We start from the raw sequence: 57,671 nt of genomic DNA, 5'->3' as shown, positions 1-57,671 counted from the left end.
ACCAAGTTTGCGCTGTTTAACTTGGCGGTAGCCGAAGCCCTAAGTCAGGATTTTTATACCGACAAGCCGCGACAGGTTTTTAATGAGCTTCCCAGCCATATTCATCTACACGATTGGCATACCGGCATGTTTGCAGCTCTGCGCGCTTTTGATCGCCGCTACCGCTTCTTACAAGACTTACCTTGCGTATTTAGCATTCATAATTTGGCATTGCAGGGCATTAGGCCGCTAAATGGCGATTCATCGTCACTTGCAGCTTGGTATCCAAGGTTAACTGCTGAGCTCAGCCCAGAGCAGCTTTGTCTGTTACAAGATCCGCGTTATTACAACTGTGTAAACCCTATGCGGGCAGGGATAGTGCTTAGCGATAAAGTACATTTAGTGTCACCGAGTTATGCCCATGAAGTACTTAGGCCATCGGCGCCAGAGCAAGGCTTTTTTGGTGGTGAGGGACTAGAGCATGACTTACAAGCAAAGTTAGATAAGCAGGCATTAGTGGGGATTTTAAATGGCTGTATGTATCCTGATAAAACACAAGTAACTGACTCGTTAGCTGATAGCGATGATTCAAAGCTAGATTTCGTTAAAGCGGCTTTAGATAAGCTTATTAATTGGCAAGTGGGGAAATTACAGGTAAGAACTCAGGACTTTATTGCTCAGGCTCGATTGCAGCAGTGGCAATCTGACAGCCTAAGTAGCGTTAATAAAGCCAAAGATGTTAAAGGCTCAAAAGCGCAGCATGCATTTTTGCTGACCTCCGTGGGTCGCTTAACCGACCAAAAGGTCATGATATTACGTCATCGCTTTTCTTTAGAAGTGAGTGACAACAACTTACGTGGCAAAACCGTGTTAGAAGTGTTGCTGGCTAAGCTGGCTGAACATGATAGCCACGCACGCTTTGTGATGCTTGGTAGCGGTGATAATGCCATTGCCCGTGAGTTTGCTGATATCGCCGCCAGACATAAACAGTTTATTTTTATGGATGGTTACGATGAGCAGTTATCAGAACAGTTATATGAATTAGGCTCACTGTTTTTGATGCCGAGTTCATTTGAGCCTTGTGGGATCAGTCAGATGTTAGCAATGCGAGCAGGGCAGTTGTGCTTAGTTAATCATATCGGCGGCCTTAAAGACACGGTACATCATTTAGAGACCGGATTTGTATTTGAGGGCGAAGATATACAGCAGCAAGGTTTATCATTGTTAGCGACCTTTGATAAGGCGTTATCTATGTCTGGCAGCGCTACATGGCAGCAAATGCAGCAATGCGCTAAGTCAGTTCGCTTTGACTGGTTAAGCCAAGCAAAACGCTATAAAAGCGCGCTTTATGATTTAGCTTAGCTATTTATATTATACCAATCAGTATAAACATTTAGTCACTCAGCGAGAGTTTAGCGGTTTTGAGGCAAGGCAACGAGTAAAGGGCATAGTTGAACTAGGTTCAAGCTCGTTAACACAGCATCAGAATCGCTAAAACTCGCCATTCTGGAGCGTTTTTGGCTGCCTACTTCTGCGTTGATTAGCTTTATAAGGGAACAACCATTATTGCAGCTATTCGCCTTGAATTAGTTTGCCAAAAATCGCTCTGAGTAGATCAAATTCTTATACTGATTGGTATTAGCTATTTATATTAGCTATTTATATTAGCCAGTTGTACTCACCATTGATTGCAGGTGGCTTGCATTAAAATAGTAAAAGGCTCAGCCAATTAGTGGTTGAGCCTTTTTAATTTAAGCTTTTATGGTTAACTGCGAGGTTAAAGTAACAAAGCTAAAGTCATGCTCTTAAAGCAACAAGGCTAAAGTAAAGAACCTAAAGCAACAAGCTACTGTCGATTTCATGGAACTGGTTAACAGAGTCAATCAGCGATTTTGCAGTTAAACTTGGCACGCCATAAACCTGAGTTTCGATGGCGTATTTTTGCTGGATTTTTTGCATCAGCAAGTCAAAATCTCCGTCACCTGATAGCAAAATGACACTGTCTACTTCGCTTGCCGCCTCCATAATATCTATGGTTATGCCCACATCCCAGTCACCTTTGGCTGAGCCATCACTGCGCTGGATAAAAGGTTTTAGTTTTACCTCAAAGCCAATGTGTTTTAATGCGTCTTGAAATTTGAGCTGGCCATCATCACCGCGATGAATTGCATAAGCAGTCGCTTGTACTATGTCGCCCTCATAGCCTAAGTGTTGCCAAAGCTTTCGATAATTAAACTGTTGGCCATAGGCTTGGCGGCAGGTGTAATAGATGTTCTGAACATCAACAAACAGGGCTATTTTTTTCAAAGTCAGCTCATTAGGTCTGGTTAGGTAAGATGAAACCAATTTTGATTATACAGATTGGTATAATAAGCAGATTATCACATCATTATTGTACTGGGCAGCAATAAACAATAACGAAGATAAATCATTACAGTGCTCTAGTTTGAGCGAGACTTGCAGATAATCTGGCAAGTTCAATCAGTGTAACTTGGCCAGACTTATCGCTGTAATTAGATATAGATATCAATATCCGGTAGGTAGTTCTGAACTGATTGGCGTCTATCGTACGCTTTTAGCTTTGGGTTGCTGCGATTATCGCGGCCACTGCGTCTTTCTACGATAAATTGGCCGTCAATATGCACAGTGTCGAAGATATTGTCGTTATCATCCGTTGAGCTACGACTATAGCCATTGTGGTTATTACGGGTAAAGTCAGTTTCATCCATAAGCGTGACCTCCTTGTGCGAATAAAGCGTTTGCTAGGTTGCAGTAAATCCTCCTGCCGTACTTTGAGTATAGAATCAATATTAAGCTTCGCTGTGTATTTTTAATCGTTATGGTCTGTTAAGGATAAACAAAAAGGAGCTCATATAATGAATATGAGCTCCTTTTAGTAAGTAGGATAATTGCTAGTTAGCTTTTACTCTCCAGCAGTGACTAATCATCAAGTCTAAATATTATGATGATTGTGAAGTTAGCTGCTTGTGTTCTTCAATGGCTTTATCAAGCTGTGACTCAACAAAACCCGGTGATTTGGTTGCTACTGAGATCAAGCGGTACATAGCTGGGATAACAAGTAGGGTTACAAAGGTGGCAAAAGCCATACCAAAGAACACCACTGTACCAACAGATATACGACTTTCGGAGCCCGCGCCAGTTGACAAAATTAGCGGAATTGCACCAATCAACGTGGTAAATGCCGTCATCAAAATTGGGCGTAAGCGACGAGTCGACGCATCAATAATCGCTTGCTCAATTTCAAGACCTTTATCCCGCAGTTGGTTAGCAAACTCAACGATAAGAATACCGTTCTTGGTTACCATACCAATAAGCATGATCATGCCGATCTGGCTGTAAATATTCAGACCTTGGCCGGTTAGATATAAACCTAAGAAGCCACCAAATACACCCATAGGAACAGTAAACATCACCACTAACGGGTTAATAAAGCTTTCAAACTGCGCCGCTAATACTAAGTATGCAACGAGCAAGGCTAAACCAAACACGATAAAGATGCTGCTTTGGTTTTCTTTAAAGTCTTTTGACTCACCTGTGTAAGCAACAGTGATGTCGCTTGGCAGCATCTCAATCGCTTTTTGATCTAAGAAGTCCAACGCTTCACCTAGGGTGTAACCTTCGCCTAAGTTGGCTTTTAGGGTGATCGACTTTTGCTTGTTGTTGTGGCTAAGTTTAAGTGCCGATGCCACCTCTTCAATATGAGTAATGGTATCTAAGGTGATGAGCTCGCCTTTGTTTGAACGCATATAAATCTGGCTGAGATCGGCAACGTTATTAAAGCTGTCTTCATCGCCGCGCAGATAAACATCATATTCTTCACCACGCTCAACAAAGGTGGTTTCGCTGCGACCACCAAGCATGATCTCTAAGGTTTCAGATACCTCAGCAACACTAATACCAAGTTGGGCTGCACGCTCTTTATCAACGGTAACCACAAGCTCTGGTGAAGTCTCTTTATAGTCTATTTCTGGGCTATCAAATATCGGGCTATATAGTGCTTCTTCTTCAAGCATTGTGGCCCACTTAAATAGCTCTTGATAGTCAGAGCCGCCCAGTACAAATTGCACAGGCTCGCTTGAACCACCTCTGAAACCGGGTAGTAAAGGACGTACCATTACATCTGGAATGCCTTTTAACGCGTTGGAGATTACCCCTAATGCTTGTTGAGCATTAACAGTTCTGTCGTTCCAATCTTCTAGCTGAATGATCACAAAGCCAGTTTGGTCACCCGCGCGGCCACCAAACGCTGGCGCTTGAATGCTAAATGATTTAACTACGCCTTGGCCTAGCAGTGGCATTAGCTTGTCTTCTGCGATCTCCATGTTCGCGGCCATACGGTTGTAGCTGGTGCCTTCAGCGCCTTTGATAAAGGCGAAAATCACTCCGCGGTCTTCAGTTGGTGCAAGTTGAGCCGGAACCTGTTGCATTAACCAGCCACTACCAAGCACACAGGCAATAATCACCAGTGGCGCAGCTAGACGTAAATTCACGGCTTTAGTGACCATTTTACGGTAGCCATTTTCGAGGCGGTTAAAGGCGCAATCGACCATAAGGTTAAAGCGGTTTGGCTTAACATTGGCCTTGAGGATTTTACTGCCAAGTACCGGAGTTAACGTCAGTGCGATTAATGATGAGAACAGCACTGAAACGGCAAGCATGACCGAGAACTCGGTAAAGAGCAGACCAACCATACCTTCCATAAACGAGATTGGTAGGAACACCATTACCAGTACCGCAGTGGTTGCCATTACCGCAAAGCCAACTTCTCGGGTACCATTATATGCCGCTAGTAACGGTGGCTCGCCTTTTTCAATATGGTGGAAAATATTTTCTACGACAACGATGGCATCATCTACTACCAGACCGATAGATAAAATCAGTGCCATAAGCGTAAGTAGGTTAATTGAATAACCAAATACGTTGGCAGCAATAAATGCTGAAATAAGCGATACTGGTACCGTAACAGCCGGGATCAAGGTAGCTCTAGCTTGACCAATAAAGATGTATAACACCAAAATGACCAGCAATGCGGTTACCGCTAAAGTGCTAAATACTTCATCAATAGAGCGGTCGATAAATACCGTTGAGTCGTAATCGACAATCAATTTGGTACCGTCAGGTAAAAAGTCTTGGATTAGATCAACTTCTTTGTGTACGTCTTGCGCCACTTCTAGCGGATTGGCATCTGATTGCGCAACAATGCCAAGGCTGATGTTAACAACGCCATCGCTTTTAAAGGTGGAGTTCTCGTTTTCAGCGCCAATAAATACGCTAGCAACATCCTTTAAATAAACTTGAGAGCCATCGCTTTCAGTGCGTAGAACTAAGTAATTAAAGTCTTCAGGGCTCTGATAAAGGCGCGCTGTACGCACAGCCATCACTGTTGTGTCGTTACGGACTTGACCGCCGGGAGTTTCAACGTTTTCTTTGTTTAGTACATTAACAATATCTGAGGTGGTTACATTGCGGCCTGCCATAAGTTCAGGCTTAAGCTGCACATACATCACCTTGTATAGGCCACCAGAAATATCAACGCTGCTGACGCCTGAGATCAGGCTGAATCTGTCTTCTAGTACGCGCTCGGCATAATCTGTCAGCTGAGTTCTATCCATGATAGATGAACTTAAATTGACATAAACTGAAGGCTCACCAGTACCGTTGTCTTTAGATACCACAGGATCGTCAGCTTCATCTGGAAGACGGCGCTGAGCTCGAGCTACTGCATCGCGAACGTCACTGACGCCCTCTGTAAGATCCCAACCGATGAGGAAGGTCACGGTAATACGCGACATACCATTGCGGGTAACGGATTCGATTTGGTCGACACCACTAATACCGGTTAATTCAGACTCCAGTGCAGTGGTGATCTGGCTTTCCATAATGGTGGCAGACGCACCTGAATAGGTGGTCATTACCGTGACGACAGGGCTTTCTACATCTGGCATTTCGCGTACTGCGAGCTTGCTAAATGACACCATACCAAATACGCATAGCAGTAAGCTTAATACAATGGCGACAACCGGGCGTTTCACTGAAACATCAGACAACCACATTTAGATGCTTCCTCTTGCTTGTTGCTCTTCTTGCGCTGCTTTGGCTTGTTTGTTAGCAAGAGCCGACTCGGCTAAATCATCGACACGTAAACCATCGCGCATATTCACAAGGCCTTGTACTACTACCTTGTCGCCAATTTTTATGCCGTCAGTGATTAACACTTCATCATTGATACGTGCACCTAGCGTCACTTTTGTGCGCTTAGCAATGTTGTCTTCGCCGATAACATATACAAAACGGTTAGTCCCTGAATACTCTAGTGCTTGTACTGGAATAACAGGCTCAGACACACTTGGGAATAGCATAGTCGCAGACATCAACATGCCTGGTTTTAGCTGGTGCTTTGGATTACTAAACTGGACGCGTACGCGCAGGTTTAAGGTGTCTTGGTTAACGCGTGAATCAATAGCGATAACTTTGCCGACAAACTCTTGCTTAGGCCAAGCGCGGCTCTTTGCTACCACTGACATACCAATACTTAGCTGTGATAAGTAGTTTTCAGGTACTTGAAGGTCAAGGCGCATGCTAGATAAGTCATCTAATGAAAGAAGTTCGCTGCCAGCGGTAACCATCTTACCTTGGCTAAAGTCGATAAGGCCTGCAGTGCCTGCAAAAGGTGCACTTAAATAATGATAATCAAGATCGGCCTGCGCGGCGGCTAGGCGCGCTGCTGCCATATCAACACTGGCTTTTTGAGCATCAATTTCAGTCTTAGTAATTGCGTTTTGGTCAATCAGCTTTTGGAACTCTTTGAGCTTTCTTTTTTCATCTGCAAGGTAGGCTGCAGCTTCAGCAAGTGATGCTTGTGCTTTGGCATCGTCAAGTTGCACTAAAATCTGGCCTTGGGTGATCTCTTGATCTGTGTTGACTTGCACAGACTTAATTTTGCCGGCGATTTGCGGCGCGATGAAAACCGATTGCTCGGCATCTAGCTTACCAATAAGTGAAAGTGCCTGAGAGAGTTCGTGTTGTTCAACAAGGCCGGTAACGACAGGAACAGTACGAACAGCACGTTCTTTTTTATCAGAGCGCTTTGCTTCAGAGTAACTGCTATAGGATACCGCACCTACAACAACCAGTATTAAAGGGACAAGATAATATGATGGTTTCATGAATGATTACTTAACACAGCCAAAGTTGGGATTATTGTAGATAAAAATCCAGCTTTGTACGGTAAAGCAATGTAAAGTAAAGAAAATTAGAAGTTAACGTTTTACATTTCTCGATCTTAAATTTTGCATATTTAACCAATATGTATCTTTGTTTTCATTATTTGATCAAGTGAGCTTTCATTGCCCAGAGTTCAAGTCTTACGTGACTGTATAGAAAGTGTTAGGCAGAGGAAAGCTTGTGATATTTTGCGCTAGCTATATATTTGTTGAGCTGCAAATAAATGCTGTTAAGTTTGTAATGCCAATTAACAAAAGTGTTAATTGGCATTTGTTATAAGCAGCTAATTTACTTGATTTCGTCACTGTGTCGGACTGAGAGTAAATGACTAAGCCAAATTATAACGGCTGACGGGCACCATTATATAAACCACGAATAAGTTCACCATTTTCAATCAATAGTAGCTCACCCTGTTCGCCGCGTTTGATACTGCTATCAACGGCGATAAGCTTATTATTAAATAGGCCCAACACTTGCGTTTGCGATGTATGGCCGACGGTAATATGGCTAACGTTGAAATAGGCTAAGATCTTATCAAGCTCAGCTTCGGTGAAGCTATCTTTAAAGTAACCACGGTACCAAGTTGGTCCATTGCCGTAAAACAGGAAATTGAGTAGCTCATCTTGTTTAAGCTCTTTTTTGGGGCGACCAATGTTATCGCGAAATATCTGATTGGCTTGGCTAATTGTCAACTTACGTGTAAGCCATTCGCTGCTAATGCCACCATGCATATACAGTACATCGTTAATTTTGACTAAAGTATGTTTACTGCGAAGCCATTGGCCGAGCTCAGTATCTTCTCCATAAAGGGCATCATTGCTTTTATTTAGCAACTTACTGGCTAAATCATAGCGCTGGTGGACGTAACGTAAGTCTCCCCCAAGTACCATTTGCTCATGGTTACCCATTAATAGATGCAACATGCCGCCAGCGGCTTTTGCTTGTATATCTAACTGATACACAAACCAAAGCACTTCATTGATTTTATCGCCGCGGTCAAACATATCGCCGGTGATCACCATATGACCATCGCCAAACGCCCAGTTATTATCGTCATCAATAATGTTTTGATTCTTCAGGAGGGTGATAAGCACATCGTATTGGCCATGCACATCACTTAGGGCGACAACCTTTTTAATGCCATCATAGCTGTCAGGCATGATCTGCTTTATGGCATCGCTAAGTAGCGGTTGTGGCAACTGACCACAGTTTTCTGGTCGAGTGAGCTGCTTATTGCTGGCATAGTTGTGTTTAAGCTCTGCATTGCACACCCAATAAGCGCTATGTGTGCTCGCCTTTTCAGCGCTTGACTCATTAAAAACATACGGCCCATCAAATTGATACTCAAGCGGCTCTGATGCCTGTAATTGCCATGTGCTAGCCAGTAATGTCGCTGCTAGTAAAAGAGATTTAGTCATTGTTGTCATTCTTATTTTATTTTTAAAATCAAAATTATACTAAGTGATATATACCTGTTAAGTTACCAGCCAATAAGGTAGCGGCTGCGTTTGCTGAGCAGTTTTTTAATCATGATGGCAATCAGATAAGAAATTGCTACAACTACTAACGTGACCAGTAGTGTGGTAAAAATATTGCCATTATTCGCGAGTCCAAATAAGTCAGGACTGTCGTATATCATCCACCAAGGTGTGGTGATCCACGGGTGAATAAAGTAGATAGCAAAACTCACCTCTGCCAGCTTTTGCAGCGGTGCAATCGAGATATGTTCGAACTTATTCAAAATGGCCAAAATAACTAAGGTTAACAGTATTTTTTGCGGCAACATTAAATCAGGTACTGTCATTTCAAAAGGCGCTTTATTGAGTGTGCCTGCGCCAAAGAATTGCGCCTGAATAAGCGCAAGTGCAATTCCTGTCAGCAACATAGCTAGCCAGTATTTATCAATAAAAGGAAACAGCTTATCGCGATGAGCTGAGCCCCAAACCCCCAGCAAATAAACAGGTAAGAAATACACTAGCGATTGAATTGCATTTAAATTTGAAATGGGCCTGTGCACCATAATCGCGATTAAGAGTAAAGGTATGGCGTAATACAGTACCTGTTGTTTTTTGATTAGGTGCATGACCCAAGGTGATAGGGCAAACAGCATCATCCCCATAGGAATGTACCAATATGCGGTAAGTGTGCGACCAGTAATTACATACCAACTTGCGGCTGCAGCAGGACCAGAAATATCAGCCATCTCTTTATGCATCATAGGATCGGTGCCAACGGTTAAGTGCCAAACAATCCAAGGTAATGACAGCAGCAGGTAGGGAAGAAAAACAAACTTAGTTTTGTTTTTCATGTATTTCTTGTAATCCCAACGGTGATAGAAAACGTGGTGGAATAAAAAACCAGAGATAAACACAAAAAATACCGTGCCATTCATCATTAAGTTAAACCAGGCTTTGTCGGCAAAGGTTTCAATCTCCCAGCCTGCGGGACGGTAGCAATGCGCCATAACAATAAAAATAATGGCGATGCCACGAAAGTGGTTGATGCTATTCAAAAATGCTTTAGCTGGTGGTTTTGGAGTTTGAGTTGGAGCTAAGGTTGGTGTTGTGTTGTTCTGGGGGAGCTTATCATCCATGTGAGCAGCGCTTATTGTTGTTATTTTATTCGGTTAGCATACATATAGAAGGACAGCAGAGTCCAATTTAATCGCGGGCAGTTTAGATCAATAATATTGGATTATTGATAAAACCGATTGCTGAGCCATCCTGTTGCTCAGCAATCGTTAACCTTGTGACTAACGTAAGCGTTCGTTGCTAAAGTCAGTATTTTGTTGCTTGGTTGCAGCAGGTACGCCCATGAAGTATTCGTAATCTTGCTGTTTCTCTGTTGTTTGTTTTTTCTCGCTAGGTGTAGGGATAGTTGTGCTGTCGGCTAGCAGGGTAAACTTAGCTTTAGTTTTGCTGTTGTTCGTGCCAGTTTGCGGAGCGACCGGTGACAGACGCTCAACACTATTACTAACTTTGTTGCTAGCAACTGCTGAGGTTTGGTGATTGAAGTTATAGCTAAATACACCATTGCCCTCAATTTTCTCTATGCTTGATTTATCGCTATTTTTATAAGAGGCAAGAATACCGTGTTTGCCTAAAGGCACTTCATGGAATAGTTTAGTCCCAGTACCAACTTTAATACCATTAATGTACCAGTCCGCTTCAACATTACTCACTAGGGTTATCATTGCTGAGCGCAACCCTAGCTTTTCATTGAGTACAGTATCGATTTTGCTGTTATAAGAAGGTTTGAAGCTCATTGCGACTTTATAGTTTAACTTGCCCTGCATGTTCATGCTGGCATCAGTCACGTCATAAGATAGCAATACACTTTTATCATTTAAGAAAGGCGAATCATTGCGAGTGTTCGATAAAATCTCTGACTTGGACTTTTTCAAACAGTCAGTGATTGATTGGTACTTTGAGCACTGAGTTGTGCCATCAAGGTTAACTTTGAAGTTGCTTGATGACTTTGATAGATCTGCGAGCAGACGGTTGATGATGTCTGTTTTTAATTTAAATAACTGTTGGCTTTTATCTAAGCGCTGCTTTTCAACAATTTCATATTCTTGCTGCACAACCACTCGTTGGCGCTCAATGGCTGCCGCATCAATTTTTGATTTTTGGGTTAAGTTTGCGCTGGAATTAACGTTAGTTTCTATTTGGCTATAAAATTGTGCCATATTGGCTTTAGCTAGAATTTTATTAGGTAGCTGTGCGATTAACTCATTATAAGCCACTTCGTTCGCGGCAATGCTATCTTTTAGCTCTTGCAAGTCATAGTAGCGTTTATTGAGCTGAGAGAACTTGTCGTTCACTTTTATTAGCTCAGCGTCAATACTATATTGCTGTTCGATTTTATTTAAACTGGCTTGCTCTGGAGGAGTGATTACCTTGAGGTTTGCAAATGAATTAGCTGAGAATAAGCATAAAAGCGTTAAGGCTAAAGAACCGTATTTCACTGATAACTCCGTTTAAATTAATCAAAACTACTAACAATCTGTCCATGTGGATTGTGATTTCAGGGTTGTTAAGTTGTTGCGAATTATTGACTTGCAGGCATGTTACTCAACTTAATTCGGCTTTACAATTAGATTATGTCGATATGTGACGAAACTTTGACACTGGCTTAGTAAGTTATGTAACACAGTTAAAAACAAAAAGGCCTAGAACAGTATTGTTCTAGGCCTTTTTAATGGTCAGCGGGGTTAATAGCTTGCTTTATTTAACCATGCGCTTGTATTTTAAACGGTGTGGTTCGACAACATCGGTACCCATAGTTTCTTTCAACCATGTTGAGTACTCAGTGTAGTTACCTTCATAGAAGTTAACTTTACCTTCGTCACGGTAATCTAGGATATGAGTTGCGATTCTATCTAGGAACCAACGGTCGTGAGAAATAACCATGGCGCAACCTGGGAACTCAAGTAAAGCTTCCTCAAGTGCACGTAATGTTTCAACGTCCAAATCGTTGGTTGGTTCATCGAGTAACAGCACGTTACCGCCAGCTTGCAGTAGCTTAGCTAAATGTACACGGTTACGCTCACCACCTGATAATGTGCCGATGATCTTTTGCTGATCGCCACCACGGAAGTTAAAGCGGCCAACATATGCGCGGCTTGGAATTTCAGTGTTGTTGATGCGCATAATGTCTTGGCCGTCAGAGATCTCTTGCCAAACCGTGTTCTTATCGTTCATAGAATCACGGAACTGCTCAACCGATGCGATTTGAACTGATTCACCCAGCTCAACAGTACCGCTATCTGGCTGCTCTGCGCCTGAAATCATCTTAAACAGGGTTGATTTACCCGCACCGTTCGCACCGATAATACCGACGATAGCGCCTTTTGGTACTGAGAAACTTAAGTTATCAATCAGTACGCGGTCACCGTAAGATTTAGTTAGGTTATTGATCTCGATAACTTTGTCACCTAGACGTGGTCCAGGCGGAATAAATAGTTCGTTGGTTTCGTTACGCTTTTGGTAGTCGTTAGTATTAAGCTCTTCGAAGCGAGCCATACGCGCCTTACCTTTAGATTGACGGCCTTTAGCACCTTGACGAACCCACTCAAGCTCTTTAGCAATTGTCTTTTGACGTGCACTTTCAGTCGCAGATTCTTGCTGTAGACGAGCATCTTTTTGCTCAAGCCAAGAAGAGTAGTTACCTTCCCATGGAATACCTTCACCACGGTCAAGTTCTAAAATCCAACCTGCAGCATTATCAAGGAAGTATCTATCGTGGGTAATTGCCACAACAGTACCTGTGTACTCTTGTAAAAAGCGCTCTAACCATGCAACTGATTCAGCATCCAAGTGGTTGGTTGGTTCATCAAGTAATAGCATGTCTGGCTTTTCAAGTAGCAGACGACAGATTGCGACACGGCGACGCTCACCACCTGATAGCACTTCGATTTTCTCATCCCAATCAGGAAGGCGTAGCGCGTTAGCCGCGCGATCTAGCACTACATCTAGATTGTGTGCATCTTGTGATTGAATAATCGCTTCAAGTTCACCTTGCTCTTTAGCAAGTGCATCAAAGTCTGCGTCTGGCTCTGCATAAAGGGCATAAACCTCATCTAGACGCACAAGTGCATTTTTGGCATCAGCAACGGCTTCTTCAACAGCTTCACGCACAGTTTGGTTTGGATCGAGTTTTGGTTCCTGCGGTAGGTAACCAATTTTCAGATCTTGCATTGGGCGAGCTTCACCCTCAATCTCAGTATCTAGACCAGCCATAATACGCAGAAGGGTAGACTTACCTGAACCGTTTAGGCCCAAAACACCGATTTTTGCGCCTGGGAAAAAGCTTAATGAGATATCTTTTAGAATTTGTTTCTTAGGCGGGACAATTTTACCCACTCTAAGCATGCTATATACAAATTGAGCCATGTTAGTTCTCTTTAATGGTATTTGTTCTTTGTTGAATGGCGCTAATTCTACTTGGTTCATTGCAGAATTTAAATCTCAATTAGCCGGGTTATAACCATAGTTGATTGTTTGCAGATACCGATCGATTTTGGACGATTGACACTTTTTACAAAACTCACTCATCTAGAATTGCAAGTAATTTCATGATGCAAATGCTGGGATTGTGATCGAATGCGCTGTAGAATATGCGCAACCCTACTAGAAGAATTTTACAGCTGGAGTGAGTAATGCTGAAAAAAGATATGAATATCGCGGATTACGATCCACAACTATTTGCAGCAATCGAAGATGAAACCCGTCGCCAAGAAGAGCACATCGAACTCATTGCTTCAGAAAACTACACTAGTCCTCGTGTTATCGAAGCCCAAGGTACTCAGCTTACTAACAAGTATGCAGAAGGTTACCCTGGTAAGCGTTACTACGGCGGTTGTGAGCATGTTGATATCGTTGAAGAACTCGCGATTTCTCGTGCAAAAGAATTATTTGGTGCGACTTACGCTAACGTACAACCACACTCTGGTTCACAGGCAAATGCTGCAGTATTTATGGCATTGCTACAAGGCGGCGACACAGTCCTAGGTATGAGCCTAGCACATGGTGGTCACCTAACTCACGGTTCACACGTAAGCTTCTCTGGTAAGCTGTACAATTCTGTTCAGTACGGTATTGATGAAACTACAGGTAAGATTGATTACGCTGAAGTTGAGCGTTTAGCTGTAGAACATAAGCCTAAAATGATCATTGCTGGTTTCAGCGCTTACTCAGGCATTATTGACTGGGGCAAGTTCCGCGAAATCGCTGACAAAGTAGGTGCTTACCTATTTGTTGATATGGCGCACGTAGCGGGTCTTGTTGCTGCTGGTATTTACCCAACTCCAATGCCACACGCTCACGTTGTTACAACGACAACTCATAAAACGCTTGCTGGCCCTCGTGGTGGTTTGATTTTATCTGCTTGTAATGATGAAGATATCTACAAGAAGCTAAACTCTGCAGTCTTCCCTGGTGGTCAAGGTGGTCCTTTAATGCACGTTATTGCTGCTAAAGCGGTAGCCTTTAAAGAAGCATTAGACCCAGAGTTTACAACTTACCAAGAGCAGGTCGTGGTTAACGCTAAAGCTATGGCACGTACTTTCATCGAGCGTGGCTATGATGTTGTTTCTGGCGGTACAGACAATCATCTATTCTTGCTTGATCTAATCAGCAAAGATATCACAGGTAAAGATGCTGACGCTGCTCTAGGTAACGCTAACATCACAGTTAACAAAAACTCAGTACCAAACGACCCACGTTCTCCATTTGTGACCTCAGGTTTACGTATTGGTTCTCCAGCAATTACCCGTCGTGGTTTTGGTGAACAAGAGTCTGTATTACTGACTAACTGGATGTGTGACATCCTAGATGATATTTCAGATCTAGCCGTTAGCGAACGCGTTAAGGGCCAGGTTCTGGAATTGTGCGCTAAGTTCCCTGTTTACGGTTAACCTTAAGCGTTAAATCAGTTAGACTCCTATGGCCGCATTTATGCGGCCATTTTTGTTTATTCGAACATACTTTTTATCCGGGTTTACTTGCTAAGGTTAATTCTTACCTAGTGAGCGCAATCCATTAACTGCTAAGCGGAGGCTAAATGCATTGTCCATTTTGCAGCGCAACTGACACAAAAGTGATTGATTCGCGCTTAGTCGCAGACGGCCATCAGGTGCGTCGACGTAGAGAGTGTGTTCAATGTCATGAACGTTTTACTACTTTTGAAGGCGCTGAACTCGTTATGCCTCGAGTGGTAAAACAAGACGGTAGTCGCCAGCCATTCGATGAAGAAAAGCTGCGTGGCGGTATGTTAAGAGCCGTTGAAAAAAGACCTGTATCTATGGATCAAATAGAGCAGGCATTAACTAAGATTAAGTCGACTTTGCGTGCTACGGGCGAACGTGAAGTAAAATCTGAAATGATAGGTAACTTGATGATGGAACAGTTGGTTAACTTAGATAAAGTTGCCTACATACGTTTTGCATCAGTTTACCGCGCCTTTGAGGACGTTTCAGAGTTTGGTGAAGCCATCGCTAAACTGCAAAAGTAAACTATCTGACAGGGGCTAAGTTATCTACTTAGCCCTTTATCAATCGAACAACCGGAATTGCCGCCATTATGTGGTCTATTGAAGACAGTCAAATGATGAGCCTTGCCATTGAATTGGCGCAAAAAGGCATGTACACCACACGTCCAAATCCAAGTGTTGGTAGCGTTATCGTTAAAGACGGTGAAATTGTGGGTGAAGGTTACCATATTCGCGCCGGCGGCCCTCACGCTGAAGTTTATGCGCTGAATATGGCGGGCATTGATGCTAAAGGTGCTACAGCTTATGTAACGCTTGAACCATGTAGCCATTACGGCCGCACACCTCCTTGTGCTAAAGCCCTTATCGAACATGGTGTTAGCCGTGTGGTTATTGCGGTAACGGACCCTAATCCTGAAGTCTCTGGCCGTGGCATTGCAATGCTACGTGATGCTGGCATTGAAGTGGATGTCGGCTTGATGACCACTGAAGCGATGCAGGTTAATTTAGGCTTTTTAAAGCGTATGGAGAAAGGCCTGCCTTGGGTAACGGTCAAACTTGCTGCCAGTCTTGACGGCAAAACCGCGTTATCAAATGGTGTATCTAAGTGGATCACCGGGCCCGAAGCACGCAGTGATGTTCAGCGTCTGCGAGCGCGCCACTGTGCATTAGTTACTGGCGTTGAAACCATTATTGCGGATAACCCCAGTTTAAATGTACGTCATAGTGAGTTAGGCTCTCTGGCAAATCAATTAGCACCGGCAGAAATCCACCAACCACTGCGTGTGGTTGTTGATACTCATGCGCGTCTTGGCACTGGTCTAAACTTATTTAACCAAGCAACACCTGTGCTATTGGTAAGTGCTAAACCGTACCCTGAAGAGGTGCAAGCAGCGTGGCCAGAACATGTATCACAGCAGATTATGCCAACGGTTAATGGCCGTATAGATTTAACCGCCTTACTTAGTTTGCTGGGTAAAACCTGTAACTCTGTACTGATTGAAGCGGGTGCAACGTTAGCCGGTGCGGTTGTTAATCAAGGTTTAGCTGACGAAATAGTGTTGTATCAAGCGATGAAAATCCTCGGTGGGCAAGGGCGAAACTTATTGGCATTAGATGACTTTCAAGCCATGTCTGACATTCCGCGTATCAACCTAATCGATGAGCGCAAAGTGGGTAAAGATACCCGCTTAACGTTAAGAGTGAGTAAGTAGTTTATGTTTACTGGAATTATTGAGTCTGTTGGCCACTTGAGAAAAGTGGAGCGTCGCGGTGATGATATTCGTTTAACAGTAGCCAGCGGCAAATTAGACTTATCAGATGTAAAGTTAGGCGACAGTATTGCAACCAATGGTGTGTGTTTAACCGTTGTAGAGTTAATGAGTGATGGATATGTGGCAGACATTTCTGCAGAAACTGTAAGTTTGACGGGTTTCTCTCATTATCAAGTAGGCAAAGCCGTTAACCTTGAGAAAGCGGTGACACCAACCACTCGTTTGGGTGGACATATGGTCAGTGGCCATGTGGACGGTATTGCTCATGTTGATGACAGACAATTTCGCGGCCAAGCGATTGAGTTTTGGTTATCACCACCAGCAGAGTTGGGGCGCTATATTGCCCATAAAGGTTCGATTACAATCGACGGTGTGAGCTTGACGGTGAATGAAGTTCAAGGGCATAAATTTAGACTGACGATTGTGCCACATACCGCAGGTGAAACTACGCTAGTTGACTTAAAAGCGGGTGACAGTGTCAATATCGAAGTGGATTTGATCGCCAGACATTTAGAGCGATTGATGAGCTACGGTAGCCAGCAAGCAGATGGCGCACCAAAATCAGAAGTCACCATGGAATTGTTAGCTCGCTCAGGGTTTTTAAGATAAACACTGGCTTAAGGGCTGTTTGACGATTAAATTTGTTTGCAGTCGCTTATTTTGAGCAATAGATGCAAGAATAATCATTAAATTACTTACTGAATAAGCGCATTGACCTCGATGCGAACCGCTTATTGCAGTAACAAAAAAAGAAAGGTCTGAACATGGCGTTACATAGTATAGAAGAGATCATCGAAGATATTCGTCTAGGCAAGATGGTGATCTTGATGGACGATGAAGACAGAGAAAATGAAGGCGACCTAATCATGGCTGCTGACATGGTGACGCCAGCAGCGATTAACTTTATGGCGACATTTGGCCGCGGTCTAATTTGCCAAACCATGACTAAAGCGCGTTGTCAGCAGTTGAACTTACCGTTGATGGTGACTAACAATAATGCTCAGTTCTCAACTAACTTCACTGTTTCTATTGAAGCGGCTGAAGGTGTAACAACAGGTATTTCTGCTCAAGACCGTGCGGTAACAGTGCTAGCTGCTGTGGGTAAAGATGCGAAGCCATCAGATATCGTGCAACCTGGTCATATCTTCCCGCTAATGGCGCAAGAAGGTGGCGTACTTATCCGCGCAGGTCACACTGAAGCGGGTTGTGATTTAGCACGCCTTGCTGGTTTTGAGGCTTCATCAGTGATCGTTGAGATCTTAAATGATGATGGCACGATGGCACGTCGCCCAGATCTTGAAATCTTTGCTGAAAAACACGGTTTGAAGATGGGTACCATTGCTGATCTAATCGAGTACCGTAACACTAAAGAAACCAGCGTGGTACGTGAAGCTAAATGTAAGCTACCAACTCGCTTTGGTGAGTTCGAAATGCTGACTTACCGTGACACTATCGACAACCAACTGCACTATGTATTGGTTAAAGGTGAGATCACTGACAACACATTAGTCCGTGTTCACCTGCAAAATACCTTTAATGACCTTTTACATTCAGAACGTGATCAGCAACGTAGCTGGCCACTAGAAAAAGCCATGGAGCGTATTAGTAACGAAGGTGGCGTACTAGTGCTATTGGGTAACCAAGAACACAGCAGCGACATTTTAGCCAAAGTAAAAGCCTTTGAAGCGGAAGATAATGGCAGTGCGCCAGCATCGGCTCAATGGCAAGGGACTTCACGCCAAGTCGGTGTAGGCTCACAAATTCTTGCAGATGTAGGTGTAACAACTATGCGTCTATTGAGTTCACCAAAGCGCTATCATTCTCTTTCTGGCTTTGGTTTAGAAGTAACTGATTATATAGCAGAATAAAAAACTGCCTCAGGCTGCTTATCAGCTTGAGGCTTAAATTCACACTTTTCTTATTAATTGCATAGAGATCAGCGCGAAGTGCTGTGGTATCATACCGCCTCTTCCGTCCCTATGTAGGGTAATTAAGCTAATTTAGGTAAGATAAATGAACGTAGTTCAAGGTAATATCGAATCGAAAAACGCCAAAGTTGCGATCGTAGTTTCACGCTTTAACAGCTTTGTTGTTGATAGTTTGCTCGATGGCGCGGTTGACACACTTAAGCGTTTTGGCCAAGTTGCAGATGAAAACATCACTGTAGTACGAGTGCCAGGCGCTGTTGAACTGCCACTTGCTGCGCGCCGTGTTGCGGCTAGCGGAAAATTTGACGGTATCATCGCACTAGGTGCGGTTATCCGTGGTGGTACACCTCATTTCGATTTTGTTGCAGGTGAATGTAATAAAGGTTTGGCTCAAGTAGCGCTTGAGTTTGATATTCCTGTTTCATTCGGCGTTTTAACCACAGATACCATTGAACAAGCTATTGAGCGTTCAGGTACTAAAGCAGGTAACAAAGGCGGCGAAGCTGCACTTGGTCTGTTAGAAATGGTTAACGTTCTGCAAGCACTTGAAGAACAGCTGTAATTTAGGACAATTTGATGAAGCCTTCAGAGCGCCGTAAGGCCCGCCGTTTAGCCGTTCAGGCCATTTACTCATGGCAGCTAAGTGGTAACAATATTGCTGATGTTGAGCATGAGTTTCTAACTGAACAAGATGTTGCTGGCGTTGATATCGCTTACTTCCGTGAGCTATTAGGCGGCGTTGCAACTAAAAAGAGTCAATTGGATGAGCTAATTGCTCCATTCGTGACTCGTCCACTTGATGAAGTGGATCCAGTTGAAAAAGCGATTGTACGTATCGCAGCTTATGAACTGACATTCCGCAAGGATGTGCCTTATAAGGTAGCGATTAACGAAGCTATCGAGCTTGCAAAAGCATTTGGCGCAGAAGATGGTCATAAGTTTGTTAACGGCATTCTAGATAAGCTGGTAGCACGCAATAAATAATTGAAACGGCATCTTCGGATGCCGTTTTTGTTATGTTCGACAGAGAGGTTAAGACAGCCCGCGCATTTTTATTTTTAGCAAAGAACGCGAGTTTTCATCTTTGCCAAATTATCGGTCTGGTTTAATTTACCTCTATTCTCCTTGAACCTTCCCTTATTATTTGTGATTGGTATTGTGAAAGAATTTCAATTAATAGAAAGCTTCTTTACTGGGCGAGCCCAGTCGCGCAAAGATGTTGTAATAGGTATTGGTGATGATTGCGCTGTGGTAGCGCCTGCAGCCAATAAATCGATTGCTATCTCTTGTGACACCTTAGTTGAAAATGTGCACTTTTTTCCTGATATGCCAGCGAAAGATCTCGGTTATAAGTCTTTGGCGGTTAACTTATCAGATTTGGCATCGATGGGCGCTGAGCCCGCGTGGATGACACTCGCGCTGACATTGCCAGAGGTTGATGAGCAGTGGTTAGCAGAGTTTAGCGAGGGCATGTTTGAAGTCGCCGAGTATTACGGTGTTGCCTTAATTGGTGGTGATACCACTCGCGGTCCACGCTCCATCACGATTACAATTAATGGCCAAGTGCCTAAAGACACTGGTTTAACTCGCAGTGGTGCTAACAATGGCGACTGGATTTACATTACCGGAACCTTAGGTGATTCTGCACTTGGTTTGGACATTTTACGTGGCAAAGTGACAGTAGATAAGCCTGACAGTGATTACTTGATTGGTCGTCACTATAGGCCAACCCCTAGAGTATTGGCTGGGCAATCTTTACGTATGCTAGCATCAAGCGCTATCGATATCTCAGATGGCATAATGTCGGATATTCAGCACATTATAAAAAGCTCACAAGTGGGCGCTGTGATTAATGTTGACCGCCTGCCTTTGTCTGATGAGCTTAAACGCAGTGTAGAGCTCGAAACTGCACTGAGCTATGCGCTTACTGGTGGTGAAGATTATGAGCTACTCTTTACTGTTCCTGAAGCGCAAAAAGGTGCATTAGAGATGGCACTTGTTGAAACGGGTGTGCGTTTTACCCAAGTCGGCCAAATTTGTACCGGTGGCCAGTTAAAACTGTTAAACAATAATAAACCTTTTGAGCCAACTAATTTGGGCTTTGAGCATTTCGAGTAATGAAGCTACTTTCAACCGATCCTATGTTAGCTAAGCTATCACTTAAAAATCCGATCCACTTTTTAGCATTGGGCTTTGGCTCAGGCTTAGCGGCAAAAGCACCTGGTACTTTTGGTACGCTGGCGGCTATTCCTCTGTTTTTGATTATGGCGCCGCTGAGTTTACCTTGGTATGTGGCACTCACCTTATTGAGCGTATTCGCTGGCTTTTATATTTGTGATAAAGCTTCGAAAGACATGGGCGTTCATGATCATGGTGCGATTGTTTGGGATGAAGTTGCGGGGTTACTTATTACTATGATTGCCGCGCCTGCAGGGTGGCAGTGGTTAGTGATAGGTTTTGCACTATTTCGCTTCTTTGATATTTTAAAGCCTTGGCCAATTCGTTGGCTAGATGCCAAGGTTCATGGTGGTTTTGGCATCATGATTGACGATGTTTTAGCGGGTATTTTCTCTCTGCTTTGTCTACAAGGCTTAGCCTATTACTTTGCTTAATTGGCGAGTTTGAATAAAAAAATGCAGAGCTAAAGCTCTGCATTTTTGTTTTACGCTTATTCATTTAGTGTCGTTAACTCAGTAGTAACTCTTTAGCATTAGCTAAGGTATTACTCGTAATCGTGTCGCCACCAAGTAGTCTTGCAAGCTCTTCAATGCGCTGGTTTTTATCAAGCGCGACCATAGAGGTTTCTGTTTTACCCGCTTTGCTGCTCTTATTTACAAACATATGTTGATGACCATTGCCTGCTACTTGCGGTAAATGGGTTACACAAAATACCTGTGTTGACTCACCAAGACTTCTCAGCATACGGCCAACTACAGCTGCAGTTGGGCCTGAGATCCCCACATCTACTTCATCGAAAATTAGCGTAGGTGTAGATACTTTCTTAGCTGTGATCACCTGAATGCCTAAACCAATACGTGACAGTTCACCACCGGAGGCCACTTTGGCAATAGGCTGCAAAGGTTGGCCTGGGTTGGTTGAAACTAAAAATTCAATATTGTCACAACCGGTAGGGGTGACTACTGACTCATTAAAGTTTACTGCGATATTGAATTTACCCTTTGGCATATTCAGTTCGTGGATAGATTGAGTGACTTGTTTATCTAACTCTTTAGCATAACGGCTACGGCTCTGGCTAAGCTTTCTTGCATGAACTAAATAGGCTTCGCGATTAGCTTTTAACTGCTCCTTAATATCATCAAGCTTATCGTCATCAGAGCCCAAATCTTCAAGCTCTTCTAATAAGCTTTGATGGTGCTGGTATAGTTCGCTTGCTGATACCTGATGCTTGCGCGCCAATTGCATGGTTTTAGACAAACGTTGTTCTAAATGAGCAAAGTATTCAGGATCTAACTCTAAGCCATCTAAGTAACGTTCAATTTCACTGGTGCTTTCTTGTACCTGTATAAGCGCATCGTTAAGCATGTTTACCACATTACCAAATGCCGGGTCATAGCTTTCTAGATCTTGTCCTTGGCCGATCGATGAGTTCAGTAATGACTCTACGCTGCCTTCATCGTTATCTTGCAGAATGTGTAACTGGTTACGACAAAGTTCAATCAATGCAGTGCTATTGGCTAGCTTTTTATGTTCAGCTTCAATGGACTCAAATTCCCCCTCATTGATGGCAAACTCATTTAGCTCTTCAACTTGATATTGCAGTAATTGTTTACGGGCTAAGCGCTCTTGTTGAGAAAGCTCTAATTGGTGCAGTTGTTTTTCTATGGTTTTGCACCTGTGGTAACTTGAGTTCACGCTATCAAGCAGCATTTTATGATTTGCATAGCTGTCTAATAGAGTTAGCTGATGCTCACTCTTGAGCATCGCATGGTGAGCATGCTGACCATGAATACCAATAAGTAGCTGACCCAGCGATTTGATCTGAGCTAGAGGCACAGGGTTACCATTGATGTAAGCGCGAGAACGGCCGTCATTACTAATGGTGCGGCGTAAAATACACTCATCATCTAGATCAAGATCATTATCTTCAAGCCAACGTTTAGCTTGAGGCGTATCATTTAATAAAAAGCGGGCACTTACTTCGGCCTTAGTCGCATCAGGTCTAATAGTATTTGCGTCAGCTCGATTACCTAAGCATAGGCCGAGGGCATCGATAGCAATCGATTTACCCGCGCCCGTTTCACCAGTAATACTGGTCATGCCGGCTTTAAAGTCGAGCTCTAAAAAACGCACAATAGCAAAGTTGTTGATACTGAGTTGGCAAAGCATAGTGATGTCCTTTTCAAAACACTGTATTGTTATACAGTATATACTGTTTTTTCATACAGTAAATATGGGCATTTAAATTAATGCGCGTTGCTTAGCATTTTTATTAGATACAAGATAATCAACAAACGCCTATTACAGGTTTATTATAGTTTAACTTTTTGGGTTAGATTTTAGGTCGTTCTGCATTTTAACGCGGTTGCTGTATAGCTATTATTTTAACTATTAAACAATAGTTTACTTTAATTTTTGTTCTAAGCTGACAGGCGAGAGGGAAAACAGTAGTTGGTTATAATGCCGGCAAGTAGCCTTGCCTGTTTACGGTAAATAGCATTAAGCACCGCAGTTGTTGCTGTGAACTTTTGTATTTTTGTTGACCAGTAATGTGAGCAACTATCGCGTACTAGTACTTTGCATAACCACTGTGTATAGCCACTGTTTATAGGTATTTTGTATTAGTACTGTATATAAGCACTGTATATAAGCTCCCTACATAAGAAATGGCTCTGAGCACTGTATAGCTAAGCAAGGCAGCTGCTATATGTTAGCTAGAGCGTTTGAGTGTTTATCTTAAAAGCTTAGTTGAGGTGGGGAATAGTGTTGATTCACTATAAAAGGACGGCAGTTGGCCAAATGCGGCTTTACTAGAAATATAAGTCGCATTTGGTATTGGTGATTAGCTAATCTAGCTGGCTTTTACACTTATCAACTGCAGCTTGATGATATTGTTGATAATTCATCGTCGTCAATTCTTGCTCTGAATACAGTTGCTGAATCACGTTATCACAGCGTTGAATAATCTCTTTTACTTGGGTAACGCCATATTGGCGTGGCCATGCAAAAGAGAGTGACTTAATAATATTAAGGCATACGGTTTTTAGAAGTGGCGCTGTTTCATTAATTGCTAGATAGGTTTCAAGCAAGCTGCGCTTATCTAAGTTGCCGTTTTTTACACTCAGGTACTTCTCTTTTAACCAAGTCTTTTTGGTTTCATTGCTCTTTTTCAAACCTTCTAGCATTGAAACTTTACTAGAAAATATAATCTGATTACTTTCTAAGCCTAAGTTTTGGCCACACCATTGAATTGCTTCACTAAACTCATTTTCTACGCTCATGATGTTAAGCAACCAAGCATAGTGATATGTGGCGTAGAAGTGCTGAAAGCACTCTTTCTTGTGTAAGTTTTTTAAGATGCTCATCGCTGAACGATAAAAGCCTAGCTCTACCGAAACGTGGGCTTTTAATAGTTCAACTTCGTTTAAGATTGATTCATTTTTGCTATTCATTAATGCTCTAAGGTGATGCTTTGCCTCTTCAATCAACGCAAGTCTATTAGGTGCAAAGTGAGCTTGATATAGAAGAACTCGAATTAATCCTAGCTTACTAAAATCGTTATTGCGGTATGTGTCTTTGTTGATCTCTAGGTATAAACGATAACGTTCAAGCGCTTGGCCGTAGTCTTCGACTGAAAGGCATAAATTAACGATGATCAGCTCGCGCTCTGAATTACCAGGTACGATTTGGCTGGCGAGCTCTAGGTGGGAGATTGCCGCAGGAATATCGCTATCTTTTAACTTAATATAAGCGGCTTCTGTTCTCACCTGTGTATCATTGGGTGAAGACTCAATTAACTGGTTTATTATTTTTTCGGCTTCTTCAATTTTGCCTAAGTTAGCCAATGAGTTGGCTAAACCTACTCTTGCCCAGTCGAGATCTTTTTTCTCTAGTGTTGACTGATAAACATTTTTCGCTTGTTCGTGGCGCTGCAAAATCGTCAAAAAGGAGGCTTTAAAGCGTTCAATAACAAAATAGTATTCAGGGTGAAATGGAGCTATTTCGCTGCACAGCTGCAAGCCTGCTTCTGCATCTAACAAGCGCTCAGCTGTATATAACGCGGCGAGCTTTTCACGGCGACGGATCGCTAACGATAAGCGTTGCTTAAGTGTAATGGCGTTAAATGGTTTTAGTAAATACTCATCAGGTTTGAGCTCTACAATTGGTCTGACTGTAGCGGCAGAATTGTCGCCGGTGACTAAGATGAACACCGTTGTATCTGTTAGCAGCTTAAGGTGCTTAAACTCTTCAAATAACTGTTTACCGTTCATGCCAACGCCAAAGTTATAGTCACAAATGATCACATCGAATTGCTTATTGGTGGCAAGATCTAACGCCATCTTCGCTGATTTAGACGTAAATACATTGGTTTCTAAAAAACCTAGCTTTACCAACATACTCTTGATAGTAAACAAGAATGTTGGTGCGTCATCGATGATTAAAACCTTAAGTGTTTGAAAAGATTGCATAGCAAGTATGTTCCCAAAACGAGACGGCAGCTTAAGCTGCCATCACACTAAATTTGTAAAATTCAATAAACAAGCATTTTGAAACAGTGGCTAAGTCAGACTGTATTAGGCAAACAGTATTAGCCAAACATTAAAGGTTATAAAGACTATTGGTGTTGCTTAGTTAGCCATTGATTAATAGTGTTAACCACAGTATCTATTTCCATATTGAGCTTAGCAATTGCAAAGTCAGCATTGTGGGCCGCAACGACTTCACATTCAGCAGCCGCTTGTGCGAGTTGTTCTAACCCGAGGGCGTTAGCTGCACCTTTTATTCTATGCCCAAGTGCTGTTAGCGGAATTGATTTATCAGCTAGTTGTTCTTTATCTGCTAGTAAAGAATCTCTAACTATGGCTGCCAGCTCAAGCTGCTCTTCATCACTATATTCGATTAACCAGTTAAGTAGATCTTGGTTATTATCACACTCTTGTTTATTACAGTAGCGGCTAACAACTTCAGATAATGAGTTAAAGGTATATGGCTTGTACATCACTTCATTCATACCGACTTTTGCGGCTTTTTCGGCAACTAAACGTGAGTCTTCTGCGGTACAACCAACAATTGCAAACTCTTTAAACTCAGGCTTAGAACGTAATTGGCGCACTAATTCATAGCCATTTAAGTTTGGCATATGGCAATCGGTGATCAGGAAATCAATATCCTCTCTATTAGCGGATAAGTAGAGTAAGGCTTCTAAACCATCATTTACCGTTACTGCATTTACACCAAGTTTCTTGAGCTGTTTTTGGAATAAAAATCGGTTAATGGGATCATCATCTGCAACCAGCACTGTGCCTGTATATTTTTGGCTTAGGTCAGCCGTTTTTGGAGACTTATTTCTATTAGCTAACAGTACTTGTCGTAGTAGTAAGTCAGGGTATAGGTTTCCCGTACCAATATTGATTAGGTTGGCTGAAGCGTTATCGTTACAGGTCTCGGTATTGATCCCCCAAGTTGTTAGCCATTGTTGTACCTTTTCATCTCCACTTTGGGCGTGCGAGACTAATGGCTCACAGTCCGTTGTGAATTTTACTGGGATATTTACAGTAACTTTAGTTCCTAGGTATCGTTCACTGGTTACGGTTATTTGACCGCCCATTAATTGAACTAGGTGTTGCACAATAGACATACCTAACCCAGTACCACCGTACTTTCTATTGATGCTGGAATCTGCTTGGGTAAAAGGTTGAAATAGGGCTGTTAACTGCTCTGGCGTCATACCACAGCCACTATCTTCAACGATGACCTGTAGAGAGTCATCAGTATTACTTATCGATATGTTGATTGCTCCTTGTTGGGTAAACTTAAGAGAGTTACCAACAAGGTTATTAATTATCTGGCTTAAACGCAGCCAGTCTAATTCAGCCTGACAATAAGATGAAGGTTGCCAATTAAGGTTAAAGCTAATTTCTTTAAGCTCTGCACTGGCTTCATGCAATCTAAAAAGTGCACCGAGTTCTTCAAAGAAATGACTAGGGTAAACATCAAGCTGTAATTGATTTGCCTCCATTTTCGAGAAATCAAGAATATTGTTTACTAGGCCTTTTAAGCGCTCGGCTGATGCCAATGCATTTTGCATTAGTTCTTTATTTTTTACCGTCTTGATTTCAGGGTTTAGTAGCTCCATTAAACCCATCATTGCAGCTAATGGTGTGCGTAATTCATGGCTGATAATAGCCAAAAATGATTCTCTGGCTTTTAATGCTTCAATTGCTTGTTGCTGGGAGCTTTTTAATTCTTCTTTACGGCGTTTAAGCTCAGTAAAGTCGGTAAAAACCGTAATATGGTACTCGTTGCCATCATTATGATTAACCACGTCACGAGAGACTCGGTAAAACTTGCCACCAATAGTGCATTCTGATTTGTCAATGTGGACTATGTCACTACTAATCTCAGCTGCATTTGAGTGCACCACATCTAAAAAAGTACATGGCGTTTGGTTTTCAATGCAGCGATTGGTTACACAACTTTTAAAGCACTCATTGTATGACTTATTAGATAATAGAGGCGTACCTTTAGCGTCTGAAATCAGTACCATACCGGGAAAACTATTTAAAACACTGGTTAACCACTGCATTTGGTCGTGTGATTTTTTGCCATTGGCACGGGCTTCTTGCAAATAGCTTTTGAGTTTAGTGTTCCATAGCACTCCAGCAATCACCACAATAGCAAAAAACAGAAGTAAAATAATAATGGTGCTTCTTGCTTGTTTTTTACCATAAACGTATTCAGTTTGAATCGTATTATGATTCTGTACGGCCAAAGAAATTTCATTTGGCGTTGTGATAGCGATGGCAACATTAAGCATATCTCTTAATGCGGTCGCATCTTTTTTAAGACTAATTCCCATTAGGCTCTGTAGCTGATGTTTTTGGCCGTAAACCAGCTCAAAATCACTATTATTACCGTAGTATAGGTAGTCATCTGCAATACTTCTTGGAATGTAAGCATGGGTAATTACTCCTCGCTCAATATCATTTTTCAGTAAAGCAAAATCTGTATATATAACAGGGTTATTTAAAAAGTTAAAAATATCCAGTTTAGCGGCTTTGCCGCTTCTATCTAAAATAGCCACAACTTGCTGTTGATAGGCTTTGGTGGTGCGCACATGCGACCAATGTATCGTGTAAAAAGGTTGGGTTTTTACTGTGCTCTTTGATATTTTTTCAGATAGTAATTCACCTGGAATAAAGTCAATTTTGCCAGTAGCGAGCATCTCGTCAACTGACCGTTTATTTGGGTAAACATACTCAAAATTCAGGCCTGTTTTGAGTGCTAATATTTTTACTATGTCGTGTATATAGCCTGAAATCTCACCATTGGTTTCCGATATATAAGATAGCGGCGCTAGGTTGTCTTCAATGCTGTAACGAATTGTATTCCTGCCGTACTGCTGGTAAATAGCCTCTATCGTTAGCTCGTTATGGAGCATACTTAAGTTGTTAAACTCAAAAGGCTTTGTTACTTGATTATCATGTACGCTATGTTGATATTGATTAAGAATATTCATCAATTGCGTATTGGTTTTAGCTGTTATAAAAGATGACAGCATCGGCTGGCTGTTTTCGTTAAATACAATATCACCCAACCAATCACCAACGGCTACAGTTTGATAGTAATGATGCACCGAGCCAAAATGTATAACTGCGCCGTCAGCTTTACCTGTCGAAAGATGGTGAATAAGACTTCTTAAGGTCTTAACTCTAATTAGTGTTCGGTAACCATTTTTAGCCGCAGCTTCACAAGAAAATGAACCTTCAACACATATCCAGTCCATTTTTGTAGGTGCTGTATTGCGGTAGCTTGAGTTACGTAACCAGTTGAGTTGATAGTTTTCAAACACAGGAACAGAGAACAGCAGATTCTTTTCGCGTTCTGTTGTTGGGATAAACCCAAGTGATAAGTCGGCCTCGCCAGATGCTACCGCACTTAGCAATTTATCTAAGCAGTTATAATCTTTAAATTCGATTGCGATATTTAATGTTTTAGCAAGCTCTTTAAGGTAGTCGGTATATACCCCAGGGGCGCCTAAACCTGACTTGTTCCAGTAAGCGCGCAGGCCCGTGCTAGGCATGGCCACAACAAGCACTTCTTTGTTTTGTAAAAAAGCTTTGTCTTCTGAATTTAGTTCGAAAGATTGTGCAGATGGAAAGCTTAAAAAAGTAGTGATGAATAACAGGAAAACAACAAGCTTAGTCATTTTTTGAGCAATGAATGAAAAAAGGTGGCGAATAATAATCTACAAATTACTTTTTGACCAATCTATTTTTAGCATTTATTGATGTACTTAAAACCTTGAATATTAGTGTATTCAATTTAGCGCAATAGTCGCTAATGAAAGGTTGATTTAGTAGGTGTTTTTCTCATTGTTTGTTGCGTAATTGCTGTGTATCTGAATATCTAAAAAGCAGTGTTGAGTGTAATGATTGCTACGCATCAAGCCAAAATAAATGGCGTTACGCTAGTGAGTAATGACTAATCATCCTGCATTCTACTTGCTGTTGAACAAGACTATTTAAGCAAGGCTAGAGTAAAAAACGTTCCAGCAAAGGTAGGCTGACAAAGTTTAAAAGCGTGCCTAATAAAATCCCTTGCGCACTGGTAATGACTTGAGTTTGATACCGCTGCGCAAGTAAGTAAACACTAGCGGCAGTAGGTAATGCAGCTAAAATTACCCCCATGGCAATTAATTGCGACTCAACGTTAAGCCATTGCATTAATACATAGGTGAGGGCAGGCTGAACAATTAACTTTACTAGGTTGATAGCACTAATTTCTGCCGCTTGATTGCTGTTAATAAAACGCGAAGAGCTTTGATATTGCCCTGACTTAGCTAACACCATACCGATAGCGAATAATGCGCAGGGGCTTGATGTCATGCCAAGCTGCCTGATCATCAGCGCTAGGCTCTCTGGTAGGTTAATACTTAAAGAAGATAGACCTATTCCAATTAAGCTCGCCATGACTATTGGGTTTTTGCCTAATGCCAGAAAAATGATTTTTAGAGCAGAACTTTTGTCTTTATTAACATTCATCTCAAGTGAGACAAGGGCAATGGCAAACATAAATACCGACAGTAAGCTAGCTATGGCTGCCGCAGCTAGCGCAATTTGCTCTGTTGGGAACAATATAGCCATTAGCGGAATACCAATAAAGGCGGTATTTCCAAAGGTGGCATTAAGAGCACGCATAGTGGCGCAGGCGCTTTGTTTGGGAGCGATTATGCGAGATGCAAGATAGCTTAAGAAATAACAACTAAGCATAGCTAGGCTATAACCAAAGATATAACCCCAGTGCAGAATGTCTTGGATTGGCGTTTGCGCTAATGTAATCAGCATGATGGCCGGAAAAGCGATGTAGTAAACATATTGATTGAGTACTTGATCGGTTTCCGTGGGCAAAAGTTTACTCTTTTGCACTAAGGTACCTAACAGCATGATGCCGAATACGGCAATTAATGGGGTTAATATCGCGGGCATACAGGCTTTATTTTGTTACGGTTAAAAATGAAGCGAGCAAATGATTGAGCTGAAACATTATCATAATTCGGCTTTAGTGTAATATTGAGCTTAGGTCGTAGAGTGCCTAAAAATCGTGTTTAGATACTAAGGTTTTATTAATGAGCAGCAACTTTGGTTTAGAGCTACAACTGATCTATCAGTTTGTGCATTTAGTTAATGCAGGCAGCTTTTCTCAAGCAGCAAAAGAACTGGATATGCCCATTGCTACAGTGAGTCGCAAACTCACTAAATTAGAGACAGTATTAGATAAACAACTGTTGATGCGTAATACTCGTAAGCTAAGGCTGACGGAAGAGGGCTTGGCGCTATTTCAGCAATACCAATCAATCATCTCCCAATTTGATAGCATCAGTGGCGCAACGGTTGATAAGCCCGAGGGCACATTGCGGATCGCTGCGCCGGTGTCGATTATTTCGATGATATTTATCAAAACTCTCAATGAGTTTTGCGAATGCTATCCAGACATTCAACTGCATATCGCTCAGAACAATAACGTTATCGACTTAATTGACGAAGGCGTTGATGTTGCGATCGTGGGCGGGACGCAACCAGACTCTTCTTGGATCTCAAGTTCTTTAGGTGTACTTAATTACGGGTTGTTTGCCTCAGTTGATTATATTGAAAAAGCTCCAGCATTAACTCATCCAAGTGAATTGGTTGATCACGACTTAATCAAGGTGTGGCCTCTTTATAATTGGTCGCTAAAGCATCCTAATGGCGAATCGTTTTATTATGATGGTAAAGCCAAGTTAACCTTAAGTGATTTACATGGCGCAGTTGAAGCAACTATGGCAAACGCGGGAATTTTATATGGGCCGGAGCTATTTGTGAAAAAACAACTTAAAGTTGGCAGTCTTAAAGCATTACTACCTGAGTGGATTGGTGAGAAACGGCGGATCTCCATTTTGTATCATCAGCGTAGTCACCAGCCATTAAAGGTACAGTTATTTATTGAGTTTATGCAGGCTAGAGCTGAACAGCTGTTTTCTATGGATGTTTAAGCCATAAAAAAGCGCATTAACAAATGCGCTTTTTAGTGAGTTGGCTAGTGGTTATTTTAACGGCTAGCTTCAATACCAATATTTGATACACCAATTTCTACAATTTCTCGGCGTAACTCTTTAATAAAGTCGGCCTTCATTGATGGGTTTTCTTCAATGATTTCTAGTAGAGAGTTTTGCATCTCTTTTTCTTCTTGCATCACTTCATGCGCAAAGATGTAATCATCTAATGCATCTTCGTTATCAAACTCTTGTTCGCAAGTTGCTTCAATATAATTTGCTACAGTCGAAGAAGACAATTTGCTGATATTGACAATATCTTCTTCCACTTTACTTTGCAGTGCGCTGATGAGAGATGTTAGTGCAACAACTGCGTCCATCGCAGGGTAAACACCGTAAACGTCAAAATCAGCAGGCTCTGGAGTGTTGTCATCAAGGCGCTGCAGATAAATATCAATATTTAACTTTAGCTTGTTATCGTACATCGATTGCCAAAGCAGGTTTAGCAAGGTATCGAGTACTTTAGGATCGCCAAATTCGCATACCTCAGAAAATAACTGATAGTTTGGTAGCATACGCTGGCATAGGGCAACCGCGAAAAGCTTCTTTTGAGGTAACTCGAGTGCTTTTAGGCGTTTAAAAAATCCCTGTTTGTTTGTCATCTTATATATCCACTGATAGCTGGGAGATCACTTGATTAGCGGCAGATTCTACCTTAGTTAACTCATCAAGTAACTCTAGTATTTCTGGTTCTACGGCATCAATTGAGACGCCACGCTTTAAAGCTGATTCAATTTCTTTGCACAACATCTGTGTGCTGGGGACGCCGCAGTAACAACAGGCGCCGTGAAGTTTATGAATACAAGCCAGCATTTTATCATCGTCGTCTTGCGATAGCGCAGTTTCGATATGCTCTACGGTTTCAGGTAACGACTTGAGCAGCATCTTCAACATATCTAGCGCTAAGTCTGGCTTGTTATTGGCTTGGGTCAAGCAAAGGTCCCAATTTAATGTTCGTTGATCAAAGTGAGTAAACTTAGGTTTTGTTTTCCAGCGAGTGATTACACCTTTTAGGGCGGCCTCATCAATCGGTTTTGGTAGATAGCCATCCATACCACTAGTAGAAATACGCTCTCTTTCTTCAGCTATTGCATGTGCTGTTACCGCAATAATAGGTGTATTGCGGTTTAAAGAGTGACTTCTAATTAATTTGGTCGCAGTAATACCATCAGTGCCAGGCATTTGGATATCCATAAAGATCAAATCGTAACTGCGCTCTTTAGCGAGCTGCACAGCAAGCTCACCGTTATCTGCAACTTGTACTTGGGTGACTAACTCTTTTAAAAGGGTATCAATCAACTTAAGGTTTGCAGGGTTATCGTCAACCGCGAGCACGCTGAGGTTTTCTAACTTAGCTGGCATAGCCACAGGGCTCAGTGGTAATAAACTGTCATTCAATGCTGACGAGTGCGGGTCGAGTAACGATTTGGATAATAGTTTTTCGCCAACAGGTATCGAAATCTGTTTATCGATATAAGGTCTCAGCTGCGAGAACACATCTTCTTGTTCAACACAGTCAGAAGTTAACAGTAGATAGTCGATATTCGGTTTAATCAGTTTGAGTAATCGTACCGGAGAATTTGATAAGGCAATTGCACGACAACTCACAAGAGCAAAATCGAAAACTTTATTAGATTGGCTAGTAATCTGCTCTAATTGCTCGATATTATCAACCATGGTCACTTTCATGCCCCAGCGGTTTAACATGCGCTCTGTTGATTGTTGAGTAAGCGTTTTTGGTTCAAACAAGAGAATACTTTTGCCCTTAAGTGGAGCTAACGGCAAGGTATCATTGATTGGGTATTGGCTAATATTGAGTGGTAAAGAAAACCAGAAGGTCGAGCCTTGATTAGGTTCAGAGTAACATCCTATTTGGCCGCCCATCCGATTGACCAAGCGCTTAGTAATAACCAGTCCTAGGCCTGTGCCGCCAAAGCGACGAGATATAGAAGAGTCCGCTTGACCAAATGCTTGGAATAGCGATGATTGTTGCTGCTCATCAATACCAATTCCGGTATCAATCACTTCACAGCGAACGTGTACTTTGCCGTCTTTAATATCTTCAAGTTGTAGTTTTAACTGTACGCTGCCTTTGTCGGTAAATTTAATTGCATTACCGACCAAGTTAGTGATGATTTGGTTAAAGCGCATGGCATCACCAGTGACATCTTCTGGTATACGTGAGTCTACATCGATTACTAGTTCGAGCTCTTTTTCGCGCGCAGTACTCGATAACATAGTCACTGTTTCTTCTATGGTTTCCCGTAGAGAGAACGGAATGTTCTCTAGCACCATTTTACCCGCTTCAAGTTTCGAGAAGTCGAGAATGTCATTAATGATACTAAGTAAGTTAGTGGCACTGCGCTCGATGGTGCGAATATAGTCTTGCTGGCTTGAGTGCAGCGGTGTTTTTAATAGCTGTTTAGCAAAACCAATCACACCGTTTAATGGCGTTCTTAATTCATGAGACATGTTTGCCAAAAACTCTGATTTTATACGGCTGGCTTCTTGGGCACGTTTTTTGGCCATATCAAGTTCAACGTTTTGGATCTCGATTTGCTCTAAGGTTTCACGTAAATCAGAGGTCGCTTGATCAATGTTTTGCTGCATCTCATCATGGTATTCCGACAATGAGCCTGCCATGGCATTAATACCGCGTTTAAGTAAGTCCAGCTCACCAATCAAGTTGCCCGTTAAGCGAGTATCAAGTTTGCCTTCACGAATCTTGGCAACAACCCGCACCATTTCTGTAATAGGTTGGGTGACGTTTTTAACTAAACGGAAAGTGAAGAACAGGTTTAGCTGCACACCAATCAACACAATAATAAATGCCGCTACTGCGGCTCTATGCTGTTGTAATAGCGCGTTTTCTTTATTTATTAGAATCGCAATGTAGCCAATTTTTATTACATCTGAGGTGGCTTGACTACTATTGAAACCCTGTACAGGAGCGTTACTACTTTTAAAAATAGGGCTACGCAGAATCATGCTGTCGCCCACTTGTTCAAGCTCAGTTCTGAGCATTGATTCAAGCGGCTTACCAAAGCGCATTATTTCATGGTTTTTATAATGGTGAGAGGTGACGACCACCCGATTGTCATCATCAAAGATGGCAATAAACTGCACTAACGATGCTTTATTTAATTGCGCGGAGGTGATTAATCTTTTGGTGGTTTCAAAATCTTTACTTTCAAGACCCACTTCTGCGGCGATGGCTAGTGGCTCGATAATATTACTTGCTTGTTCTATGAGCGTATCTTCGAGTTCATAGAATCTATTTATGGTAAAATAGCTACCCAATAAAATACCCACTAAAATAGTTGGGGCTAACGCCAATACCAGAACCCATGATCTAAGGCTGTATTTGGTCATATTCTTGGCATCATTCATTCTTTGTATGGGTTACCATTAAATATAGTGTGAGTATTCGATAGACTGCCAGAGATTAACCTGTTTTGGCCAGTTTTTTATCTATTTTGAGAGCAAAATGGCACAATTTTTTAAAGCAAAACCAAGTAGATCTAAGCAATTATCGTCAAAGTTGTCTCTAGAAGTGACTCAACTCGATCATTTAGGGGCAGGTATTGCCCACCATGATGGCAAAATTGTTTTTATTAATGGCGCATTGCCGGGTGAAACGGTTTCAGTGCAATTGACTGAGCAAAAGAAAAAGTTTGCCCGTGCAAGATTACTGAAAATACAAAAAATATCTACTGAGCGTGTCGAGGCCCCTTGCCCGCACTTTGCACAGTGTGGTGGCTGCGATCTGCAGCACCTAAACTTGGATGCCCAGCGCACTCATAAGGCAACGACCTTAGTCGACTTAGTCGCCAAATTTGCGCAAACTCAAGCGAGTGAAATTTGTCAGCCGCTAAGTGATAGCCCTTGGCATTATCGCCGCCGCGCGCGTTTAGCGACCTGGTATGACAAAAGCACTAAACACATTAGTTTAGGCTTTAGAGCGAGTAGCAGTAGCAACGTTGTTGAAATTCAGTCATGCGCAGTATTGGCTGAGCCTTTATCTGCTCTTATTCCTGAACTTGCTTTTATGCTTAACCAGTTAAGCGGTAAAAAAGCGCTTGGTCATGTTGAATTGACCCAAGCGGATAATGGCAACTTTGTAGTGCTTCGCGTCACTAAAGTTCTGTCTGATAAAGATAAGGCGCGCTTAGTTGAGTTTGCAGCTAAACACCAAGTTATCGTATTACTGCAAGATGATGATGGTCAGTGTGAACATGTCAATGGTGCGGGTGAACTGCCATATTACCGGTTCGATGATAGCCAAGTTAAGCTCGATTTCTCACCAGGCAACTTTATTCAAGTTAATGGCAAGGTAAATCAAGCCATGGTTAACCAAGCTGTTGAGTGGCTCGCACCACAAGCGGGTGAACGTGTGCTGGATCTTTTCTGTGGCATTGGTAACTTTAGTTTGCCACTTGCAGTGAATGGCGCTGACGTGATTGGCGTTGAAGGTGTGCCAGCTATGGTTGAGCAAGCTCGCCTTAATGCTAAGCAAAGCGGTTTTGATAATGTGTCTTTTTATCACGCCGACTTAAGTGCCGATCTGTCCAAAGAACCTTGGTTGGGTAAGGTAGACAAAATGTTGATTGATCCAGCTCGTGCTGGCGCTTATGAAAGCATGCAATCACTTAAAAAGTTAAAGCCGAAAGCACTAGTCTATGTTTCTTGTAATCCTGCTAGCCTTGCTCGAGACAGTGAAGTGATATTGAAGCAAGGTTATCAGCTTAAAAAAATTGGTTTAATTGATATGTTTCCACAAACCCATCATTTAGAGTCGATGGCGTTGTTTGAACTAAAAAATTAAATAAAAAGACACAAAAAGATACATCTAGTGAAACCTTTTGTTTAAATATAACTCATACAATTCAAACTTCGGCATTATCGGCGTTTTAAGTAGCAATTGTCTGCTTTTGTTGATTGACAATAATCGCTGAATCGCGAATATAGAGCATATTAATTAAAAAGGTAGAGTTAATCTTTTGTTAACTTCTGTCTGGGGTATGTAAGGGAAGTCAAATCGATGGTATCTGTTCGTGAAGCACATTTTAGCGATCCTGATTTTCAACTCGAAGAATGGGTGCAACGTTATATAAGTGATGCTTCGGAAGCTCAAATTCTTTTGACCTTAATTGAACAGGTCGAGCTGCTCGTGGGGCAAAAGAAAGAGACGAGCGTTACCGTATTAAAACGTGCGCGTGAGATGATTGAAATTCTTGCGCCACTAAATATGGATATTGAAACCTTACAAGCGGCTATATTGTTTGTGGTATTTGATGCTGAGTTGATCAGTAAAGAAGATATCGAAGAGGGCTTTGGCGCTAAATTGTCGGTACTAGTTTCTAGCGTAGAAACCATGAACGCTATTGGCGCGCTAAAAATAGATAATCAAACCCGCAATGGCGAACCACAAATCGACAATATCCGTAAGATGTTATTGGCGATGGTTGAAGATGTGCGCGCGGTGGTGATTAAGCTTGCTGAGCGGATCTGCTTACTGCGTGAAATCAAAAATGCCGACGAAGAAGTTAAAGTACTTATTGCCCGCGAGATTGCTGATATTTACGCGCCTTTGGCTAACCGTTTAGGTATTGGCCAATTAAAGTGGGAGCTTGAAGATATCTCGTTTCGCTACCTGCACCCACAAACTTATAAAGATATCGCCAAGCAGCTTGATGGTAAACGTCTTGATAGAGAAACCTTTATCGACGACTTTGTTAGCCAGTTACAAGCACGGTTAGACAAAGACCAAATTCGCGCCAAAGTGTACGGTCGACCGAAACATATCTACAGTATCTGGAAAAAGATGAAGGGCAAGCAGCTCAAATTTGATGAGTTGTTTGATGTGCGCGCGGTGCGGATTGTCACTGACCGCTTACAAGACTGTTACGGCGCATTAGGCGTGGTACACACCCTTTGGCACCATATTCCACGTGAGTTTGACGATTACGTTGCTAATCCAAAGCCAAACGGATATCAGTCAATCCATACTGTGGTCGTTGGGCCTGAAGATAAAACTGTAGAGATCCAAATCCGTACTGAGCAAATGCATGAAGATGCTGAGCTAGGTGTAGCTGCGCACTGGAAGTATAAAGAAGGTAGCGCCAGCGGCAAACAAAGCGGATATGAAGAAAAGATTAATTGGCTACGTAAAATCTTGCAGTGGCAAGAAGATGTGGCTGAAAGTGGCAACTTAGTCGATGAAGTTCGTAGTCAAGTATTTGAAGACCGTGTTTATGTATTCACTCCAAGTGGTGAAGTCGTCGACTTGCCACTAGGTTCTACAGTACTCGATTTTGCTTACTACATTCACTCTCACGTTGGCCATAAATGTATTGGCGCCAAAGTGGATGGCCGCATAGTACAGTTTACCTATCAGGTTGAAACGGGTCAGCGTATTGAGATTATTACCTCTAAGCACCCGAATCCAAAACGAGATTGGTTAAACCCAAACTTGGGTTACATCCGCACCTCACGTGCGCGCTCTAAAATTCTGCATTGGTTTAAGCAGCAAGATAGAGATAAGAATATTGTTTCAGGTAAAGAGATGCTTGAAGCTGAGCTGGCAAGAAGTAACCTGCAGTTAAAAGATGCACAATCTGCTGTTGAGCGATTTAATTTAGTCAGCATGGACGATCTGCTCGCCGGTATTGGCGGCGGAGATGTGCGCCTTAATCAAGTGGTGAATCATGTTCAGAGCCGCTTGCGTACTAAAGAGCTTAGCGACGAGGCTGCGGTTGAAGACTTAGTTAAGAAAAGCCAAAGCAAATCGACTAAGCGCGGTAAAGGTCAGGTTGAGGTCAGTGGTGTGGGTAATTTGATGAGCCACATCGCTAAGTGTTGTCAGCCCGTTCCTGGTGATGAGATTTTTGGCTTTATTACTAAAGGCCGTGGGATCTCGGTACACAGAGCTGATTGCGATCAAGTCAAAGAGTTAGTCAGAGCATCGCCTGAGCGTTCTGTTGAAGTTGTTTGGGGCGAGAACTACTCAGGTGGTTATAAAATTCGCTTGAGCATTTTGGCCAATGACCGTTCAGGTTTGCTGAGAGATTTAACATCAGTGCTGGCTGCTGAAAAAACACATGTAATGGCTATGAGCTCAACCTCAGATGTGAAAACTCAAACCGCGACTATCGAGTTAGAGCTTGAACTGTATAACCTTGAAGGCTTATCTAAGGTATTGTCGAAGTTAAACCAAGTGGATGGCGTTATGCAGGCACGCAGATTATAAGACGACGTGCTTGGTGAGTTCTCTCGAAGGTACAAGGGTTGAGTTCTACTAGTTTTAGCTAAATACAACGGCAACTTAAGGTTGCCGTTTTTTATGGGGTATTAGCCATATATATTGGCACTCATATTAAGGATCATGAAATGACAAAGCAGATTGGTGATGCAGCGCCTTTACTGGCGATTATGCAAAAGCTGCGGGATCCGCAAAGCGGTTGCCCGTGGGATAAAGCACAAGATTTTCAAAGCATAGTGCCTTTTACGATAGAAGAAGCCTATGAAGTCGCAGACACCATTGAACGTATGGCGTTAGATGAACTGCCTGATGAGCTTGGTGACTTGCTGTTTCAGGTGGTTTTTTATTGTCAGCTTGGTAAAGAGCAGGGCTTATTTGACTTCGAGACAGTCGTCCAGCGGATTTGCGATAAATTAACTCGTCGCCACCCCCATGTATTTGAAGGACTTGCAGCCACGACTACCAGCGAGATCAAGCAAAACTGGGAACAGTTGAAAGCTAATGAGCGCAGTAAAAGAGAGCTCAACTCGGCGCTTGATGATATCCCGCTGAGTTTGCCAGCGTTGTCTCGCTCAATAAAAATTCAAAAACGTGTAGCGAGAGTGGGTTTTGACTGGGCAGAACTTGATCCTGTGGTGGCTAAAATCCACGAAGAGATCGATGAAGTATTGTTTGAGGTTAAACAAGAGCATGTCGATCCTAAAAAAGTGCAAGATGAAATGGGCGACTTATTGTTTGCTGTTGTTAACCTTGCTCGCCATTTGGGTGTAGAGCCGGAAAAGGCATTAAGGCAAGCAAATCAAAAGTTTGAAAGACGTTTTCGAGGTGTTGAAGCTTATGCTCAAGCCGATGGCCGCGCGATGACAGAGCATTCGTTAGCCGAGCTAGATGGCTACTGGGATAAGGTCAAACAGGATGAAGCAAACAAATAACTTAGTTTTTAGGTTAATTGTAGTTTGTCGAATCAATGTTGCTTTGGTATAATATTGCCCCGTCCTAGTGCTTTCTTACAAGCACATATTTCCAACTCATTTTCTCAGGTTCAGCATGACTACAAGGTATATCTTCGTTACTGGTGGCGTGGTTTCATCACTAGGTAAAGGCATTGCAGCAGCTTCTTTGGCTGCAATATTAGAGGCTCGCGGCCTTAACGTAACCATTATGAAGCTGGATCCATACATTAACGTCGATCCAGGTACCATGAGTCCAACACAGCACGGTGAAGTGTTTGTGACAGAAGACGGCGCTGAAACAGATCTAGACTTAGGTCACTATGAGCGTTTCATCCGTACTAAGATGAACCGTCGTAATAACTTTACTACCGGTCGTATTTATGAAGAAGTACTTCGTAAAGAACGTCGTGGTGACTATTTAGGTGCAACCATTCAGGTTATTCCGCACATCACTAACGCTATCAAAGAAAAAGTACTTGCTGGTGGCGAAGGTCATGATGTGGCGATCGTTGAGATTGGTGGCACTGTAGGTGATATTGAATCACTACCATTCTTAGAGTCTATCCGTCAGCTAGGTGTTGAACTTGGTCGTGATAGAACTCTATTTATGCATTTGACCCTTGTACCTTTCTTAGGTGCAGCGGGTGAAGTTAAAACTAAGCCTACTCAGCACTCAGTTAAAGAGCTACGTTCAATCGGTATCGCTCCAGATGTATTGGTATGTCGTGGCGATCGCGCTATTCCTGCCAACGAGAAAGCAAAGATTTCGCTATTCTGTAACGTTGAAGAACGTGCCGTTATTTCGCTAAAAGACGTAGACAGTATCTATAAGATCCCTGCGTTACTAAAAGCACAAGGTCTAGATCAACTTGTGACTAAGCGTTTCGGTATTGACTGTAAAGAAGCCGATTTAGCTGAGTGGGAAAAAGTAATTTACCAAGAAGCTAACCCAACAGGTGAAATCACTATTGGTATGGTTGGTAAGTACATTGAACTACCAGATGCATACAAGTCAGTTAACGAAGCATTAAAGCATGCCGGTCTATTTAACCGCGTGTCAGTTAACATTAAGTACATTGACTCACAGAACGTTGAAGCTAAGGGCGATGAAGTACTACAAGGCCTAGATGGTATCTTGGTACCAGGTGGTTTCGGTGAGCGCGGTGTTGAAGGTAAGATCATGGCGGCTAAGTACGCTCGTGAAAACAACCTTCCATACTTTGGTATTTGTTTAGGTATGCAGGTTGCACTGATCGAGTTTGCTCGTCACGTTGCAGGCCTTGAAGGCGCGCATTCAACAGAATTTATGCCAGAAACACCACATCCAGTTGTTGGTTTGATCACTGAATGGATCAACGAAGACGGTAAAGTTGAAGAACGTCATGAAGAGTCTGATCTTGGTGGTACTATGCGCCTAGGTGCACAGCTATGTCACTTAGAAGAAGGCACTAAAGCGGCTGCAGCATACAAAGGCAACACTTGTGTTGAACGTCACCGTCACCGTTACGAAGTGAACAACAACTACAAAGAGCGTCTAGAGAAAGCGGGTCTTATCTTTAGTGGTCTATCTTCAGACCGCTCGCTAGTTGAAATGATTGAGCTACCAAATCACCCATGGTTTGTAGCAGGTCAATTCCACCCTGAATTTACCTCAACTCCACGTGACGGTCAGCCGTTATTTGAGGGCTTTGTAGCAGCCGCTGCAGCTTATCAAAAACGTGATTTAGAAGACTAAATACTAACAAGACCGCTTCCATGCTCTGGGGGCGGTTTTTTTGTTTGTGGTGTTGTAATACCGATTGGCATAAAGGATTTGTCACTTAGCGAGAGTTCAGCGTTTAATGAGCTTTAAAGGGATTACCGTTCAAGCTCATTCACCTTTTCAAAGCGCAGCTTTACTCTGAGTTGACCCTATCTTTATTACCTTTTGGCGTAAGTTTAGATGAACAGAATTTCGTTTTACTTTTATCTTTAAATTTATCTTTAAAACTTAAATCGAGGGCATTATGGCTAAGATTATTAACATTATCGGTCGCGAAATCATGGATTCTCGCGGTAACCCAACTGTTGAAGCTGAAGTTCATTTAGAAGGCGGATTCATGGGTATGGCTGCGGCACCATCTGGTGCATCTACAGGTAGCCGCGAAGCACTTGAACTACGTGACGGCGACAAAGCACGTTATTTAGGTAAAGGTGTATTAAAAGCGGTTGAAAACATCAACGGACTAATCCGTGATGCGTTAATGGGTAAAGATGCAACTGCACAAGCTGAACTAGATCAAATTATGATCGACGTTGACGGTACTGAAAACAAAGATAAGTTAGGTGCTAACGCGATTCTAGCTGTGTCTTTGGCTGCTGCTAAAGCGGCTGCTGCATTTAAAGGTATTCCTTTATACGCTCACATCGCTGATCTAAACGGCACGCCAGGTCAGTACTCAATGCCTGTTCCTATGATGAATATTCTAAACGGTGGTGAGCACGCAGATAACAACGTAGATATCCAAGAGTTCATGGTTCAGCCTGTTGGCGCTAAGAACTTCCGTGAAGCACTACGTATGGGCGCTGAAATCTTCCATAGCCTAAAGAGCGTACTTAAGTCTAAAGGCTTAAGCACTTCAGTTGGTGACGAAGGTGGTTTTGCACCAGATTTGGCATCAAATGCTGATGCACTAGCTATCATCAAGGTTGCTGTTGAGAAAGCCGGTTACCAACTAGGTACTGACGTTACTCTAGCACTAGACTGCGCGGCATCTGAGTTCTACAAAGATGGTCAATATGACCTTTCTGGCGAAGGCAAAGTTTTCTCTGCAAACGGTTTCTCTGACTTCCTTAAGTCACTAACTGAACAGTACCCAATTGTTTCTATCGAAGATGGTTTAGACGAGTCAGATTGGGACGGTTGGGCTTACCAAACTCAAATTATGGGTAATAAGATCCAGCTTGTTGGTGACGATCTGTTCGTAACTAACACTAAGATCTTAAAGCGCGGTATCGACAATGGTATTGCTAACTCTATCTTGATTAAGTTTAACCAAATCGGTTCACTAACTGAGACGCTAGCTGCTATCCGTATGGCGAAAGAAGCTGGCTACACAGTTGTGATTTCACACCGTAGTGGTGAAACTGAAGATGCAACAATTGCTGATCTAGCTGTGGCGACTTCAGCTGGCCAAATCAAGACTGGCTCACTATGTCGTAGTGACCGTGTGGCTAAGTACAACCAACTGCTTCGTATCGAAGAGCAGTTAGGCGAAAAAGCACCTTACAACGGCCTTAAAGAGATTAAAGGTCAAGCGTAAAACGCGATAAACTTTAAAAAGGCCACCACTCGGTGGCCTTTTTTGTTGTACTATCTGTTTAATATTCTCAAATTCTTGCTATTTAGACTCATGAAACGCCTTCTTTTTGTATTAATTGCTTTACTTGCCATGCTTCAGTATCGCCTTTGGTTAGGAGAAAAAAGCCTAGCTGAATCTTTTCACCTGCAAGAGCAAATTAGACTTCAGCAGCAAAGTAATGCGCAGTTAGTGGCAAGAAACCAAGTATTAAGAGAAGAAATAAGCGATTTGCGCAGTGGCACCGAAGCACTAGAAGAGCGAGCCCGCAATGAGCTTGGCATGGTTAAAGACGGAGAGACTTTCTTTCGTGTTGTGGGAGGCGAGCGCCCAAGTGACTCAAACTAAGCAGAGCAAGTTGGCCTAAGTAAAAAAGAATTAAGTCATTGAGAACAGAGTAATCACATTGCTCTATGCACTTTTTAATCGACAGTAAAACACCTGCATTATATGGAACTCATTAATGAGCCAAACTCCTAAACAAATTATTGCCATAGTACCTGCAGCTGGAATTGGCAGCCGAATGGGCGCTGAAATTCCTAAACAGTATTTAATGTTAAATGAGCAGACGATTTTAGGCCACACATTAGATTGCTTATTGTCGCATCCTAAAATTGATAAAGTGATTGTGGCTATTAATCCAAACGATGATTACTTTGCTGACTTGCCGCAAGCTTCACACCCTAAATTACAATGTGTCTGTGGCGGAAAAGAGCGAGCTGATTCGGTCTTAGCTGGACTTAATCTTGCCGGTGAAGGCGCTTGGGCATTGGTTCACGATGCAGCGCGCCCCTGTTTAACCCATCTAGATATCGATAAATTAATTGCCTCTGCGACAGTGCACCCTCAAGGTGCCATTTTAGCCGCGCCAGTGCGTGATACCATGAAGCGGACTAATGCAGAAGGTGTTATTACCGCGACAGTTTGTCGAGATCAGCTTTGGCATGCATTAACGCCGCAGTTTTTTCCTGTTAAAGAGCTTACGCATCATTTAACCGCAGCACTTGCTGCTGGAGCGCTCATTACTGATGAAGCCTCTGCAATGGAGTGGGCAGGCGTTATGCCTGTAGTGATTTCAGGGCGCGCCGATAACATAAAAGTGACTCACCCGGATGATTTACAGCTAGCATCACTTTTTCTCAAAAATTCAATTTAAGGTGTTGGGCCTTATTGGCAAAACAGACAGGTATCGAAATGAAAATTAGAATTGGTCACGGCTTTGATGTGCATAAATTTGGCGGCGAGCCACCACTTATTCTAGGTGGTGTGGATGTGCCTTATGAGGTTGGCCTGATTGCCCATTCAGATGGTGATGTTGTTTTGCACGCCATTTCAGATGCTATTTTAGGTGCAATGGCATTGGGCGATATTGGTAAGCACTTTCCTGATACAGATGCTGAATTTAAAGGTGCAGATAGCCGGGTATTATTAAGGCATTGCTATAAGCTTGCGACTGAAATGGGTTATCAATTATCTAATCTTGATGTCACTATTATTGCGCAAGCACCAAAAATGGCGCCACATATTGAATCTATACGCGCGGTACTGGCAGCTGACTTGTCTTCAGACATTGGCGATATCAACGTCAAAGCAACAACAACTGAAAAGCTTGGGTTTACAGGTCGTAAAGAAGGTATTGCGGTTGAAGCTGTAGTATTGATGAGTCAAGCTGCTTAGCAATACGGCCGCCTTTATAGTTGTCTGCTACATAGGCCATTTTAATAAGCCTTTAGTTATATATTTTTGAGAACAATTAGCGATATGAGTGAATTACATTATTTATACGGCAAGCCGTTAGCGACTGCAGACTTGCGTACCCATAATAGCGATTTTCAAGTGCAAGAGATCTTGCCTTTTGCGCCAACAGGTGAGGGAGAGCATCACTTACTGCACATTCGTAAAGAGGGATTAAATACGGTAGAAGTCGCTAAAATGCTCTCAAGTTTCGCCCATGTGCACCCTAAAGAAGTCACCTATGCGGGCCAAAAAGACAAGCATGCGGTAACTGAGCAATGGTTCGGTGTACGTATTCCTGGTAAAGAAACGCCTGACTGGCAGCAACTAAACAGTGAACAGATCACTATTTTGAGTGCTTCAAGACACACTAAGAAGTTACGGATAGGCGCACTGGCGGGTAATCGTTTTACATTAACGCTGCGTAACGTTAGCGATATGGCTGATGTAGTCGCTCGTATTGAGAAAGTAAAAAAGCAAGGCGTACCGAATTACTTCGGTGAGCAACGCTTTGGTAACGATGGTAAGAATTTAGTCTTTGGCCGCCAAATGTTCACTGGCCGTAAAGTTAAAGACAGAAATAAGCGCAGTATGTATTTGTCTGCAGTGCGCTCTAACCTATTTAACATTGCTAGTTCTGCACGTTTAGCGGCTCATGGTACCTCTGTGTTAACTGGCGACTGTGTGCTTCTTGCTGGGAGTAAGAGTTACTTTGTAGCAGAGCAATGGGATGACACGTTAACTCAGCGCCTTGCAAAAAAAGACATTCAGCTTTCAGCACCTCTATGGGGGCGTGGTTTGCCACTGGCACAAGCTGATGCAGCAACATGTGAAGCTGATGCATTAGCTGAGTTAACTGTCGACAGGGAAGGGCTAGAGCAAGCTGGTCTTAATCAAGAGCGTCGTGCTTTGTTACTTGAGCCACAACATCTGCAGTATCAAGTAGATGAAGATACCATTACCTTAAAGTTTGCATTACCATCAGGCTCTTATGCAACTTCATTGCTGCGCGAATTGTTCTTGTACCAAGATGTAAAAGAATTAGCCCGTAAGCAGATGCTTGCAGAGCAAAAAAGTAATGAGGCTCAGTCATGAAGATTTTAATCAGTAATGACGATGGCGTAAACGCTGAGGGCATAGCTGCACTTACGCATTCATTAAGCAGTATTGCAGAAACGCTAACCGTTGGTCCTGACAGAAACTGCTCTGGTGCGAGTAACTCATTAACCTTGACCAATCCGTTGCGACTGAATAGGTTAGACAATGGCTTTATTTCAGTTAGTGGAACACCAACAGACTGCGTGCATCTAGCTATTCGTGAGCTTTACCAAGACGAGCCGGATATGGTGGTGTCAGGTATTAATGCCGGAGCTAACATGGGTGACGACACCTTATACTCCGGCACTGTTGCAGCTGCGATGGAAGGCAGATTTTTAGGTTTTCCTGCAATTGCGATCTCGTTAGTCGGCCATGAGTTAAAGCATTACGATACGGCAGCGCATTATGCGCTAAAAATCGTTAAAGCATTACAACAAAAGCCAATAGCTCAAGATAAGATTTTAAATATCAATGTGCCTGATTTACCTTTAGCTGAAATCAAAGGGATTAAAATCACTCGTTTAGGTGCTCGTCATCGTGCAGAGGGAATGGTACGTACACAAGATCCTGCTGGTAGAGAAATATTTTGGTTAGGCCCACCGGGTGATGAGCAAGATGCTAGCGAAGGCACAGACTTTTTTGCAGTGGCAAATGGCTATGTATCTATTACGCCGCTAACAGTTGACTTAACGGCCTTTGAAAAACTCAACGCCTTAGAAGATTGGTTGGCTGATATTGATTAAGTTGCGATATTGGTAGTTTTAGAAAGGCTGCTATTTAATGCAGCCGTTTTATTGTGTGTGTGTTTTTACGTTTTAATTTGTTTATTTTTGAATTATGGAAAATGATTTATGACCTTCGTTGCCTCAACTTCTGCATTGAACCTCGCAAAACGATTGTATGAGGCAGGGATCCGCAATGAGTCTGTGTTAAAAGCTGTGGCAAATACCCCAAGAGAGCAGTTTTTAGATCCAGCGCTTGGCCATAAAGCATATGAAAATACCGCATTACCAATAGGCCAAGGGCAAACGATTTCACAACCTTATATCGTTGCACGCATGACTGAAATCTTGCTGCAAACTAATCCTAATAAAGTTTTAGAAATTGGAACGGGTTCAGGTTACCAAGCGGCAATCTTAGCTCAACTTGTACCGCAGCTTTGCACTGTTGAGCGGATTAAAAGTTTACAAATTCAAGCAAGGCAGCGATTGAAGCGGTTGGATCTGCATAATATTGCGTTTAAATATGGTGATGGTTGGCAAGGCTGGCCGAGTAAAGGCCTTTATGATGCGATTATGGTGACGGCTGCTGCCGCCTCTATTCCTGAAGCGCTGCTTGCTCAATTAGCAGATGGCGGGGTATTGCTTATTCCGGTTGGTGAGGTAAACCAGCAATTAATGAAAGTCACACGTGTAGGTGAACAATTTACCTCGCAAGCAATAGAAATGGTGCGCTTTGTACCATTAGTAAATGGTGAGCTTGCTTAATGCTTGTGATCATTACTGAACAATCATCCATTTTGCCAATTGGAGCTCAGGGCCAATAATGAGGTTAGTTAGATTTTCTATCATGTTAATGCTGCTATCAGGTTGTAGCTTTCAAGCCGAACGTCCTGCACCTGTAGAGTCATTAAATGGACCATCAGCACCTTCAATTAGCAAAGGTTCGATTACTGGCACTAAATATGTAGTTCGAAAAGGTGACACTTTGTATTCGATTGCTTGGGGAGCAAATAAAGATTTTGCTGATTTAGCTAAGAGCAACAGCCTACCAACCCCTTATACCATCTACCCTGGACAGGTATTGAGTCTTAACTCTAAAAAAACTGTTACAAATAGCAAACCTGTCAAAAAAGTGGCTGCAGTAGCGTCGAAACCAAGCTCTAATCCAAGTAAAAACACTAATAAACAGAAGGTTAACTCAACTGCGTCAGTCGAAAGTAGTAAAAAAGATTGGTCAAAAAAACAACTTGATCCTAGCCAAAAGCCTGCGTATTCTGTAACAACCAGTCAACAAGATACTAACCGTGTTATCCACAAGCCAGCCGAGCTTCCTGTGAAAGTAAGTAAGTGGTTATGGCCTGTAAACGGAAAAGTGATTGGTACATTCTCGGCCAAAGAGCAGGGAAATAAAGGTATAAAGATCGCCGGTAATCGAGGTGATGCTATCAGAGCGGCTGCTAGTGGTAGGGTTGTTTACGCAGGTAGCGCACTTAGAGGCTATGGTAACTTAGTTATTATTAAACACAGTGATGATTATTTAAGTGCTTATGCACATGCCGACAAGATCTTAGTGAAAGAAAAGCAAGTTGTTAATGTTGGTCAAACAGTTGCGAAAATGGGTAGTACAGGAACTAACAAGGTGATGCTGCATTTTGAAATTAGGTATCACGGTAAGTCAGTAAACCCACTTAAATTTTTGCCTAAAAAATAGTTTTTAGGCCGCCAAATTTGGCAAATCGGAGGATAGTGAAGTGCAGTAATTAAATGAAAATTCGGGAGAGATATTATGGGCAGACCTACAAACGCTGCTGTAGCAGAGCAAGCAAAGAATAACTCGTTTAACGAGCCGACTAATAACCTAAACGTTAAAGAAGCTGAATTAGAGCAACAAGTCCAAGATGACTTGCAGAAGAACCTCGATGCCACTCAGCTGTATCTTGGTGAAATTGGCTTTTCCCCACTCCTCAGTGCTGAGGAAGAAGTGTATTTTTCACGTAAATCCCTTAAGGGCTGTGAAAAGTCACGTAATCGCATGATTGAAAGCAACCTAAGACTCGTTGTCAAAATTGCACGTCGATATAATAATCGTGGCTTAGCGCTACTTGATCTTATCGAAGAAGGCAACTTGGGCCTAATCCGAGCCGTTGAAAAGTTTGATCCTGAAAGAGGCTTTCGATTTTCTACCTACGCTACTTGGTGGATTAGACAGACAATCGAACGCGCAATCATGAATCAAACACGTACCATCCGTTTACCTATCCATGTGGTTAAAGAGCTTAACGTCTATTTGCGCACCGCAAGAGAGTTGGCACATAAGTTAGATCATGAACCGACAGCGGAAGAGATTGCAGATCAATTAGATTTACCAAGCGCAGATGTTAGCCGCATGCTTAAACTTAATGAAAGAATTACCTCTGTTGATACTCCGCTTGGCGGTGAAAGTGATAAAGCACTGTTAGATGTGCTGGCAGATGATGACAATGTTGGCCCAGACTATAAAGTGCAAGACGAAGATATGTCTAAGTCAGTGGTAAAATGGCTCGATGAACTTAATACCAAGCAACGTGAAGTGTTAGCGCGCCGATTTGGTTTGTTAGGTTATGAACCGTCTACACTAGAAAATGTCGGTAAAGAGATTGGTTTGACACGTGAGCGTGTTCGTCAAATCCAAGTTGAGGCATTGAAACGTCTTAAAGATTTGCTTGGCGCTCAAGGGCTGTCAGTAGAAGCTATTTTTAAAGCGTAACTTTTAGTAAAAGACATCTTAAAAGTTAAAGAGTGAACAAAAGAAAAAGCGCAGTTGATTGCAACTGCGCTTTTTTATGTTTGCTATTTAGCTAATTTTTTAAGATTGTACAAATAATCCAGTGCTTGCTTTGGTGTTAATTCATCTGGATTGAGTTTACTTAATGCCTCTAGCGCTGGCGATGGAGCTGGCGTTGCAAAACTCATTGCTTGCTGTTGCGGCGCTTTATCACCTGATTGCTCGGAGTTATGCTCGCGACTTTCTAGCTGTTGCAGTTTATGCTTGGCGGCATTAATCACACAGTTAGGTACACCAGCAAGTGCTGCAACCTGTAGACCGTAACTCCTGCTGGCAGCGCCTTCTTGTACTGCATGCATAAACACAATGCTGTCGCCGTGCTCTACCGCATCTAAATGCACATTTTCTACATTCGACAATAGTTCAGGCAGTTGAGTTAGCTCAAAATAGTGGGTGGCAAATAGAGTCATCGCTTGCAAGTGTTTGGCTAAATACTCTGCTGCAGACCAAGCAAGTGAAAGGCCGTCATAAGTAGATGTGCCGCGGCCAATCTCATCCATTAATACTAGGCTGTTAGGCGTTGCGTTATGTAAGATATTCGCCGTTTCAGTCATTTCTACCATGAAGGTAGAGCGACCTGATGCTAAGTCATCTGATGCGCCAATACGGGTAAATACTCTATCAACAGGGCCAATTACAGCGTGCTCTGCTGGTACATAACAACCAATATGCGCCATTAATGTAATAAGAGCGACTTGGCGCATATAGGTAGATTTACCACCCATGTTAGGGCCTGTCACCACTAACATTTTACGCTGATTGTTCAGGGTTACTGGATTCGCAATAAACGGACTTTGGCTAACTTGCTCAACAACAGGGTGGCGACCCGCTTCAATCTGGATCCCAGGTGTTAGCGATAACTCTGGGCAGTGGTAGTTTAAGCTTTCAGCACGCTCTGCAAAGTTACAAAGTACATCAAGCTCTGCAGCTGCTTTAGCGAAGTCTTGTAGTTCATGCAGTTTTGGTAAGATTAAGTCAAATAGCTGTTCCCACAATTGCTTTTCAAGCGCTAGCGCTTTGCCTTGACTAGAAAGCACTTTTTCTTCGTGTTCTTTTAGCTCAGGGATGATGTAACGTTCAGTGTTTTTGAGTGTTTGTCTGCGCTGGTAGCTTAATGGCACGAGATCAGATTCACGGCGGCTAACTTCAATGTAGTAGCCATGTACTCGGTTGTAGCCAACTTTAAGGGTTGAAATACCAGTTTGATCTTTCTCGCGGGCTTCGAGCTCATGCAAGTAATCAGTAGCGCCTTCACTGAGTCTGCGCCATTCGTCTAACTCTGCATTATAACCTTCTTGAATAACGCCGCCATCGCGAATAAGCATAGGCGGGTTATCAACAACTGCACGCGTTAATAGATCAAGTTCTTCTGGAAACTCACCAATCACCTGTGACAAATATTTGAGGTGCTCAGCATTTGCTTGGATGAGTGTTTGCTGTAACTGCGGAAGTAAAGCTAAGGCTTGACGCAAACGAGCAAAGTCGCGAGGACGAGCATTACGCAGTGCGATACGTGCAGTAATACGTTCTATATCGCCTAGTGCTTTTAGATCGTCAGATAATGTTTCAAAGTCACCAGACTCTAATAATTCTGCAATCGATGCTTGTCGCGCTCTAATTATGTCATGATCACGCAGTGGCTGATGTAACCAGCGCTGAAGCATACGACTTCCCATTGGTGTCACTGTATTATCAAGCACTGATGCCAAAGTGTTTTCGCGGCCGCCTTGCAAGTTTACTGTTAGTTCAAGATTGCGGCGGGTGGCAGCATCTAACACGATACTATCGGACTGATTAAAGCGCACAATCGAGTTGATATGCGGCAAGGCTGTGCGTTGAGTATCTTTTACATACTGCATCAAACAGCCGGCGGCTTGCAGTGACAGTCTTGCATCTTCGATGCCAAAGCCTTTTAAGTCTTTGGTGCCAAATTGATTGAGTAGTAAACGATGACAGGTATCGTAGTCAAACTCCCATTCAGGACGGCGGCGTGTACCGTTCATTCCTGCAATCAGACTCATCTGCGAAAAGTCTTCGCTATAAAGTAGTTCCGCTGGGTTTGTACGCTGTAATTCAGCTTCTAATGCTTCGGTATTGGCAAGCTCAGTGATCACAAATCGCCCTGATGCGACATCCAGTGTGGCGTAACCGTAGCCGGTTTTGCCTTGATAAAGTGCTGCAAGCAGATTGTCTTGGCGCTCTTGCAGCAGGGCTTCATCGGTCAGTGTTCCTGGAGTCACAATACGTACGACTTTGCGCTCAACAGGGCCTTTTGATGTGGCAGGGTCACCCACTTGTTCACAGATAGCGACAGATACTCGCAATTGCACTAGTTTAGCTAAGTAGCCCTCAACTGCATGGTAAGGCAAGCCTGCCATAGGAATAGGGTCGCCACCACTTTTGCCCCGCGCAGTTAATGAGATCCCAAGTAGCTCTGAAGCGCGTTTAGCATCTTCATAAAAGAGTTCATAGAAATCGCCCATACGATAAAAGAGCAACATGTCAGGATGCTGAGCTTTTAGGGTGAGATACTGACGCATCATTGGGGTGTGTTTTTCTAAGCCTTGCGGATCAATAGCTGTCATCGATTTGTTTTGCCTGTCATTTACTGCGGCGTCTAGTAGCGCCTTAAACAATATTGGCGCTAATCTTACCAATATTTTGGTCATTTTAGGCGTAATTCTTACAGTGTTTACTGAATAAATTACTGGTTAAAATTATAATGTGAGTTTAAGTATTTGATTTTATGTGTTTTGTAAAATATTTTTACACAGTACTTGATACTGTATGATTGTACAGTATACTAGTTTCATATTGAGGCTCTAGCCAAGGCTAATTGAGTCATCACCTAAATGATAATTCAGTGCCAATCATACGTAGCACTGCGGTCCAGAGGATATCCGGAATGAAGACAGATCCAAATAAAGAGAAAGCACTGAACGCTGTTTTAGGTCAGATTGAGAAGCAGTTTGGTAAAGGCTCAATCATGAAGTTAGGCGAAGACCGTTCAATGGACGTAGAAACTATTTCTACAGGTTCACTTGCTTTGGATGTTGCCTTGGGTGCTGGTGGTTTACCAATGGGTCGTATCGTTGAGATCTACGGGCCTGAATCTTCTGGTAAAACGACACTGACATTAGAAGTAATTGCTGCAGCGCAAAAGCAAGGTAAAACTTGTGCTTTTATCGACGCTGAGCACGCTCTTGACCCTATTTACGCTAAAAAGCTTGGTGTAGATATTGATAACCTACTTTGTTCACAGCCAGACACGGGTGAGCAAGCGCTTGAGATCTGTGATGCACTAACTCGCAGTGGCGCGGTTGACGTAATCATTGTCGACTCAGTAGCGGCGTTAACCCCTAAAGCTGAAATCGAAGGCGAAATTGGTGACTCTCACATGGGTCTTGCTGCTCGTATGATGAGCCAAGCAATGCGTAAGCTTGCAGGTAACCTTAAGCAATCAAATACACTGCTTATTTTCATTAACCAAATCCGTATGAAGATTGGTGTAATGTTTGGTAACCCTGAAACGACTACTGGTGGTAACGCCCTTAAGTTCTACGCTTCAGTTCGTCTAGATATCCGTCGTACAGGTGCGATTAAAGATAGAGAAGAAGTGATTGGTAACGAAACTCGCGTTAAAGTCGTTAAAAACAAAATTGCGGCGCCATTTAAACAAGCTGAATTCCAAATTCTTTACGGTCAAGGGATTAACAGTACTGGTGAATTAGTTGACCTAGGTGTATTGCACAAGCTGATTGAAAAGTCAGGTGCATGGTACAGCTATAAAGGCGACAAGATTGGTCAAGGCCGTGCTAATGCAGGTAAGTACTTAATCGAGAACCCAGCAATTTCAGATGAAATTGAAACAACCTTACGCGCTATGCTTTTAGGTAATGGCGAGAAAGTTGCTGCAGATTCGGCTGATACAGCTGGTGATAATATCGACCTAGAAACTGGTGAAGTATTCTAAGTAGAGCCGAAGTCAAAGCAAAACGGACTTGAGTTAAATAAATCGCGATGCAGCTTTGCTGCTTCGCGATTTTTTGTTTTCAGCCCTAGAGTATTCGTTAGAGTTCTAAATTACCCGCTTCAAACGATGAATGGTATTACTTCCACTTTGATATCGAAGACCGTAAATTCAGCTTCAATAAAGCTAACTAGCATTGAATCGCTACAAATATTGCTTTAGCCATAGTTTAATTTCTTAGTAGACACACAGTTTTGTATCAACAGGGCTGGTTGTTAGACATGACTCTGCTTATAATGCTATCCATAAAAATTTAACAGTTAGCCCTTTAGGCTTATTTGCACAACCTAATTCAGGACGGTTTCATGTATCAAACCACTGCAGCACTGCGAAGTGCTTTTTTGGAATATTTCCGCACTAATGGTCACCAGGTCGTAGATAGTAGCTCTCTCGTTCCAGCGAACGATCCAACACTACTATTTACTAATGCGGGTATGAACCAGTTTAAAGACGTGTTTTTGGGTGCCGATAAGCGTAGCTACTCGCGCGCGACTTCTTCACAGCGCTGTGTACGTGCTGGTGGTAAACATAACGATTTAGATAACGTTGGTTACACTGCTCGTCACCATACATTCTTTGAAATGTTAGGTAACTTTAGCTTTGGTGATTACTTTAAAGAAGATGCGATTAAATTTGCATGGACCTTCTTAACTGAAGAGTTAAAGCTTCCAACAGAGCGTCTATGTGTCACCATCTATGAAACTGATGATGAAGCATTTGAAATTTGGAATAAGAAAATCGGCGTAGCTGCTGAAAATATTATCCGTATTGGCGACAATAAAGGCGCGGCTTACGCATCTGATAACTTCTGGCAGATGGGTGACACTGGTCCATGTGGTCCATGTTCTGAAATTTTCTATGATCATGGCGATCATATCTGGGGTGGCCGTCCAGGTACTCCTGAAGAAGATGGTGACCGTTTCATCGAGATCTGGAACATCGTATTTATGCAGTATAACCGTCAAGCTGACGGTGAAATGAAGCCACTACCTAAGCCATCAGTTGATACCGGTATGGGTATTGAGCGTATCGCTGCGATTATGCAGGGCGTACACTCAAACTATGAAATTGATATTTTCCAAGCATTGATCAAGAAAGCTGCGGCTATTCTTGGTGTAACTGATCTTGAAAACAAATCATTACGCGTGATTGCTGACCACATTCGTTCATGTGCATTCTTAATTGCAGATGGTGTTATGCCGTCAAATGAAGGCCGTGGTTATGTGCTTCGTCGTATTATCCGTCGTGCAGTGCGCCATGGTAACAAGTTAGGCGCAACTGAAAGCTTCTTCTACAAGTTAGTACCAACACTAATCGAAGTGATGGGCGCTGATGCGGCAAAAGGTCTGCAAGAAACACAAGCTATTGTTGAGAAGTCACTAAAAGCGGAAGAAGAGCAATTTGCTCGTACACTTGAACGTGGTCTAGGTATTTTAGATGCAGCCCTTAACGAGCTAACAACGAATGTGTTAGATGGCGAAACTGCATTTAAGCTTTATGACACATATGGTTTCCCTGTAGATTTAACAGCTGACGTATGTCGTGAGCGTGAAATCACAGTGGACGAAGTTGGTTTTGAAGCGGCAATGGCTGAGCAGCGCAGTCGTGCTCAAGCAGCTGGTCAGTTTGATACTGATTACAACGAAGGTTTAAAGATTGAAGAGCAAAGCTGCTTCACTGGTTACACTGAGCTAAATAATCAAGCCACTGTAACTGCAATCTTTAAAGCCGGTGAATCAGTCGATAGCACAATTGCTGGCGATGATGTTGTTATCGTACTTGATAACACACCATTTTATGGCGAGTCAGGTGGTCAGTGTGGTGACAAAGGTGTGTTGATTGCCGATGGCATTGAATTCGCTGTAACTGATACGCAAAAGTATGCTCAAGCAATTGGTCATATCGGCCGTGTTGCTGCTGGTTCTATTAAGGTTGGTCAAGTATTGACGGCTAATGTTGATAAGAAGCTTCGTCATAGAACTGAATTGAATCACTCAGTGACTCACCTTTTACACGCAGCTTTACGCCAAGTACTTGGTACGCACGTGAGCCAGAAAGGTTCATTGGTTGATCCAGAACGCTTACGTTTTGACTTCTCTCACTTTGAAGGCGTAAAAGCGTCAGAGCTAAAAGAAGTTGAAGAGTTAGTAAACACGCAAATTCGTCGTAACCACGAGCTAACAGCTGAAGTGATGGACATTGAAACCGCTAAAGAAAAAGGTGCAATGGCACTATTTGGCGAAAAGTACGATGCTGAAGTACGTGTTGTCACAATGGGCGATTTCTCAATCGAACTATGTGGTGGTACACACGTAGGTCGCACTGGTGATATTGGTTTATTCAAGATCACTTCAGAAGGCGGTATTGCTGCTGGTGTTCGTCGTATTGAAGCGGTTACTGGTGCTGCAGCGATGGCTTATGTTGCTAAGCAACAAGCTGAGCTTGAAGAAGCCGCGGCATTATTGAAGGGCGATAGCGCTTCAGTTGTTGCTAAGCTAAAAGCACAACTTGATAAAACTAAGCAGCTTGAAAAAGAGCTATCTCAGTTAAAAGATAAGTTAGCTGCGGCTACAAGTGCTGATCTTGCCGGTGAAGCGGTAGACGTTAACGGCGCTAAAGTGCTTATTAAGAAGTTAGAAGGCGTTGATGCTAGTGCATTACGTGGTCTTCAAGATGAACTAAAGCAAAAACTACAATCAGGTATTGTGGTTTTAGCGATTGCTGGCGAAGAGAAAGTTAACCTAATTGTAGGTGTGACTAAAGATCTTACCGGTAAAGTTAAAGCTGGTGAACTTGTAGCATCGATTGCACAACAAGTTGGTGGTAAAGGTGGCGGACGCCCTGATATGGCACAAGCTGGCGGTAGCCAACCAGAAAATCTTGATGCAGCACTAGAGCAAGTGCTTCCATGGATCACAGCTAAGCTAGTTTAATTTGAAGCTTGTTGAATGAGATAGCTAGATATAAAAGCGCCCTAATTGGGCGTTTTTTTATGGTTTAGTTTCAAGATGAATAAAACTACTTATATTGGCTATTTTGGCGGGTTTTATCCAAAGCATTGAGGGTTTATAACGTTAGTCAGGTAATTAGGTTACATAGGGGCTTAACATTACTTTTATCTATATTTTTATCAGCAAATGCTTTGGTTGTTTTATCAGCTTAAATAGTGAGTTGTTTGCTTAAAGTTTGTAATATGTAAGCTTAAATTTGGGGAAAGTATTAATTCATGCTAGTTTAATGTTAACGCTTGATAATGATGATATCGGGTAAAAGTTCTTCTTAAACTGGTTAAAAAGGTTTCAGTGCAGAAACTGTGATTTAATACTCGAAAAGGTGTAATTATTTGACGCTTTTCTAATAGAAAACTGTTAATTTGTACTAAGCTGACCTTATAATACAAATATAACGGAATTGTGCCGTATAAAGCAGAATTAGGAACTAAAGGAGCAAAGTAATGCTGATATTGACTCGTCGTGTTGGTGAAACACTGATGATTGGTGACGAAGTAACGGTCACTGTATTAGGCGTTAAAGGTAACCAAGTAAGAATTGGTGTAAATGCACCTAAAGAAGTCTCTGTACATCGTGAAGAGATTTATCAACGCATTCAATCTGAAAAATCAGGTACGCCATCTGAAGGCGGTAACTTTTGATCTAGCAAAGATCAATGAAGAATTCTAGAAGCCAGCTATTACAGCTGGCTTTTTCATTTTTGAATTTTGTATATGCTTACTAGCATAATCACTGCATTGGTCAATGATATAACCTTAAACAGAAGTCTCTGCTATATGATGAGCTTGCGTAAAGAGATTTATCTTAGTTACTCGTTCAGGTTTTCGTTGCGATTGAGGCTTAGCACTTGGTAGTTGGAAAGCGGTATATAGGAAACGTTGTAGGGAACTCGGGGAGGACAAAGAAAGACAGATTAAAGGATAGTTTTCTGCGCGACTATATATGAGATTATAAATTTAGCGAGTAGGGCTGTAAGGGATAACTGTAGCTGCAGAGCTTTAAATACACATTTAGGTATGGCGAAATCGATGCCTTATAGTTTGTGAGCTGGGTAATTGAAGCTGTTTGGCTTGAGTCTTGAAACCATAATAGCAATTAGTTTGGAGTAAAGTGCTAGGTTAACACTTCTTTTTTAGCTGGCTTTACAGCTCTGCACTGTGATTTTTGGTCTCCTTGTGGAGATAAAATGAGCTTTGAATATCGACTTAAGTAATTTTTAGATCAAAATTAACGATTGAGCAGATGTTTTAAAAGTTCGGTAGAGATTGGTTTTGCCATTTAGCAGCGAAAAATATCGCTAATAAAGTGGCAAAAAACCTACTTTTAAAGGGAAGTTAGACTGTTATACAAACAAGATGCTTAAAAACAGTTCAAACGCGAATGGTTTCTTAAAAAGGGTTTGACTTATTTTCGGCAGACAGTAATATGTGCGCCAAGAAACGGAGAGGTGGCCGAGTGGCCGAAGGCGCTCCCCTGCTAAGGGAGTATGGGCTTTAACTCCCATCGAGGGTTCGAA

The 57,671-nt window shown here is 42.5% G+C and carries 42 protein-coding genes (1 of these 42 only partly in view); 27 read left to right on the top strand and 15 right to left on the bottom strand.

Annotation, left to right across the window (positions count from 1 at the left end; translation table 11 throughout):
* Positions 1 to 1,341 carry the 3' portion of a glycogen/starch synthase gene (locus tag MSG37_RS01470; RefSeq protein WP_248468795.1) on the top strand. The gene continues 381 nt to the left of window position 1, outside the view, so 1,341 of the gene's 1,722 nt are visible here — the last part of the coding sequence; the start codon falls outside the window, past its left edge; its stop codon occupies positions 1,339 to 1,341.
* Between the two features lie 471 nt (positions 1,342 to 1,812).
* Here MSG37_RS01470 and MSG37_RS01465 read toward each other — a convergent pair whose 3' ends face one another.
* From MSG37_RS01465 to ettA, 8 genes are all read right to left on the bottom strand, one after another.
* Positions 1,813 to 2,286, bottom strand: a complete 474-nt coding sequence (locus tag MSG37_RS01465) for an NYN domain-containing protein (protein WP_248468794.1) — start codon at positions 2,284 to 2,286, stop codon at positions 1,813 to 1,815.
* 206 nt (positions 2,287 to 2,492) lie between these two features.
* Positions 2,493 to 2,708 carry a hypothetical protein gene (locus MSG37_RS01460; RefSeq protein ID WP_248468793.1) on the bottom strand — a complete coding sequence of 72 codons (216 nt, stop codon included), beginning with the start codon at positions 2,706 to 2,708 and terminating at the stop codon, positions 2,493 to 2,495.
* Between the two features lie 231 nt (positions 2,709 to 2,939).
* Entirely contained in the window at positions 2,940 to 6,053 is a 3,114-nt protein-coding gene (locus MSG37_RS01455) for a multidrug efflux RND transporter permease subunit (RefSeq protein ID WP_248468792.1), read from the bottom strand.
* The gene (locus MSG37_RS01450; RefSeq protein WP_248468791.1) at positions 6,054 to 7,166 is read right to left on the bottom strand and encodes an efflux RND transporter periplasmic adaptor subunit; all 1,113 of its coding nucleotides are present in this window, start codon (positions 7,164 to 7,166) and stop codon (positions 6,054 to 6,056) included. It abuts the gene before it with no gap.
* A 396-nt stretch (positions 7,167 to 7,562) separates the two neighbouring features.
* A complete protein-coding gene (locus MSG37_RS01445; RefSeq protein WP_248468790.1) occupies positions 7,563 to 8,642 on the bottom strand; it encodes a metallophosphoesterase in 1,080 nt (359 codons plus the stop codon).
* Positions 8,643 to 8,704: 62 nt separating this feature from the next.
* Positions 8,705 to 9,817 carry an acyltransferase gene (locus tag MSG37_RS01440; protein ID WP_248468789.1) on the bottom strand — a complete coding sequence of 371 codons (1,113 nt, stop codon included), beginning with the start codon at positions 9,815 to 9,817 and terminating at the stop codon, positions 8,705 to 8,707.
* A gap of 159 nt (positions 9,818 to 9,976) precedes the next feature.
* The gene (locus tag MSG37_RS01435; RefSeq protein WP_248468788.1) at positions 9,977 to 11,191 is read right to left on the bottom strand and encodes a hypothetical protein; all 1,215 of its coding nucleotides are present in this window, start codon (positions 11,189 to 11,191) and stop codon (positions 9,977 to 9,979) included.
* A 259-nt stretch (positions 11,192 to 11,450) separates the two neighbouring features.
* Positions 11,451 to 13,118 carry an energy-dependent translational throttle protein EttA gene (gene ettA / locus MSG37_RS01430; protein WP_248468787.1) on the bottom strand — a complete coding sequence of 556 codons (1,668 nt, stop codon included), beginning with the start codon at positions 13,116 to 13,118 and terminating at the stop codon, positions 11,451 to 11,453.
* A gap of 266 nt (positions 13,119 to 13,384) precedes the next feature.
* Here ettA and glyA point away from each other — a divergent pair, with 266 nt between their 5' ends.
* The 9 genes from glyA (at position 13,385) to MSG37_RS01385 (ending at position 21,027) form a co-directional block, all read left to right on the top strand.
* Positions 13,385 to 14,641, top strand: coding sequence for a serine hydroxymethyltransferase (gene glyA / locus MSG37_RS01425; protein ID WP_248468786.1), 1,257 nt, complete (start codon positions 13,385 to 13,387; stop codon positions 14,639 to 14,641).
* Between the two features lie 146 nt (positions 14,642 to 14,787).
* Complete coding sequence (gene nrdR / locus MSG37_RS01420; protein ID WP_248468785.1) at positions 14,788 to 15,237, top strand: transcriptional regulator NrdR; 450 nt, start codon at positions 14,788 to 14,790, stop codon at positions 15,235 to 15,237.
* A 68-nt stretch (positions 15,238 to 15,305) separates the two neighbouring features.
* Positions 15,306 to 16,427 (top strand): bifunctional diaminohydroxyphosphoribosylaminopyrimidine deaminase/5-amino-6-(5-phosphoribosylamino)uracil reductase RibD, encoded by a 1,122-nt coding sequence (ribD, locus tag MSG37_RS01415; protein WP_248468784.1) that lies wholly within the window; start codon positions 15,306 to 15,308, stop codon positions 16,425 to 16,427.
* 3 nt (positions 16,428 to 16,430) lie between these two features.
* On the top strand, positions 16,431 to 17,096 hold the full coding sequence (locus MSG37_RS01410) for a riboflavin synthase (protein ID WP_248468783.1): 666 nt from the start codon (positions 16,431 to 16,433) through the stop codon (positions 17,094 to 17,096).
* A 155-nt stretch (positions 17,097 to 17,251) separates the two neighbouring features.
* Positions 17,252 to 18,355, top strand: coding sequence for a bifunctional 3,4-dihydroxy-2-butanone-4-phosphate synthase/GTP cyclohydrolase II (gene ribBA, locus MSG37_RS01405; RefSeq protein ID WP_248468782.1), 1,104 nt, complete (start codon positions 17,252 to 17,254; stop codon positions 18,353 to 18,355).
* 145 nt (positions 18,356 to 18,500) lie between these two features.
* The gene (gene ribE / locus MSG37_RS01400; protein WP_202722445.1) at positions 18,501 to 18,977 is read left to right on the top strand and encodes a 6,7-dimethyl-8-ribityllumazine synthase; all 477 of its coding nucleotides are present in this window, start codon (positions 18,501 to 18,503) and stop codon (positions 18,975 to 18,977) included.
* A gap of 14 nt (positions 18,978 to 18,991) precedes the next feature.
* Positions 18,992 to 19,399, top strand: a complete 408-nt coding sequence (gene nusB / locus MSG37_RS01395; protein ID WP_202722444.1) for a transcription antitermination factor NusB — start codon at positions 18,992 to 18,994, stop codon at positions 19,397 to 19,399.
* A 174-nt stretch (positions 19,400 to 19,573) separates the two neighbouring features.
* On the top strand, positions 19,574 to 20,533 hold the full coding sequence (gene thiL, locus MSG37_RS01390; protein WP_248468781.1) for a thiamine-phosphate kinase: 960 nt from the start codon (positions 19,574 to 19,576) through the stop codon (positions 20,531 to 20,533).
* Positions 20,533 to 21,027, top strand: coding sequence for a phosphatidylglycerophosphatase A (locus MSG37_RS01385; RefSeq protein WP_248468780.1), 495 nt, complete (start codon positions 20,533 to 20,535; stop codon positions 21,025 to 21,027). Before thiL ends, MSG37_RS01385 begins: the two co-directional genes overlap by 1 nt.
* Positions 21,028 to 21,100: 73 nt before the next feature.
* Here the strand turns inward: MSG37_RS01385 and recN are convergent, their stop codons facing one another.
* The 4 genes from recN to MSG37_RS01365 form a co-directional block, all read right to left on the bottom strand.
* The gene (recN, locus tag MSG37_RS01380; protein WP_248468779.1) at positions 21,101 to 22,762 is read right to left on the bottom strand and encodes a DNA repair protein RecN; all 1,662 of its coding nucleotides are present in this window, start codon (positions 22,760 to 22,762) and stop codon (positions 21,101 to 21,103) included.
* A gap of 677 nt (positions 22,763 to 23,439) precedes the next feature.
* Complete coding sequence (locus tag MSG37_RS01375; RefSeq protein WP_248468778.1) at positions 23,440 to 25,062, bottom strand: response regulator; 1,623 nt, start codon at positions 25,060 to 25,062, stop codon at positions 23,440 to 23,442.
* A gap of 146 nt (positions 25,063 to 25,208) precedes the next feature.
* Entirely contained in the window at positions 25,209 to 28,802 is a 3,594-nt protein-coding gene (locus MSG37_RS01370; protein ID WP_248468777.1) for an ATP-binding protein, read from the bottom strand.
* Positions 28,803 to 29,127: 325 nt separating this feature from the next.
* Complete coding sequence (locus tag MSG37_RS01365; RefSeq protein WP_248468776.1) at positions 29,128 to 30,081, bottom strand: AEC family transporter; 954 nt, start codon at positions 30,079 to 30,081, stop codon at positions 29,128 to 29,130.
* 140 nt (positions 30,082 to 30,221) lie between these two features.
* Here MSG37_RS01365 and MSG37_RS01360 point away from each other — a divergent pair, with 140 nt between their 5' ends.
* Positions 30,222 to 31,124, top strand: coding sequence for a LysR family transcriptional regulator (locus MSG37_RS01360; protein WP_248468775.1), 903 nt, complete (start codon positions 30,222 to 30,224; stop codon positions 31,122 to 31,124).
* Positions 31,125 to 31,180: 56 nt separating this feature from the next.
* Here the strand turns inward: MSG37_RS01360 and MSG37_RS01355 are convergent, their stop codons facing one another.
* Entirely contained in the window at positions 31,181 to 31,786 is a 606-nt protein-coding gene (locus MSG37_RS01355; protein WP_248468774.1) for a YjaG family protein, read from the bottom strand.
* Position 31,787: 1 nt separating this feature from the next.
* A complete protein-coding gene (barA, locus tag MSG37_RS01350) occupies positions 31,788 to 34,574 on the bottom strand; it encodes a two-component sensor histidine kinase BarA (RefSeq protein ID WP_248468773.1) in 2,787 nt (928 codons plus the stop codon).
* Between the two features lie 97 nt (positions 34,575 to 34,671).
* On the opposite strand from barA, the gene rlmD reads away from it, so the two are divergent.
* From rlmD to rpoS, 13 genes are all read left to right on the top strand, one after another.
* The gene (gene rlmD / locus MSG37_RS01345; protein WP_248468772.1) at positions 34,672 to 36,009 is read left to right on the top strand and encodes a 23S rRNA (uracil(1939)-C(5))-methyltransferase RlmD; all 1,338 of its coding nucleotides are present in this window, start codon (positions 34,672 to 34,674) and stop codon (positions 36,007 to 36,009) included.
* 216 nt (positions 36,010 to 36,225) lie between these two features.
* The gene (gene relA / locus MSG37_RS01340) at positions 36,226 to 38,433 is read left to right on the top strand and encodes a GTP diphosphokinase (RefSeq protein WP_248468771.1); all 2,208 of its coding nucleotides are present in this window, start codon (positions 36,226 to 36,228) and stop codon (positions 38,431 to 38,433) included.
* Positions 38,434 to 38,573: 140 nt separating this feature from the next.
* Positions 38,574 to 39,377: a nucleoside triphosphate pyrophosphohydrolase gene (gene mazG, locus MSG37_RS01335; RefSeq protein ID WP_248468770.1), complete on the top strand. Its 804-nt coding sequence runs from the start codon at positions 38,574 to 38,576 to the stop codon at positions 39,375 to 39,377.
* Between the two features lie 115 nt (positions 39,378 to 39,492).
* A complete protein-coding gene (locus tag MSG37_RS01330; RefSeq protein WP_248468769.1) occupies positions 39,493 to 41,133 on the top strand; it encodes a CTP synthase in 1,641 nt (546 codons plus the stop codon).
* A 271-nt stretch (positions 41,134 to 41,404) separates the two neighbouring features.
* On the top strand, positions 41,405 to 42,700 hold the full coding sequence (eno, locus tag MSG37_RS01325) for a phosphopyruvate hydratase (RefSeq protein WP_248468768.1): 1,296 nt from the start codon (positions 41,405 to 41,407) through the stop codon (positions 42,698 to 42,700).
* A 90-nt stretch (positions 42,701 to 42,790) separates the two neighbouring features.
* Positions 42,791 to 43,084, top strand: a complete 294-nt coding sequence (gene ftsB / locus MSG37_RS01320; RefSeq protein WP_248468767.1) for a cell division protein FtsB — start codon at positions 42,791 to 42,793, stop codon at positions 43,082 to 43,084.
* A gap of 115 nt (positions 43,085 to 43,199) precedes the next feature.
* Positions 43,200 to 43,892 (top strand): 2-C-methyl-D-erythritol 4-phosphate cytidylyltransferase, encoded by a 693-nt coding sequence (ispD, locus tag MSG37_RS01315; RefSeq protein ID WP_248468766.1) that lies wholly within the window; start codon positions 43,200 to 43,202, stop codon positions 43,890 to 43,892.
* 38 nt (positions 43,893 to 43,930) lie between these two features.
* A complete protein-coding gene (gene ispF / locus MSG37_RS01310; RefSeq protein ID WP_248469131.1) occupies positions 43,931 to 44,413 on the top strand; it encodes a 2-C-methyl-D-erythritol 2,4-cyclodiphosphate synthase in 483 nt (160 codons plus the stop codon).
* Positions 44,414 to 44,497: 84 nt separating this feature from the next.
* The gene (locus tag MSG37_RS01305) at positions 44,498 to 45,565 is read left to right on the top strand and encodes a tRNA pseudouridine(13) synthase TruD (protein ID WP_248468765.1); all 1,068 of its coding nucleotides are present in this window, start codon (positions 44,498 to 44,500) and stop codon (positions 45,563 to 45,565) included.
* Positions 45,562 to 46,311: a 5'/3'-nucleotidase SurE gene (surE, locus tag MSG37_RS01300; protein WP_248468764.1), complete on the top strand. Its 750-nt coding sequence runs from the start codon at positions 45,562 to 45,564 to the stop codon at positions 46,309 to 46,311. The genes MSG37_RS01305 and surE overlap by 4 nt, the downstream gene beginning before the upstream one ends.
* 108 nt (positions 46,312 to 46,419) lie before the next feature.
* On the top strand, positions 46,420 to 47,055 hold the full coding sequence (locus MSG37_RS01295; protein WP_248468763.1) for a protein-L-isoaspartate(D-aspartate) O-methyltransferase: 636 nt from the start codon (positions 46,420 to 46,422) through the stop codon (positions 47,053 to 47,055).
* Between the two features lie 58 nt (positions 47,056 to 47,113).
* On the top strand, positions 47,114 to 48,001 hold the full coding sequence (locus tag MSG37_RS01290) for a peptidoglycan DD-metalloendopeptidase family protein (protein ID WP_248468762.1): 888 nt from the start codon (positions 47,114 to 47,116) through the stop codon (positions 47,999 to 48,001).
* A 75-nt stretch (positions 48,002 to 48,076) separates the two neighbouring features.
* A complete protein-coding gene (gene rpoS / locus MSG37_RS01285) occupies positions 48,077 to 49,036 on the top strand; it encodes an RNA polymerase sigma factor RpoS (RefSeq protein WP_248468761.1) in 960 nt (319 codons plus the stop codon).
* Between the two features lie 83 nt (positions 49,037 to 49,119).
* Here rpoS and mutS read toward each other — a convergent pair whose 3' ends face one another.
* Positions 49,120 to 51,699 carry a DNA mismatch repair protein MutS gene (mutS, locus tag MSG37_RS01280; protein WP_248469130.1) on the bottom strand — a complete coding sequence of 860 codons (2,580 nt, stop codon included), beginning with the start codon at positions 51,697 to 51,699 and terminating at the stop codon, positions 49,120 to 49,122.
* A 320-nt stretch (positions 51,700 to 52,019) separates the two neighbouring features.
* Here mutS and recA point away from each other — a divergent pair, with 320 nt between their 5' ends.
* From recA to csrA, 3 genes are all read left to right on the top strand, one after another.
* Positions 52,020 to 53,087 carry a recombinase RecA gene (gene recA, locus MSG37_RS01275; RefSeq protein WP_248468760.1) on the top strand — a complete coding sequence of 356 codons (1,068 nt, stop codon included), beginning with the start codon at positions 52,020 to 52,022 and terminating at the stop codon, positions 53,085 to 53,087.
* A gap of 362 nt (positions 53,088 to 53,449) precedes the next feature.
* Positions 53,450 to 56,077, top strand: a complete 2,628-nt coding sequence (gene alaS, locus MSG37_RS01270; protein WP_248468759.1) for an alanine--tRNA ligase — start codon at positions 53,450 to 53,452, stop codon at positions 56,075 to 56,077.
* 521 nt (positions 56,078 to 56,598) lie between these two features.
* Positions 56,599 to 56,796, top strand: a complete 198-nt coding sequence (csrA, locus tag MSG37_RS01265) for a carbon storage regulator CsrA (protein WP_006082602.1) — start codon at positions 56,599 to 56,601, stop codon at positions 56,794 to 56,796.
* Positions 56,797 to 57,671: the final 875 nt, after the last annotated feature.

This window comes from Shewanella sp. 1CM18E, assembly GCF_023161665.1.
Taxonomy (GTDB): Bacteria; Pseudomonadota; Gammaproteobacteria; order Enterobacterales; family Shewanellaceae; genus Shewanella.
This window is presented reverse-complemented; position numbering and strand designations above follow the sequence as displayed.

Bases quoted from the DNA above. Each gene is read 5' to 3' on its own strand.
- MSG37_RS01460 (WP_248468793.1), bottom strand. From the start codon at position 2,708: ATGGATGAAACTGACTTTACCCGTAATAACCACAATGGCTATAGTCGT.
- MSG37_RS01455 (WP_248468792.1), bottom strand. From the start codon at position 6,053: ATGTGGTTGTCTGATGTTTCAGTGAAACGCCCGGTTGTCGCCATTGTA.
- MSG37_RS01450 (WP_248468791.1), bottom strand. From the start codon at position 7,166: ATGAAACCATCATATTATCTTGTCCCTTTAATACTGGTTGTTGTAGGT.
- MSG37_RS01445 (WP_248468790.1), bottom strand. From the start codon at position 8,642: ATGACTAAATCTCTTTTACTAGCAGCGACATTACTGGCTAGCACATGG.
- MSG37_RS01440 (WP_248468789.1), bottom strand. From the start codon at position 9,817: ATGGATGATAAGCTCCCCCAGAACAACACAACACCAACCTTAGCTCCA.
- ettA (WP_248468787.1), bottom strand. From the start codon at position 13,118: ATGGCTCAATTTGTATATAGCATGCTTAGAGTGGGTAAAATTGTCCCG.
- glyA (WP_248468786.1), top strand. From the start codon at position 13,385: ATGCTGAAAAAAGATATGAATATCGCGGATTACGATCCACAACTATTT.
- nrdR (WP_248468785.1), top strand. From the start codon at position 14,788: ATGCATTGTCCATTTTGCAGCGCAACTGACACAAAAGTGATTGATTCG.
- ribD (WP_248468784.1), top strand. From the start codon at position 15,306: ATGTGGTCTATTGAAGACAGTCAAATGATGAGCCTTGCCATTGAATTG.
- MSG37_RS01410 (WP_248468783.1), top strand. From the start codon at position 16,431: ATGTTTACTGGAATTATTGAGTCTGTTGGCCACTTGAGAAAAGTGGAG.
- ribBA (WP_248468782.1), top strand. From the start codon at position 17,252: ATGGCGTTACATAGTATAGAAGAGATCATCGAAGATATTCGTCTAGGC.
- ribE (WP_202722445.1), top strand. From the start codon at position 18,501: ATGAACGTAGTTCAAGGTAATATCGAATCGAAAAACGCCAAAGTTGCG.
- nusB (WP_202722444.1), top strand. From the start codon at position 18,992: ATGAAGCCTTCAGAGCGCCGTAAGGCCCGCCGTTTAGCCGTTCAGGCC.
- MSG37_RS01385 (WP_248468780.1), top strand. From the start codon at position 20,533: ATGAAGCTACTTTCAACCGATCCTATGTTAGCTAAGCTATCACTTAAA.
- recN (WP_248468779.1), bottom strand. From the start codon at position 22,762: ATGCTTTGCCAACTCAGTATCAACAACTTTGCTATTGTGCGTTTTTTA.
- MSG37_RS01375 (WP_248468778.1), bottom strand. From the start codon at position 25,062: ATGCAATCTTTTCAAACACTTAAGGTTTTAATCATCGATGACGCACCA.
- MSG37_RS01370 (WP_248468777.1), bottom strand. From the start codon at position 28,802: ATGACTAAGCTTGTTGTTTTCCTGTTATTCATCACTACTTTTTTAAGC.
- MSG37_RS01365 (WP_248468776.1), bottom strand. From the start codon at position 30,081: ATGCCCGCGATATTAACCCCATTAATTGCCGTATTCGGCATCATGCTG.
- MSG37_RS01360 (WP_248468775.1), top strand. From the start codon at position 30,222: ATGAGCAGCAACTTTGGTTTAGAGCTACAACTGATCTATCAGTTTGTG.
- MSG37_RS01355 (WP_248468774.1), bottom strand. From the start codon at position 31,786: ATGACAAACAAACAGGGATTTTTTAAACGCCTAAAAGCACTCGAGTTA.
- barA (WP_248468773.1), bottom strand. From the start codon at position 34,574: ATGAATGATGCCAAGAATATGACCAAATACAGCCTTAGATCATGGGTT.
- rlmD (WP_248468772.1), top strand. From the start codon at position 34,672: ATGGCACAATTTTTTAAAGCAAAACCAAGTAGATCTAAGCAATTATCG.
- relA (WP_248468771.1), top strand. From the start codon at position 36,226: ATGGTATCTGTTCGTGAAGCACATTTTAGCGATCCTGATTTTCAACTC.
- mazG (WP_248468770.1), top strand. From the start codon at position 38,574: ATGACAAAGCAGATTGGTGATGCAGCGCCTTTACTGGCGATTATGCAA.
- MSG37_RS01330 (WP_248468769.1), top strand. From the start codon at position 39,493: ATGACTACAAGGTATATCTTCGTTACTGGTGGCGTGGTTTCATCACTA.
- eno (WP_248468768.1), top strand. From the start codon at position 41,405: ATGGCTAAGATTATTAACATTATCGGTCGCGAAATCATGGATTCTCGC.
- ftsB (WP_248468767.1), top strand. From the start codon at position 42,791: ATGAAACGCCTTCTTTTTGTATTAATTGCTTTACTTGCCATGCTTCAG.
- ispD (WP_248468766.1), top strand. From the start codon at position 43,200: ATGAGCCAAACTCCTAAACAAATTATTGCCATAGTACCTGCAGCTGGA.
- ispF (WP_248469131.1), top strand. From the start codon at position 43,931: ATGAAAATTAGAATTGGTCACGGCTTTGATGTGCATAAATTTGGCGGC.
- MSG37_RS01305 (WP_248468765.1), top strand. From the start codon at position 44,498: ATGAGTGAATTACATTATTTATACGGCAAGCCGTTAGCGACTGCAGAC.
- surE (WP_248468764.1), top strand. From the start codon at position 45,562: ATGAAGATTTTAATCAGTAATGACGATGGCGTAAACGCTGAGGGCATA.
- MSG37_RS01295 (WP_248468763.1), top strand. From the start codon at position 46,420: ATGACCTTCGTTGCCTCAACTTCTGCATTGAACCTCGCAAAACGATTG.
- MSG37_RS01290 (WP_248468762.1), top strand. From the start codon at position 47,114: ATGAGGTTAGTTAGATTTTCTATCATGTTAATGCTGCTATCAGGTTGT.
- rpoS (WP_248468761.1), top strand. From the start codon at position 48,077: ATGGGCAGACCTACAAACGCTGCTGTAGCAGAGCAAGCAAAGAATAAC.
- mutS (WP_248469130.1), bottom strand. From the start codon at position 51,699: ATGACAGCTATTGATCCGCAAGGCTTAGAAAAACACACCCCAATGATG.
- recA (WP_248468760.1), top strand. From the start codon at position 52,020: ATGAAGACAGATCCAAATAAAGAGAAAGCACTGAACGCTGTTTTAGGT.
- alaS (WP_248468759.1), top strand. From the start codon at position 53,450: ATGTATCAAACCACTGCAGCACTGCGAAGTGCTTTTTTGGAATATTTC.
- csrA (WP_006082602.1), top strand. From the start codon at position 56,599: ATGCTGATATTGACTCGTCGTGTTGGTGAAACACTGATGATTGGTGAC.